The organism is Halonotius terrestris, from assembly GCF_006861665.1.
In the GTDB taxonomy this organism is placed as follows: Archaea; Halobacteriota; Halobacteria; order Halobacteriales; family Haloferacaceae; genus Halonotius; species Halonotius terrestris.
Genome location: NZ_RKLU01000005.1, coordinates 81,056 through 136,465, shown reverse-complemented (window position 1 = coordinate 136,465; position 55,410 = coordinate 81,056). Strand labels below are relative to the sequence as shown.

General features: G+C 63.3%; 59 protein-coding genes and 2 pseudogenes (1 of these 61 running past the window's edge). 37 read left to right on the top strand and 24 right to left on the bottom strand.

The features are described from left to right. The first annotated feature begins 253 nt into the window (after positions 1–253). Together EGH24_RS11980 and EGH24_RS11975 are read left to right on the top strand one after the other, a co-directional pair. Positions 254–1,561, top strand: coding sequence for a nucleotide sugar dehydrogenase (locus tag EGH24_RS11980; RefSeq protein WP_142980377.1), 1,308 nt, complete (start codon positions 254–256; stop codon positions 1,559–1,561). Then, the gene (locus tag EGH24_RS11975; protein WP_246057976.1) at positions 1,561–2,535 is read left to right on the top strand and encodes a glycosyltransferase; all 975 of its coding nucleotides are present in this window, start codon (positions 1,561–1,563) and stop codon (positions 2,533–2,535) included. The genes EGH24_RS11980 and EGH24_RS11975 overlap by 1 nt, the downstream gene beginning before the upstream one ends. On the opposite strand, the gene EGH24_RS11970 is transcribed toward EGH24_RS11975, so the two are convergent. Further along, complete coding sequence (locus EGH24_RS11970) at positions 2,536–3,612, bottom strand: DUF354 domain-containing protein (protein ID WP_142980376.1); 1,077 nt, start codon at positions 3,610–3,612, stop codon at positions 2,536–2,538. It lies immediately after the preceding gene. A 394-nt stretch (positions 3,613–4,006) separates the two neighbouring features. On the opposite strand from EGH24_RS11970, the gene EGH24_RS11965 reads away from it, so the two are divergent. From EGH24_RS11965 to EGH24_RS11955, 3 genes are all read left to right on the top strand, one after another. Beyond that, positions 4,007–6,379, top strand: coding sequence for a right-handed parallel beta-helix repeat-containing protein (locus EGH24_RS11965; RefSeq protein ID WP_142980375.1), 2,373 nt, complete (start codon positions 4,007–4,009; stop codon positions 6,377–6,379). A gap of 74 nt (positions 6,380–6,453) precedes the next feature. Then, positions 6,454–7,875 carry a right-handed parallel beta-helix repeat-containing protein gene (locus EGH24_RS11960; RefSeq protein WP_142980374.1) on the top strand — a complete coding sequence of 474 codons (1,422 nt, stop codon included), beginning with the start codon at positions 6,454–6,456 and terminating at the stop codon, positions 7,873–7,875. Beyond that, positions 7,865–8,956: a glycosyltransferase gene (locus EGH24_RS11955; RefSeq protein ID WP_142980373.1), complete on the top strand. Its 1,092-nt coding sequence runs from the start codon at positions 7,865–7,867 to the stop codon at positions 8,954–8,956. Before EGH24_RS11960 ends, EGH24_RS11955 begins: the two co-directional genes overlap by 11 nt. A gap of 32 nt (positions 8,957–8,988) precedes the next feature. Here EGH24_RS11955 and EGH24_RS11950 read toward each other — a convergent pair whose 3' ends face one another. Further along, positions 8,989–9,867 (bottom strand): NmrA/HSCARG family protein, encoded by an 879-nt coding sequence (locus tag EGH24_RS11950; protein ID WP_142980372.1) that lies wholly within the window; start codon positions 9,865–9,867, stop codon positions 8,989–8,991. Positions 9,868–10,190: 323 nt separating this feature from the next. On the opposite strand from EGH24_RS11950, the gene EGH24_RS11945 reads away from it, so the two are divergent. Beyond that, positions 10,191–10,625, top strand: a complete 435-nt coding sequence (locus EGH24_RS11945; RefSeq protein WP_142980371.1) for a DUF6069 family protein — start codon at positions 10,191–10,193, stop codon at positions 10,623–10,625. A gap of 19 nt (positions 10,626–10,644) precedes the next feature. Here the strand turns inward: EGH24_RS11945 and EGH24_RS11940 are convergent, their stop codons facing one another. The 3 genes from EGH24_RS11940 to EGH24_RS11930 form a co-directional block, all read right to left on the bottom strand. Beyond that, positions 10,645–11,412 carry an SDR family NAD(P)-dependent oxidoreductase gene (locus EGH24_RS11940; RefSeq protein WP_142980370.1) on the bottom strand — a complete coding sequence of 256 codons (768 nt, stop codon included), beginning with the start codon at positions 11,410–11,412 and terminating at the stop codon, positions 10,645–10,647. 38 nt (positions 11,413–11,450) lie between these two features. Beyond that, positions 11,451–12,647 carry a carboxylate--amine ligase gene (locus tag EGH24_RS11935; protein ID WP_142980369.1) on the bottom strand — a complete coding sequence of 399 codons (1,197 nt, stop codon included), beginning with the start codon at positions 12,645–12,647 and terminating at the stop codon, positions 11,451–11,453. Positions 12,648–12,738: 91 nt separating this feature from the next. Further along, positions 12,739–14,238: an oligosaccharide flippase family protein gene (locus tag EGH24_RS11930; RefSeq protein ID WP_142980368.1), complete on the bottom strand. Its 1,500-nt coding sequence runs from the start codon at positions 14,236–14,238 to the stop codon at positions 12,739–12,741. A gap of 241 nt (positions 14,239–14,479) precedes the next feature. Here EGH24_RS11930 and EGH24_RS11925 point away from each other — a divergent pair, with 241 nt between their 5' ends. Both EGH24_RS11925 and EGH24_RS11920 read left to right on the top strand, forming a co-directional pair. Beyond that, the gene (locus tag EGH24_RS11925) at positions 14,480–14,800 is read left to right on the top strand and encodes a HalOD1 output domain-containing protein (protein WP_142980367.1); all 321 of its coding nucleotides are present in this window, start codon (positions 14,480–14,482) and stop codon (positions 14,798–14,800) included. Positions 14,801–15,150: 350 nt separating this feature from the next. Continuing rightward, positions 15,151–15,399, top strand: coding sequence for a hypothetical protein (locus EGH24_RS11920; RefSeq protein ID WP_142980366.1), 249 nt, complete (start codon positions 15,151–15,153; stop codon positions 15,397–15,399). 104 nt (positions 15,400–15,503) lie between these two features. On the opposite strand, the gene EGH24_RS11915 is transcribed toward EGH24_RS11920, so the two are convergent. After that, complete coding sequence (locus EGH24_RS11915; RefSeq protein ID WP_142980365.1) at positions 15,504–16,064, bottom strand: DUF7344 domain-containing protein; 561 nt, start codon at positions 16,062–16,064, stop codon at positions 15,504–15,506. A 602-nt stretch (positions 16,065–16,666) separates the two neighbouring features. On the opposite strand from EGH24_RS11915, the gene EGH24_RS11910 reads away from it, so the two are divergent. The 10 genes from EGH24_RS11910 (at position 16,667) to EGH24_RS11865 (ending at position 25,136) form a co-directional block, all read left to right on the top strand. Then, a complete protein-coding gene (locus tag EGH24_RS11910) occupies positions 16,667–17,320 on the top strand; it encodes a DUF7344 domain-containing protein (protein WP_142980364.1) in 654 nt (217 codons plus the stop codon). 320 nt (positions 17,321–17,640) lie between these two features. Next, the gene (locus EGH24_RS11905) at positions 17,641–18,354 is read left to right on the top strand and encodes a DUF7344 domain-containing protein (RefSeq protein WP_142980363.1); all 714 of its coding nucleotides are present in this window, start codon (positions 17,641–17,643) and stop codon (positions 18,352–18,354) included. 292 nt (positions 18,355–18,646) lie between these two features. Then, positions 18,647–19,231: an acyltransferase gene (locus EGH24_RS11900; RefSeq protein WP_142980362.1), complete on the top strand. Its 585-nt coding sequence runs from the start codon at positions 18,647–18,649 to the stop codon at positions 19,229–19,231. Next, a complete protein-coding gene (locus EGH24_RS11895) occupies positions 19,228–20,322 on the top strand; it encodes a DegT/DnrJ/EryC1/StrS family aminotransferase (protein WP_142980361.1) in 1,095 nt (364 codons plus the stop codon). The genes EGH24_RS11900 and EGH24_RS11895 overlap by 4 nt, the downstream gene beginning before the upstream one ends. Before the next feature lie 11 nt (positions 20,323–20,333). Beyond that, positions 20,334–20,930, top strand: coding sequence for a metal-dependent hydrolase (locus EGH24_RS11890; protein ID WP_142980360.1), 597 nt, complete (start codon positions 20,334–20,336; stop codon positions 20,928–20,930). Positions 20,931–21,050: 120 nt separating this feature from the next. Then, on the top strand, positions 21,051–21,797 hold the full coding sequence (locus EGH24_RS11885; RefSeq protein WP_142980359.1) for a hypothetical protein: 747 nt from the start codon (positions 21,051–21,053) through the stop codon (positions 21,795–21,797). 63 nt (positions 21,798–21,860) lie between these two features. Further along, positions 21,861–23,030, top strand: coding sequence for a glycosyltransferase family 2 protein (locus EGH24_RS11880; RefSeq protein ID WP_142980358.1), 1,170 nt, complete (start codon positions 21,861–21,863; stop codon positions 23,028–23,030). Further along, on the top strand, positions 23,027–24,160 hold the full coding sequence (locus EGH24_RS11875; protein WP_142980357.1) for an ATP-grasp domain-containing protein: 1,134 nt from the start codon (positions 23,027–23,029) through the stop codon (positions 24,158–24,160). Before EGH24_RS11880 ends, EGH24_RS11875 begins: the two co-directional genes overlap by 4 nt. Continuing rightward, positions 24,157–24,864, top strand: coding sequence for an HAD family hydrolase (locus EGH24_RS11870; protein WP_142980356.1), 708 nt, complete (start codon positions 24,157–24,159; stop codon positions 24,862–24,864). The genes EGH24_RS11875 and EGH24_RS11870 overlap by 4 nt, the downstream gene beginning before the upstream one ends. Then, positions 24,861–25,136 (top strand): winged helix-turn-helix domain-containing protein, encoded by a 276-nt coding sequence (locus tag EGH24_RS11865; RefSeq protein ID WP_142980355.1) that lies wholly within the window; start codon positions 24,861–24,863, stop codon positions 25,134–25,136. The genes EGH24_RS11870 and EGH24_RS11865 overlap by 4 nt, the downstream gene beginning before the upstream one ends. Before the next feature lie 11 nt (positions 25,137–25,147). Here EGH24_RS11865 and EGH24_RS11860 read toward each other — a convergent pair whose 3' ends face one another. The 4 genes from EGH24_RS11860 to EGH24_RS11845 form a co-directional block, all read right to left on the bottom strand. Further along, positions 25,148–25,804, bottom strand: coding sequence for a trimeric intracellular cation channel family protein (locus EGH24_RS11860; RefSeq protein WP_142980354.1), 657 nt, complete (start codon positions 25,802–25,804; stop codon positions 25,148–25,150). A gap of 514 nt (positions 25,805–26,318) precedes the next feature. Continuing rightward, a complete protein-coding gene (locus EGH24_RS11855; RefSeq protein WP_142980353.1) occupies positions 26,319–26,543 on the bottom strand; it encodes a hypothetical protein in 225 nt (74 codons plus the stop codon). Positions 26,544–27,015: 472 nt separating this feature from the next. Further along, positions 27,016–27,447: a DUF7344 domain-containing protein gene (locus tag EGH24_RS11850; protein ID WP_142980352.1), complete on the bottom strand. Its 432-nt coding sequence runs from the start codon at positions 27,445–27,447 to the stop codon at positions 27,016–27,018. Between the two features lie 16 nt (positions 27,448–27,463). Then, the gene (locus EGH24_RS11845; protein ID WP_142980351.1) at positions 27,464–28,120 is read right to left on the bottom strand and encodes a helix-turn-helix domain-containing protein; all 657 of its coding nucleotides are present in this window, start codon (positions 28,118–28,120) and stop codon (positions 27,464–27,466) included. 239 nt (positions 28,121–28,359) lie between these two features. Between EGH24_RS11845 and EGH24_RS11840 the strand changes: the two genes are divergently transcribed. Next, a complete protein-coding gene (locus EGH24_RS11840; RefSeq protein WP_142980350.1) occupies positions 28,360–28,707 on the top strand; it encodes a HalOD1 output domain-containing protein in 348 nt (115 codons plus the stop codon). Beyond that, entirely contained in the window at positions 28,704–28,868 is a 165-nt protein-coding gene (locus EGH24_RS15405) for a hypothetical protein (RefSeq protein WP_185903309.1), read from the top strand. The genes EGH24_RS11840 and EGH24_RS15405 overlap by 4 nt, the downstream gene beginning before the upstream one ends. Before the next feature lie 25 nt (positions 28,869–28,893). Here the strand turns inward: EGH24_RS15405 and EGH24_RS11835 are convergent, their stop codons facing one another. Further along, positions 28,894–29,772, bottom strand: coding sequence for a ferritin-like domain-containing protein (locus EGH24_RS11835; RefSeq protein ID WP_246057974.1), 879 nt, complete (start codon positions 29,770–29,772; stop codon positions 28,894–28,896). Between the two features lie 370 nt (positions 29,773–30,142). Here EGH24_RS11835 and EGH24_RS11830 point away from each other — a divergent pair, with 370 nt between their 5' ends. After that, complete coding sequence (locus tag EGH24_RS11830) at positions 30,143–31,465, top strand: sugar phosphate nucleotidyltransferase (protein WP_142980349.1); 1,323 nt, start codon at positions 30,143–30,145, stop codon at positions 31,463–31,465. A 110-nt stretch (positions 31,466–31,575) separates the two neighbouring features. Here EGH24_RS11830 and EGH24_RS11825 read toward each other — a convergent pair whose 3' ends face one another. Then, a complete protein-coding gene (locus EGH24_RS11825) occupies positions 31,576–31,791 on the bottom strand; it encodes a DUF7563 family protein (RefSeq protein WP_142980348.1) in 216 nt (71 codons plus the stop codon). Between the two features lie 86 nt (positions 31,792–31,877). Continuing rightward, a complete protein-coding gene (locus EGH24_RS11820; RefSeq protein ID WP_142980347.1) occupies positions 31,878–33,110 on the bottom strand; it encodes an alpha-D-ribose 1-methylphosphonate 5-triphosphate diphosphatase in 1,233 nt (410 codons plus the stop codon). A gap of 319 nt (positions 33,111–33,429) precedes the next feature. Between EGH24_RS11820 and EGH24_RS11815 the strand changes: the two genes are divergently transcribed. The 5 genes from EGH24_RS11815 (at position 33,430) to EGH24_RS11795 (ending at position 38,325) form a co-directional block, all read left to right on the top strand. Then, positions 33,430–34,818 carry a CARDB domain-containing protein gene (locus EGH24_RS11815; RefSeq protein ID WP_142980346.1) on the top strand — a complete coding sequence of 463 codons (1,389 nt, stop codon included), beginning with the start codon at positions 33,430–33,432 and terminating at the stop codon, positions 34,816–34,818. A gap of 59 nt (positions 34,819–34,877) precedes the next feature. Further along, positions 34,878–36,194, top strand: coding sequence for an MFS transporter (locus EGH24_RS11810; protein ID WP_142980345.1), 1,317 nt, complete (start codon positions 34,878–34,880; stop codon positions 36,192–36,194). Positions 36,195–36,248: 54 nt separating this feature from the next. Beyond that, on the top strand, positions 36,249–36,719 hold the full coding sequence (locus tag EGH24_RS11805; RefSeq protein ID WP_142980344.1) for a luciferase domain-containing protein: 471 nt from the start codon (positions 36,249–36,251) through the stop codon (positions 36,717–36,719). A gap of 127 nt (positions 36,720–36,846) precedes the next feature. Then, positions 36,847–37,824 (top strand): SMP-30/gluconolactonase/LRE family protein, encoded by a 978-nt coding sequence (locus tag EGH24_RS11800; protein ID WP_142980343.1) that lies wholly within the window; start codon positions 36,847–36,849, stop codon positions 37,822–37,824. 78 nt (positions 37,825–37,902) lie between these two features. Next, positions 37,903–38,325: a DUF2391 family protein gene (locus EGH24_RS11795; RefSeq protein WP_142980342.1), complete on the top strand. Its 423-nt coding sequence runs from the start codon at positions 37,903–37,905 to the stop codon at positions 38,323–38,325. Positions 38,326–38,393: 68 nt separating this feature from the next. Here the strand turns inward: EGH24_RS11795 and EGH24_RS11790 are convergent, their stop codons facing one another. Further along, on the bottom strand, positions 38,394–38,591 hold the full coding sequence (locus tag EGH24_RS11790; protein ID WP_142980341.1) for a dodecin: 198 nt from the start codon (positions 38,589–38,591) through the stop codon (positions 38,394–38,396). A gap of 150 nt (positions 38,592–38,741) precedes the next feature. On the opposite strand from EGH24_RS11790, the gene EGH24_RS11785 reads away from it, so the two are divergent. Further along, positions 38,742–39,251 (top strand): hypothetical protein, encoded by a 510-nt coding sequence (locus EGH24_RS11785; protein WP_142980340.1) that lies wholly within the window; start codon positions 38,742–38,744, stop codon positions 39,249–39,251. Between the two features lie 14 nt (positions 39,252–39,265). Here the strand turns inward: EGH24_RS11785 and EGH24_RS11780 are convergent, their stop codons facing one another. Next, on the bottom strand, positions 39,266–39,958 hold the full coding sequence (locus tag EGH24_RS11780; RefSeq protein WP_142980339.1) for a YqjF family protein: 693 nt from the start codon (positions 39,956–39,958) through the stop codon (positions 39,266–39,268). Positions 39,959–40,056: 98 nt separating this feature from the next. On the opposite strand from EGH24_RS11780, the gene EGH24_RS11775 reads away from it, so the two are divergent. Both EGH24_RS11775 and EGH24_RS11770 read left to right on the top strand, forming a co-directional pair. Then, positions 40,057–40,683 (top strand): metal-dependent hydrolase, encoded by a 627-nt coding sequence (locus tag EGH24_RS11775; RefSeq protein ID WP_142980338.1) that lies wholly within the window; start codon positions 40,057–40,059, stop codon positions 40,681–40,683. Positions 40,684–40,753: 70 nt separating this feature from the next. Next, entirely contained in the window at positions 40,754–40,960 is a 207-nt protein-coding gene (locus EGH24_RS11770) for a pro-sigmaK processing inhibitor BofA family protein (RefSeq protein ID WP_142980337.1), read from the top strand. 25 nt (positions 40,961–40,985) lie between these two features. Here EGH24_RS11770 and EGH24_RS11765 read toward each other — a convergent pair whose 3' ends face one another. Further along, complete coding sequence (locus EGH24_RS11765) at positions 40,986–41,627, bottom strand: helix-turn-helix domain-containing protein (RefSeq protein ID WP_142980336.1); 642 nt, start codon at positions 41,625–41,627, stop codon at positions 40,986–40,988. 203 nt (positions 41,628–41,830) lie between these two features. Between EGH24_RS11765 and EGH24_RS11760 the strand changes: the two genes are divergently transcribed. Together EGH24_RS11760 and EGH24_RS11755 are read left to right on the top strand one after the other, a co-directional pair. Beyond that, complete coding sequence (locus EGH24_RS11760) at positions 41,831–42,490, top strand: helix-turn-helix domain-containing protein (RefSeq protein ID WP_142980335.1); 660 nt, start codon at positions 41,831–41,833, stop codon at positions 42,488–42,490. A 79-nt stretch (positions 42,491–42,569) separates the two neighbouring features. After that, positions 42,570–43,082 carry a hypothetical protein gene (locus EGH24_RS11755; RefSeq protein ID WP_142980334.1) on the top strand — a complete coding sequence of 171 codons (513 nt, stop codon included), beginning with the start codon at positions 42,570–42,572 and terminating at the stop codon, positions 43,080–43,082. Positions 43,083–43,103: 21 nt separating this feature from the next. Here the strand turns inward: EGH24_RS11755 and EGH24_RS11750 are convergent, their stop codons facing one another. Further along, on the bottom strand, positions 43,104–43,925 hold the full coding sequence (locus tag EGH24_RS11750; protein WP_142980333.1) for a hypothetical protein: 822 nt from the start codon (positions 43,923–43,925) through the stop codon (positions 43,104–43,106). A gap of 148 nt (positions 43,926–44,073) precedes the next feature. On the opposite strand from EGH24_RS11750, the gene EGH24_RS11745 reads away from it, so the two are divergent. Then, positions 44,074–44,655: a GNAT family N-acetyltransferase gene (locus EGH24_RS11745; RefSeq protein ID WP_142980332.1), complete on the top strand. Its 582-nt coding sequence runs from the start codon at positions 44,074–44,076 to the stop codon at positions 44,653–44,655. A gap of 48 nt (positions 44,656–44,703) precedes the next feature. Here EGH24_RS11745 and EGH24_RS11740 read toward each other — a convergent pair whose 3' ends face one another. The 3 genes from EGH24_RS11740 to EGH24_RS11730 all read right to left on the bottom strand — a co-directional run bounded on the left by EGH24_RS11740 (position 44,704) and on the right by EGH24_RS11730 (position 45,574). Beyond that, positions 44,704–44,988 (bottom strand): hypothetical protein, encoded by a 285-nt coding sequence (locus tag EGH24_RS11740; protein WP_142980331.1) that lies wholly within the window; start codon positions 44,986–44,988, stop codon positions 44,704–44,706. A gap of 60 nt (positions 44,989–45,048) precedes the next feature. Then, the gene (locus tag EGH24_RS11735) at positions 45,049–45,324 is read right to left on the bottom strand and encodes a DUF7520 family protein (RefSeq protein WP_142980330.1); all 276 of its coding nucleotides are present in this window, start codon (positions 45,322–45,324) and stop codon (positions 45,049–45,051) included. Positions 45,325–45,391: 67 nt separating this feature from the next. Continuing rightward, a complete protein-coding gene (locus tag EGH24_RS11730) occupies positions 45,392–45,574 on the bottom strand; it encodes a hypothetical protein (RefSeq protein WP_142980329.1) in 183 nt (60 codons plus the stop codon). A 111-nt stretch (positions 45,575–45,685) separates the two neighbouring features. Between EGH24_RS11730 and cdd the strand changes: the two genes are divergently transcribed. From cdd to EGH24_RS11715, 3 genes are all read left to right on the top strand, one after another. After that, complete coding sequence (gene cdd, locus EGH24_RS11725; RefSeq protein ID WP_142980328.1) at positions 45,686–46,105, top strand: cytidine deaminase; 420 nt, start codon at positions 45,686–45,688, stop codon at positions 46,103–46,105. Then, complete coding sequence (locus EGH24_RS11720; RefSeq protein WP_142980327.1) at positions 46,102–46,950, top strand: nucleoside phosphorylase; 849 nt, start codon at positions 46,102–46,104, stop codon at positions 46,948–46,950. The genes cdd and EGH24_RS11720 overlap by 4 nt, the downstream gene beginning before the upstream one ends. Before the next feature lie 69 nt (positions 46,951–47,019). Then, the gene (locus EGH24_RS11715) at positions 47,020–48,186 is read left to right on the top strand and encodes an NAD(P)/FAD-dependent oxidoreductase (RefSeq protein WP_142980326.1); all 1,167 of its coding nucleotides are present in this window, start codon (positions 47,020–47,022) and stop codon (positions 48,184–48,186) included. A gap of 34 nt (positions 48,187–48,220) precedes the next feature. Here the strand turns inward: EGH24_RS11715 and EGH24_RS11710 are convergent, their stop codons facing one another. Continuing rightward, positions 48,221–48,745, bottom strand: coding sequence for an Rrf2 family transcriptional regulator (locus tag EGH24_RS11710; RefSeq protein WP_142980325.1), 525 nt, complete (start codon positions 48,743–48,745; stop codon positions 48,221–48,223). Positions 48,746–48,959: 214 nt separating this feature from the next. On the opposite strand from EGH24_RS11710, the gene rocF reads away from it, so the two are divergent. Then, positions 48,960–49,868: an arginase gene (gene rocF / locus EGH24_RS11705; RefSeq protein ID WP_142980324.1), complete on the top strand. Its 909-nt coding sequence runs from the start codon at positions 48,960–48,962 to the stop codon at positions 49,866–49,868. A 6-nt stretch (positions 49,869–49,874) separates the two neighbouring features. On the opposite strand, the gene EGH24_RS11700 is transcribed toward rocF, so the two are convergent. From EGH24_RS11700 to gyrB, 3 genes and pseudogenes are all read right to left on the bottom strand, one after another. Then, positions 49,875–50,705, bottom strand: coding sequence for a hypothetical protein (locus EGH24_RS11700; RefSeq protein ID WP_142980323.1), 831 nt, complete (start codon positions 50,703–50,705; stop codon positions 49,875–49,877). Between the two features lie 3 nt (positions 50,706–50,708). Next, complete coding sequence (gyrA, locus tag EGH24_RS11695) at positions 50,709–53,237, bottom strand: DNA gyrase subunit A (protein ID WP_142980322.1); 2,529 nt, start codon at positions 53,235–53,237, stop codon at positions 50,709–50,711. Beyond that, positions 53,237–55,153: pseudogene (gene gyrB, locus EGH24_RS11690) on the bottom strand (DNA topoisomerase (ATP-hydrolyzing) subunit B). Before gyrB ends, gyrA begins: the two are co-directional and overlap by 1 nt. Positions 55,154–55,280: 127 nt before the next feature. Here gyrB and EGH24_RS11685 point away from each other — a divergent pair. Next, positions 55,281–55,410: pseudogene (locus tag EGH24_RS11685) on the top strand (DNA topoisomerase VI subunit B) (it continues 2,318 nt past the right edge of the window).

The window sequence follows — 55,410 nt, the reverse complement described above, 5'->3', positions numbered from 1 at the left end:
CGATAACTGGACGCTTCAAACGGCCGGCACCGATCGAGCGCAACGAGGTGTGTAGCGTTGATGGCTAACTCGGGAGAGAGACACCACCTGCCCGTAGCGACTCTATACTAAACCCCGCAGCCGTGGTCGTCGAAGGTGTGAATCCCGCTTCGTTCGTCGGTTTGCCGTCTGGTGTCTGGACACTGCCTCCCAACTCACGAGCCGCTGCTGAGAACGGTGATCCACCGCAGTACCGAGCAATGGGAGGGCAGCGGTGAGCCGAACGTCTGCCGCCAGCAGTACGGCGACGGCGACCACCCAGCCCCGCGTCGGCGTCGTCGGCCTCGGCTACGTCGGGCTCCCGCTGTCGCTGGCGATGCACGCCGCGGGCTACGAAGTCGTCGGCGTCGATGTGGATGATACCAAAGTCGCCGAGCTGTCGGGTGGGCGATCAACGATCAGCGATGTCGCCGACGACGCGGTCGCCGGCGCGGTCGATGAAGGACTCTCGTTTACCACCGACTACAGCGCGCTTGCTGACGTGGACGCAGTCTCGATCTGCGTCCCGACGCCGCTGGGCAAATCGGAGACGCCTGATCTCTCCTTCGTCATCGACGCCGTCGAACGGCTCGCCGGCGTCGTCCCCGAAGGCTGTACGATCATCCTCGAAAGTACGGTGTATCCCGGCGCAACATCGGAGATCATCGGCGACATCCTTACTGACAACGGGCTCGTACTCGGCGAGGACATCTACGTTGCCTTCTCACCTGAGCGGATCGATCCGGGCAACAAGGACTATGAGCCGACAAGCATTCCGAAGGTCCTCGGCGGCATCACCGAGGCCTGTGGCGATCACGCAGCCGCCCTCTACCAGCCAGTCTTCGACGAGGTGGTCCGCGTCGACGCCGCCACCGAAGCCGAACTCGTGAAGTTGCTCGAAAACACGTTCCGCGCGGTCAACATCGGGCTGATCAACGAACTCGCGCAGGTCGCTCACGAACTCGACGTGAACATCTGGAACGTGATCGACGCGGCGGCGACCAAACCGTTCGGCTTCATGCCGTTCTATCCAGGACCGGGGCTCGGCGGCCACTGCATCCCCATCGACCCGTTCTTCCTCTCGTGGAAGGCGGGTCAACAGGGGATCGATATGCCGTTTATCGAGCACGCCGATTCGGTCAACCGCGGGATGCCAGGCCACGTCGTCGACCGCGTTGTCAAACAACTCAACACTCGTGGGACCGCGCTGTCGAACGCCGATATCCTCGTCCTCGGTGTCGCCTACAAGCCGGATGTCTCGGATACCCGCGAATCGGCTGCTATCGACATCATCGACCAACTGACCGACTGGGAATCGACTGTGACGTATCACGACCCACATGTCCCGACGCTCGACGTGCGTGAGACGACCTACGAGTCGGTGCCGCTGACGCCGCAGCGACTCGCCGCAGCCGACTGCGTGTTGCTCGTCACTGATCACTCTGTGTTCGATCTTGACGAGATCGTCGCGGAATCCTCGCTCGTCTTCGACACCCGCAACGCGACCAGCGAGTACGAGGCCGACAACGTCGTTCGCCTGTGATGGCTGCCGATTCGCCCGCCGTTGCGGCCGACATTCAGACTGAGACCGCCGATCTGCGGGTATTGTCGCTGGTGACCTATCCTCGCCCGTTCTACGACGAGGAAGTAACTGCTCTCAGAGAACGAGGTGTCACCGTCGATGTCGTCGCCGTCCCGGGCCTTGATTCGGCCGATGAGAGCCGATCAGCGGTTGATTATCTCCGATTCTATCGCACGGTTCTCGGTACGGCCCGCGCTGACTACGATCTTGTTCACGCGAACTACGGGCTGACTGTTCCATTCGCACTGGCCCAGCCCCACCGCCCGGTCGTAGCGTCGTTGTGGGGGTCGGACGTGATGGGCTCCCTCGATTGGGTCGCCAAACGGAGTGCCGGCCACTGTGCGGAGCGGATCGTGATGAGTGAGGAGATGCGCCGAGAACTCGGTCACGATGCCCACATTATCCCGCACGGCATTGATTTCGAGACGTTTCAACCGATGGAGCAAGCCGCGGCACGGGAAGCGGTCGGCTGGGACACCGATGGCACCTATGTTCTGTTTCCGTACGATCCCAGCCGCCCGGTCAAGGATTACCCACGAGCCGAGCGGATCGTCGCCGACGTACAAGCCGACAGCGACGAGTCGATCACGCTCAAGCCAGTCTACGGGGTCGACCACGAGATGGTCCCACAGTACATGAACGCGGCCGACGCACTCCTGCTGACCTCCAAACACGAGGGGTTCCCGAACGCGATCAAGGAGGCGATGGCCTGTAACCTCCCGGTCGTGACGACCGATGTCGGCGGGCTGCGGGAACGACTCGGGCCGGTCGAGAACAGCTACGTCTGTGAGTCCGATATCGACCTTTCAGCGCGACTCGCCGACGTGCTGGCCAGCGGTCGCCGGTCCGACGGGCGGGTTCACGCGGTGGATCTCAGTGTGGCGGCGACGACCGACCGAATTCTCGACGTGTACCAGCAGGCACTCGATCACTGATCACTGCGACGGTGGGTCGGGAGCCTGTTTCGGTGTGTTGGCTTCGGTAGTGGATTTTGTTCCTGTGAGTTGCTCCAGTATGACTGTCGTCGTGTCGATTTTGTCGGCTAACATTCGCTGTCGTCGTCGATTCCACAGGGGTTGGTCGTACTCCTCAAGGATCGAAACCCCCGCTGCAATCGCCTCGGATTGGCGGTTCGGCCCAGCGAAGTTCTGCAGGAGGTCGTACCGATCTTCCAGTTCCGCCGTATATCCCAGCCGGATCGTCGACACGTAGATTCCCGGCGTGCCCAGCACCGCGCTTTCGGCCGCCATCGTCGCACTTTCGCCGATGAAGAGATCGGCGTAGGCCAGCAGGTGATGGACTTGCTCGGGTGCGACCGGCAGCTGACAGCGGGCGACCGATTCAGGAATATCACCCTCAGCCGTAATGAACACCTCCGCGCCGGTGTCCTCTAAGGCGTCGACGACGCTATCGATCTCGTCGAACCCGCTGTCGCCGATATCGTGGGCGGCCTTCCAGTCTAACAGGCGGAGCACGACGAACCGTTCATCCGGGTCGAGGCCGATGTCAGTCAGGACGCTCGGGTCGGGATCGAAGCGGTCGGGGTGGAGGTACGCGAGTTCATGATAGCCCGGATACCGGTATTGTTTCGGGCCGATATCGTCCTCGTAGCAGTCGGGCGTACAGATCCGGTCGGCAAACGGGAACGCGAGCCCGTTCGACAGCGTCGCGTGTTCGGTGTCGGTAAAGAGGACCGCCTCGGTGTCGGTGAGGGCAGCCGCATGCGACATCGCCAGCCCGCCGATCCCCGTGATGACATCCGGATCGAGTTGTCGGACCTTTCGGAGGAGATTCAACTCATACCGGAGTTGATTGACGACCATTTCGAGTTTGGAGTCGAATCGGCCAGTCAGAATCTCGTAGTCGATTCCGTAGGCCTCCAGCAGCGAGATCGCCATCGGTCGATCACGCGTGAAGACATGGACTGCGTGGTTGCCAGCTTCCAGTGCGGTGATCGCGTGGCGGTAGAAATGCACGTGAGCGGGGTGCTGAATCGTAATGACGACTCTCATTGTTGTCCCCACAATCCGCGGTGCTGCCGGAATAGAGAGCTACGGAAGCGTGTGCTGTCGGGCATGGTATGTCCGGCGTATCGCGGCAGCGAGGTTAGGTATGCACAGCATACGGTCGTAAATAGTATAGTATTTGATAGAATCGTGGTGCGGGCGAGATTCTCGGTTCTGGTGTGGGCTGGCCGTGTACTGTCCGATATCGGCCGGTAGGAACAGCTTACCGGTGGTATTCGGTGGTTACGGCGGGATTTGCGTGTCACGGAGCGACGAAGACATGTGGATAGTAAGCTGTCCGTATCTTTTGGCATCGTCGCCGCCAGCGGAATCGTTCCCGCCAGTATCCGGCGGCTATCCTGTAAAAATATCTATAAAAGTAACCGGATCTTACCGGTTCATGGCGCACCGGAACGACCAGCCTACCGACGACGGCTCCGAGCACAACAACATTACCACTGGCGTCAGTCGGCGACGACTACTGCAGATCAGCGGCGTCGGCCTCGCCGCCGGGACAGCGGGTGCAGCCGGCGTCACGTCCGGCTCAAGTGAGCTGCCGCACAGCATCATCATCGACGGCAGCGGCTCGCCGGTAACCGCATCCTACGAGTTTCAGGTCTCCGGCTCCGTGGCCGTCCACCCGGACATCGGCTCGAACGAAACAGTCACCGAAACCGACGGCTCCGTAACCGGGTCGGTGACGACGGACACCCACGCCTACAAATTCAGCGAGAGCCTGCAAGCCCTCGATGTGGGCAACATGGCCGAAGTCACGCTGCTGTACGGTGACGACGGCACGGCGGACGTGGATCGCCTCGAAATCGTCGCCGGCAGTGACGCGACCATCGACTACGAGATCACGAGTCCGGAAGCCGTCACCAAGGTGCTGGACAACGGCGATCGATCCGCCGACGATACCGACAGCATCACCGAGACCAGCGACGGCTGGCTGGTCGACGGCTCGACTGCGACCGGAAGCGGCGACACCTACGATTTCGCCGGCGCGATAAAGAGCATCGATCCAGTAACGGGCGATTTCACGCTGTTCCTCAACGGCGAAGAAACGACTGTCACCGAACTCACCAGGCAGAAGGCCGACACCGTCGACCGCGAACACTGGTACTCCGTCGAAGCGACCGGTGATTCCTACGTCGATTACTACATCGAAGTCGAGGACGGCGGCGAGATGGTCGCCTCGACAGTCGACGATGCGATCATCGAATCCGACTTCTACTGGCTCAACGACGACAAAACGAAGGCAGCAGGTCGTGTCCACGCGGGCGACACCCACGCTTACGCCTTCGATACCCTCGTTCTCGACGTGACAATCGAGGGCGAGGCCGCGGCAACGGTCGACGGCAATCCCTCTGATCTCGACTACTACCCACAGCCGGGCGCGACCGGCGACCACTGGAAGGGCTACTTCCCGTGGCAGATCGACGGCGAGACACGGAAACACTGGTACTCCATCGAGGCGACCGGCGAGGAGTACGTCGATTACTACATCGAAGTCAAAGACGGCGGCGCGATCATCCCGTCGACGGTCGACGAGTCGGTGATCGAATACGAGTTCTTCTGGATCGGCGACAACGGGACGAAGGCCGCCGGCCGCGTCCAGGCGGGCGATACCCACGCCTACGCCTTCGACACCGGTCTGCTTGACGTGACTGTCGACGGTAAGGCCGATGCAACGGTCAACGGCAAGGACTCCGATCTCGACTGGTATCCACGCCCGAACGCGACGGGCGACGGCTGGAAAGGCGGCTTCCCGTGGCAGGACGATAGCGACGGCACCACGACCGAAACAAGCGGCGACGGGACAGTCGGCGGCGGCACCGGCTACGCCAACACTGTTTCGCAGTCGGCGGCCGATATCGTCGTGCGGACGCATAGCGAATTCGTCGACGGGCTGTCGGCAGCGAGTGCCGGCGACATCGTCTACGTTGCTGGCGGGACGAGCATCGAACTCGGCGACCGCACCTACGAGATCGACGACGGCGTAACGCTGGCCTCCGACCGCGGGATCGACGGCGCGGCCGGCGGGCGGCTGCACACCGACTACGAGCCCGGCGAACTGCTCCGGCTGCGCGGCGACGCGCGGCTGACCGGCCTTCGCGTCGAGGGACCTCACCCCGGCGACGACTGGAGCGGCGATTACGCCCACGGCGTGCAGCTCCGCGGCGCGTGCGAAGTGGATAACTGCGATATCTGGGGCTTTGCCTACTCCGGCATCGACGTGGACGAGGGCGACGGTGCCCACATCCATCACAACGTGATCCGAGAGTGCAACAAAAGCGGGCTCGGCTACGGCGTCGCGGCCAATTCCGGCACGCCGGTTATCGAGTACAACTACTTCAACTACAACCGCCACTCGGTGGCGACTTCGGGCGACAACCCGGGCTACATCTGCCGTTACAACCACTTCGGGCCGACCGAGGTGATGCACAACATCGACGCCCACGACCCGGCCGGCGACCGCTACGAGATCCACAACAACGTGGTCGAAACCATCCGCCGAGAGTGGGACGATAACCTGAATCACTCGGTCGATGTCCGCGGCGTCCCCGACGATGTCGCCACGATCCACGACAACTGGTTCTTCAACGACAACGCGCCCGATCCGGACGGCGAACCGGACGTTGGCGGCCAGACCATCGTCCAAGAGAACGTCTCCGAGTGGACGAACGTCTCGTTCAGCGACAACGCCTACGGCGAGGACGCGAACGTCTCGTACTCCGACATCATTCCGGGCTACGACGGCTGGCGGACCTAATCGGCCAGCCCGCCGTTCGGGTAGCCGAATAGGCTGAGCATAACAAACCTCGCAAGACGCGTCGGCCCGCACAAATGGATCTGGAGCGTCGAGAGCTGTTGATCGGGGCCGGCGTCGCCGGCGGCCTCGGAATCGCTGGCATTGGGGTGGCTGTGTTGGACGAGAAGGAATCCGGGGCGACGACGGAGACGCCCGAGTCCGTGGATGTCCCACACGCAGACGAGTTCGGCACCGTCGTCGACGCCGTCGCGGTCGGGGCCGATCCCGACGGCGGGGAGCCGATCAACGGAGTGCTGGAAGAGTACGCCGGCGACGACACGCTGCTGTCGTTTCCCGACGGCACCTACCGACTCCAGCCGATCACGCTGGCCGACTACAGCCGGTTCGGTATCGCCGGCGCGAGAGGTGCCAAGCCGACGTTCGTCGCCGAAGCGGGCAACTGCGTCGGCGGCGGCAGCTCCTATCTGCACGTTAAGAACGTCGATGGCTTCCTCATGGACAGCGTCGCCTTCGATTTTACCGGCGATTCGACCGGCGGCATCGTCAGGATCACTGCCGACGGCGACGCGACTATCACCAACGTCCGCGCCTCCGGGCAGTGTGACGATCAGGTCGCGCTGTTCCGCCTCGATGTCGTCGAGGAGTCGGCGACAGCCGTCGCCCAGAGGCTTCGACTCGACAACCACAGCTCCGACTCGTGGCTGACCGGAATCTATGTTGGGAAACAGCACGCAGGCGATGTCGTTTTTCGGAACTGTACGATTCAAGGATTCACCGACAACGGCCTGTACGCATCCGCTCCCGGACTACCGGACGGCGAGGGCGGCATCGTCCACGTCGAGGGCGGCACCTACCGCAACAACAACGTCGCCAACGTCCGGCTCGGCTCGGCTGGCTCGGTCGCCCGCGGCGTCACCTCGATCAGCGACTCACCGCCGCCGTCGGATGGCGAGGTCACCGCCAACGCTCGCGGTTTCCGCCTCCGAAGCGGCCACGGCCAACTGATCGAGGATTGTACGGTCCGAATTACCGACGACTCGCGGTTCACCCACGGCGGGATCGTCTTCCACGAAACCAACGGCGGCGCGACGGTACGGGAAACGCGGATCGACATCGACCGCGACGAGACGCCGGCGATCCGGCTGTTTCCCCGCAGTACGGACAACCCCGAGACACCGACAGTCGAAAACGTCGAGATTACGGGGGGTGCAGCCGGTGGGCGGGCCGTGTTGCTGGCGGACCGCGACGAAACGGTCTTTCGGAACTGTACCATCAGCCAGTCGGGCGAGAACCGCAACGGCATCCACTTCCGGGATTCGTCGGACTGCCGGATCATCGACTCTCGGATCGACGTAACGAACTACCCGCTCGTACTGCAGAACTCGACCGTCCGGATCGAGAACACCACGCTCGTCACCCCCGACGGCACCGAGGAGATCAAGGAGTTGGCAGCGACCGAGTCGGACTTCCCACCAGGGGGCAACGATGACCGATGACGAAGCGACACCCGAAACCGCATTGGACTGGGTCGTTGATCCGACGACGCCAGCCGAAAAGGGACAGCTCCCGCTGTCGGTCGTCATCATCACCGAAAACGAGGAGGAGCAGATCGAAGCCTGCATCGAGAGCGTGTTCGCGGCCTGTCGCGGCGTGTCTGCTTTCGAGGTGATCCTCGTGGACTCGGCGTCGACCGATCGGACAGTCGAACGCGCACGCGAGTATCCGGTGACCATCCTCCGGATTCCCGAGGAACACACCGTTTCCTGCGGTGCGGGCCGGTTCGTCGGCGACCAGGTCGCTCGCGGTGAGTTGGTGCTCCACGTCGACGGCGATATGACGCTGACTGACGAGTGGCTCCCACGGGCAATCGACTACCTCCGAAACAACGCGGATACTGTCGGCGTCGAAGGCTGTCTCGACGAGTCCACGCAAACCGGCGTTATGGAGGTCGATAAGATCGGCGGCGTTACCCTCTACGACGCCGAGGCACTCGCTGCCATCAGCGGTTTCGATCCCTGGCTGCAGGGCTACGAGGACGTTGATGTCGGCTTCCAGCTGACGACCGCCGGCAACCGGCTGGTGCGGCTACCTGAGGTCTCGGCGACCCACGACGTTGATTCCGAGATTCCTGAGCCGCTGCGACGGTGGCGACAAGGCTACTACGTCGCGCCCGGCCAGACGATCCGGAAGTGGCTCGGCGAGCCCGCGGTCCTGCGGCTGTTGCTTCGTCGCCAGCGATTCAAACTCGCTCTGGTCGCGTGGTTCGCAGCCGGCGCGCTGTCGCTGGTGTTCACCCAACTGCTGCTCGGGTGGGTGGTGCTCTCGGCTATCGGCTTCGTCATGATTGCAACCAAGCGCGGACCGATGGGCGCAGTTGACTTCCTGGCTACCAAGACCCTCGCTATCGGCGGCGTGGCCGAAGGGCTCACACGGTCGCCGCGACCGGCCTCGGCGTACCCGTTGTCGGCTATCGAAGTCGTTGCGACTGGCCGCGTGCTACAGGGATCGCCGTTGGATACGGAGAAGCAAACAGCATCGACCGACGGGTCAACGGAATCGACAGCGCAGCAGGACTGAATCGACGAGCTGTCGAATCCCACACTGGCGTTTCAGACGCCCGGCGGGGCAGACTGGAACGGCTTCCCTTTCGAGAGGAACGTCGCAAAGTCGTTCGGCTCGATCCCGTAGGCCTCCGCGTCGGCTGTCGGGTTCGATCCGTAGCCGGCCGTTTCGAACCAGTCGTACATCTCGGCCATTTCGTCGCCGGCCATCGCCCGGTAGTCGTCGAGATCGGGCCGGGCGTGCGTGACCTCGTGGCCGAGTTCCGTCGAGAGGGCCGTTGCGATCTCCGCTGGTGTGCGGTTGTCACCGGCGAGTTCGATGGTCTCCCCGCCGAAGCGGTCGGTGTCTCTCAGTGCCATCCCGACGGCCTTGCCGATATCCGTCGCGTCGAGGAGGGCGAGCGGCCTGTCGGACGACATTGGCATCGAAAGCCTCCCATTGGCGAGTTCTTCACCGTGGTAGGTGGCGAAATTCTGCATGAAGAACACTGGCCGGAGGATCGTATACTCGAAGCCGAGCTCCTTGATCCGTTTCTCGACTTGTGCCTTCGAGGCAAAGTGCGCCAGTGGGGCTTTGTCGGCGCGTCCCCCCGAGGAGAACACGAACCGCGCGACGCCGGCATCGTCAGCGGCCTCGGCGAGCGTGATCCCCTGTTCGATTTCGGCATCGGTCCCCGCCTCGAAGAACGTCGTCATGCCGAAGACGGCGTCCATGTCCGCACAGCACTCACGCATGCGTTCGGCGTTGGTGAGATTCCCTTCGAGAACGGTCACGCCACGTGATTCGAGCGTCCGGGAGGCCTGATTGGAAGCTGTCCGGGTCACGCCGTATACGTCGCACGCACCGAACTCGCCGGAGAGAAGGTGACTAACGACACTCCCGCCCTGTGTGCCGGTTGCGCCGATCACGAGTACCTTGGTCGTCATTGGTGGCACCCATCCGCACCGTCGTCCAACCGAAGCTGAACCCCTGCGGCGTTACACATTGTTTGCGGTCTCATACCGAATCGTCGTCTGCGGCGCAGTCACATTGTTAGCCGCCGGGTAGTAACGGAACGACTGTCTTACACGGACGAGCCACGCACCAATGTTGCGCTACTATCGCTAAGTGGCAGCATCCAACTGCTTCTCCTCAGCTGGCAGATAGATTCCGGTGGTCGTTCTGCGGGCGTCACGTGTCACTCGATAGGGCACAGAATTCCGGTCGGTATGTGTCATATACCTAATTCGGTCGGCCACCAAGCGGTGGGATGGAAATTTCCTCCAAGCGTGTTCGGTACCCAGTTCCCGAATCAGGCGTCGCGCTCGCTCGGCGGACAACGCTGGGCGTCGTCGTCGCTATCGTCGCACTGCTGCTGACACAGGCGATCGTCACCGCACTCGGCATCGATGTCGGCGCGTCGGGAGAGATGTCGCCGTTCGCGGCCGGCCCCTTGATCGGGACGACACTCGTTTCGGGTATCGGTGCCGCTGTCGTCTACACGGTTGTAGCCAAATTCACCGACAAGCCCGCACGGAACTTCATCGCGGTCGCGGTGGGTGTCTTCGTGCTAATGCTCGTCCCGGTCGCGGTGGTTTCTCCCTCAATGGGGGTGACGGCGGCGGGCCAAGCGATCCTTGTCCTGTACCACGTCTTGGTCGCGGTGCCGTTGGTCGCATTCATTATCGGTGCCGTCGACGTGTAGAAGCAGATTCTGTCCTTCGTCACCGCTTGCGGTACCTGAGAAACCGCTCCGTGCTCCGCGTGACGAGTGACGGGACTCGCTGTGCAACGAAGAGCCCGATCCGCGTGACCCAGTCAGTGTAAATGACGGTGCGGGTCGATTCGATCTTGCCGGCCAGTTTGCGGCCCACGTCGTCGGGATCGCTCAGCTGTGACTCCGGATAGCCGAGTGCTTTCGCCGAGCGTGTTGCTGCCAATCGGGGGTGCATGATCGTACACGTCACGGGTTCGTGCCGCAGTTCGTGGCGCAACGACCGAGTAAACGATTCGATTGCTCCTTTCGTCGCGGCGTAGCCGGTCAATCCAGGGTTACCGACGCGCCCGGCCCCGGAGCTGACGTTGTGGATAATGCCCCCGTCCTGCGCTCGCATGTGTGGGAGAACCGCCCGAATCAGCTGGACTGCACCGAAGAAATTCACCGCAAACACTCGGTCCATGTCGGCTTCGGTCTGCTCGTCGAAAAAGCCGAAGTTCAGCACCGCTGCGTTGTTGACCAGAACGTCGATCCGGCCCCACTCGTCGATGATCTCCCTGACTACGCGCTCGACATCCGCGTCCGCGGTCACATCACAGTCGTAGTAGCGGACGGTTTCGGGATGTGATTCCTGTAGCGACTCGATGGCGTCGCCGCGAACATCGAGCCCGGCAACACGGTACCCATTCTCGACGAGTGCGGTGAGCATCCCGTAGCCGATGCCCTCGTTCGCACCGGTGAGGACGACGACACGGCGTTCCTCTGAGGAGTTCATGAGAAGTCTACATGCGGGATTCAGCGACGTTTAATTCCTCAGAGCAACGACACCATCGACCGGCCGGCGTTCGCCATATCGCGGAGGAACGGCGCGGGATCGTCGAGGCTGAGATAATCAAACTGCGGCTGTTCGACGAGCGAACGGACGATGTTCCACGTCGTTTTCGTTCCCGATGGCCGAGGAGTGAGCGGATACTCCTCGCGGAGGACGCTGTGGAGATGGACGGCCTCACCCCGAAGCAAGTGACTCGCTGTCCCAGGTTGGTAATCCTGTTCTGCGGTGACCTCGCCTTCGGTAGCGAGTTCCCAGAAGTACTCGGGATAATCGAGGCCCGCGTGGATATCCATCGGCAGGCTGGAGGGGATTCGAGGATTGATCTCCAGGAGGTTGAACTCGCCGTCGGCATCGCGGATGAAGCCGACCGAGGCCATCCCGGTGTAGTCGAGTTCGTCCAACAGCGCGCGGCCCGCTTTTTCGAGTGCCGGCTCGTCGACGGCTTCGTGGTAGATACTCGGCCCACGACAGTACTTGTAGCCGCGAACCAGCTTCTTCTGGGAGGTGACGACGGCCTCGCCGTCGTCGTAGAGCCCGCGGAAACAGTACTCCGTGCCAGCGACGTAGGCCTGCGTGATCGGGATATGATCCATCGAGTCGATGATCGCCTCGACATCGGGCTCCTCGCCCGGTTCGAGGAAAATCGTTTTCGGTGGTGATCGGAACTCGCCCTCTGGCACCGACTCGGAAGTCTCAGCGGTAAGGATCGCGTGTCGCCCTTTGACGATCCGCTCTCGATCCCAGTCCTCGACCTCGTCCAGTGGGATCGTTTCGGGCACCGTCACGCCAGCGTCCTCGGCGGCGGCGAACAGCCGTTTTCGGTCGTGAATTTTGTTCAGGCCGTCGGCGGTCGGCCAGAGGACGCCGACGTGCTCGGCGAACTCATCGCGGCGTTGGGCGAGGACATAGACATCGGGTTCCCGTACTGGGACGATGGTGCCGACATCGTCGTTGGCAGCGAGCGTCAGGAGAGCGTCGGCGTAGCCGTCGAGGTCAGTTTGCGGTGACGGAACGCGGTACCGCTCGTCACAGTAGCGAGAGCTGAACGATGGCGGTCGCTGCTTTTCGGAGGCGGCGATCGTCGTATAGCCTGCCCGTCCGAGGGATCGAATCACGCTGAGCGAGCCACCAGTTCCGATAGCCGGCACGATCACCGCGTCGGCATCCGTCTGAGACATGGTCGAAAAGGGCGGGAAGACAGCTAAGTTATGGTTTCCTTACTTGCCGCCGATCACCGTTTTGGCTCGGCCTACAGCAGTCAGCCAGCTCCTATCCCGGGAGCAACGCCGTGACCCGCGGCGGCAGCGGTAGCTTCATCAGTATCTCAACGATCTCATCGGTATCGATCGCACCGAGGATGATCGCCAGCAGCGCGAAGGCAGCGAGGCCGATGACGGGTACGACACCCAAGGCGAGGATATCGCCGTCGATCAGGCGGTCCGTACCGACGATGACGCCGGCGGCCGCCGCGGCGGTGAGGCCGATCCGGGCTGCGCGCAGATCCACGAGGGGATCGTAGCCGAGGCGGCGGGAGGCCCACACGAGCAGGACGAACATCGATCCGTAGGCGACGCTCGTCGCCGTCGCCGCGCCGTTCATGCCGAACAGCGGGATGAGCGCGGCGTTCAAGCCGACGTTGAGCGCGGCCGCCACACCGACGGCCGCAATGAGCACGCGAAGCCGGCCCGATCCCTGACAGATCGCCTGTAGCGGGCGGGCGACCGCGAAGCCGACCGCTCCCGGCAACAACAGCAACAGCGGCGTCGTCGCCACCGCGAAGGGCTCGCCGTAGTACAGCGGCACGACCCGATCGGCCAGCGTCCCGAGGCCGATCGCCATCAACACGACCAGCAGGGCGGTATAGCGGGTGATCCGACTGGCGAGGGCGGCGAGTTCGTCGTAGCGGTCCTCGCTCCACAGCGTCGAGCTCGAATGCAGAAGGAGCCCCTGCAGGACAATCGGAACGATCCAGATATACTCCGCCAGCGAGAGCGCGGCTTTGTAGTAGCCGGTCGCCCTGTCGCCGACGAGCGTTCGGACCATGATGACATCGACGTGGAACAGCGACATCACGAGCAACACGAGGACGATGTTGAGGCCGTTAAACGAGAGAAATTCTCGATAGGGCAGCGAGTCGGGAATCCGGAACAACTCACGGAGCGAGATCCGGCGGGCGATAACGACGCCCGCGATGATCGCCGTCAGGGCGTTGGCCGCGATATGTCCCACGAGCATGCCGACGACGCTGAAGCCGCCGGCCACGAGGCCGATGCCGACGGCGACGGTGACGAACTTCTTGACGACGCCGAGCGGGCCATTGACGCGTTCGAGGCCGAAGCCGAGCAGCGAGTGCATCGAGAACGCCCGGAACTGGCCGACGAAGACGAAGCCGGTGAGGAGATAGAAGTAGCGCGTGAACCCCTCGCCGACCCGTTCGGCGACGCCGAGACCGGTGACCGCGAGCAACACGCCGCTGCCGACGATGGCCAACAGGAGGGCCAACAGCAAGTAGAATTGGAGGACGCGCTCGACCCACGCCGCATCGTCACGCTGCTCGGCGACGAACTTCTGGACGCCCTCGGTGATCGCCGCACTGATCGGGATCATATACAGCGAGTAAATCGAGAGCAACACGGCGTAATCGCCGTAGTCGGCGGGGCCGAGCAGCCGGACGATCACGGGTGTCGCAATGACCGCCAGCAGCGTCGTCACGAGTTTGGGCCCGAGCAACGAGAGGAACCGCTGAAAGAGCCGTGTCGTTCCGCTCATAGCGGCGACCGCTGGCCGTTACAACGGTGAGATCGAAGAGCCGATAGCGGGGCATCCGCTGTGAGTCGATACCGGCCGCTCACGGCTCCGTCGCTTGATACGGGTCGGCGCAGATCCCCCGAGGGATTGCCCGGCGGAAGCATTGGCCCGTCAAACCCGTCTGAAGGCGGTAGTTATTAATCGACTACTGGCTCACCCGGCAGACGAAAGATACAAGCTACTCGATTTTGTACACGAGATAATGTCCGACGGTAGTGTCTCGCAGTCATCGAGACAGACGGCCAATTCGATCGTGCATCATTCCCAGCAGGACCCCGAGGAAGATATCGCGCTCAGTACGGCGATCCTCATGGCCCTTGATTCCGTCCCCGGCTACGATCTCGAAAACAGCAACAGCGTCGTCTTCGAGCATATCGATCTCGACGCACTCGACGACCTGTTCAGCCCCGTGGCCGGCACGCACCGCACCGGACAGGTGACGTTCCCGGTCGACGGCTACGAAGTGACCGCGACGGCCGCCGGCGAGATCACGATCCGCGAGCGCGGCCCGTCAGCGACGTAATCCGCGACGCAGGCGTCCGTTTTCGGCAGTCGATCTTCGAGCAGTGAGCCGGTAAGCTGCCCCTATATTTTTCATTATTTTTCCTCCGGGACGTATGGTCATACTACGTGACCGTGCCAACAGCTCACATTCGCCGACTGCGGTCGGTCCCTATCGTGTTGCAGCCGGTCACTACTCGGTCGCTACTCCGGCAGAACGGTTATTTCGGGTAGGTGGGACATACCTGATATGCACCCAGCTTCCACTCCGGAACGCGTGTGTTCCGAGCGACTGGCTGCCACCGCGGCCGCTCCCCGAGTAGTAACCGATCGATCAGCACGACACACCAGCGACGCTGCGAGTGTGACAGTATGGCACAGTTACCGCCACCGGATGGAGTGCTGACCGTGGAATCATCGCTCGCGGAGGCGTGGCAGGATGCCCCGCTCGATCCCGATCCGAACACCGACCTCGACTACGAGATCAAACCGTTGACGATCATCAAAACCGGCGATGGCGGGCACTACATGATTCTCCCCGGCGAGGAAGATCACCTTTCCGACGACGAGTTCATGGTCGCCGACCCCGGCAGCGTCTGTCTCCTTGAGGAGTGTCGCTGACGATCATCGAGCCGTGAGACGGCCACCACCGGCCGCCGAGTCGATGCCGGTGGTCGGCGACAGGAGAGTACCTGGTCGAGCAGCGGTTCGGTTCCGAGCAGGATTCATCCGTCCTCATGCCGCAGCAGCTCCGCCGGCAACGACTGCTTTCGCTGGCGGCGTCGCCAGTACTGCACGCCGGCCGAGGCCGCGAACGCGAGCATGATGCCGACGCCCAATACGAGCGTCGGGATCGCCGCGATTACCGGCACACCGACTGCGGAAAGCGAAAACAGGAGCCCGCCGGCAACTGCCAACACGAGATAGTGGAGTTGCCACGGGTAGTCGGCCGTCGTCGTCGGCGTGAGGTATCCATCGATGTCCATCGCGCGGGCAGTGAGTGAAACACGCCCATCGTCCTCGTCGTACTCGATGACGCCGGCGGTTTCGAGCTTCGGCAGGTGCGTCTGGTACAACGAGACGTAGACGCGTTTCTGCTGTTGGCGACTCAGTTCTTCGGGGTCGACATCGTTTTCGAGGGCGGCGATCTCTTCGGCGATATCCTGGACTGCGGCCGGGCCGCCATGGCGGCGGAGGTAGTACAACACCATCCGACGACGCGTGTTACTGAGGATATCGAAGACGAGATCTTGGGACAGCTCCTGTGTAGGTGCGTCAGTACTCATGGTAAGGGCTCGTCGACGCTCCCGTCGTCCCGTTGGTCAGTGGCAGCGTGGTCATACACCTACGAACCGGTTGTATCGGCTTTGTTACGCCGGCAGTACTGCGAGTACAAACCGCATACTCCGCCGGCGTGATTGTCATGTTCCGACAGGCGATTGCTGGGCAGAACCACGACAATAATTCGGCGACAACTCAGGGCGATCCGGCGCAACCGTGGCGATATGTGATCTATAACAAAGCCCCATCGATGGCTCCACACAGAGGACGCGAGCGTCGGAACGTGGCCTACCGTCACCGAAGCCACGAACTACTACCCGACCGACAACGCGACAACCGACACCGTCGTCCCCACTATCATCCATGGAGAACCATACCGCCAGTCCCGAACCCCCCTTCCGTATCGCCGCACAGTCAGTCACAACGGGGCCGAATATGTTAGGAAAGCGAGCATCATGCACTGTCTTTAACCGGCCTCCGGCTATCCACCAAACGCCTTCAGGAGCTGAGTATCCGGGCATTTCGACCGGTAAGAACTCGGTTCCACACTCTATGATCCCCACACAATCTACCCCCCGCCCCCCCCGATGCCCACAGGAGGATAGCTATGTCGCAAGCGAGTGACGCGCCCCCTGAAACACCACCGTCACCAGCTAATGCCGAGCCCTCGTCACCTGCGTCTGCCGAGTCGATGCCGACCGAGGAGCCAGCCGACGCGGAGCCCGAGGACGCGCCCCTCCCGTTAGATCAGGTCTTCGGCGTCCTGAAAAACCAGCGTCGCCGGCGCGTGCTGCGGATGCTGCAGGACGCCGACGGCCAGCTCTCGTTGAGCGACCTCGCCGAGCAGATCGCCGCCTGGGAGAACGACAAACCGATCAAACAGATCACCTCCGGCGAGCGCAAGCGCGTCTATGTCGGCCTTTACCAGTGCCACCTCCCGAAGATGGACGGCATGGGCGTCATCAACTTCAACAAGCCCCGCGGCACGATCGAACTCGGTGACAACATGGAGATCATGTACCGGTATCTCGATACCGCCGACGAGCCCGACGAGCCGGAATGGCACCGCTACTCCATGGGACTGTCGCTGGTCGGGGTCGCCGGCCTCGGGAGCGCGCTGCTTACCCAGCCGATGACGACGCTTCCGGTCATGGACATCGCCGTCGTCGCCCTGTTAGTCGCTTTCGCCGCCTACGGAGCCGTCTGTCTCCACTGGACATCCCGCCGAGCGGAAGCTGAAGACTCATCGGCTCCGGAATAGTTCGATTACCACAGTAGCCAATTCATGTGGCGTGCGGTTTTCTCGCTGAAGACGATCCATGACAACCCCTGCTAGTAGCCTCGGTTCAGTCAGCCCATTGGCCGACCCGTAACCGGGAGGAAGACGGGAACGATGCTTGCACGGTTACGGTACTGATGATATTAAAGACATTATGAACCATGCAACGAGTTGATTTCCTTCCTGACATTGAGTTAAGCAGATACGGCTGCCGGGCATTCGCCTGCCGATCCGGAGTTACAACCCCAACGACTACGGATGCATAACCAACGACCCCGAACGACACACACAGGAAGACCAGTATGCCACAAAGTGAGACGGGCACCGACACGGCGGAACCAGTAACTGACCACGACGCACAGGCGGCGACCGACGCCGATACCGACGGATCGAGTGAGAACGGTAGCGTCGTCCCATGGACGAGCATCACGAAACCAACCGACGACACGGAGACGTTGGCTGCGATGACAGCCGCTTCCGCGGCCGAACCGGGAGCGGACGATATGGCCGACGCCTCGTTGCCGCTGGATCAGGTGTTCGCTGTCCTGAAAAACGAGCGTCGTCGCCGCGTGTTGGGGATGCTCAAGCAGACCGACGACAAGCTCTCGCTGAGCGATCTCGCCGAGCGGATCGCCGCGTTGGAGAACGACAAGCCGATCGAACAGCTCACCTCCAGCGAGCGCAAGTGTGTCTATGTCGGCCTCTACCAGTGTCACCTCCCGAAGATGGACAGCATGGACGTTATCGAGTTCAACAAGTCCCGCGGGACCGTCGCACGCGCAGCCAATACGGACGCAGTGTACGACTACCTCGAAACCGCGGCCCCGGGTGCTGAACCCGACTGGTACCGCTACTCCACGATCCTTTCGGTGGGTGGGGCAGCCGCGCTCGGAACCGCACTGCTCGTCGATCCGATGACACCGCTCCCCGTGATCGACGGGACCGTCGGCTGTCTTGTTATCGTGTTTGTGGCCTACGGGCTCGGTGCGTTCGTTTGGACCCACAGAGCCGATTGATGTCGGACCCGGAGAGGAATCGACCGTTGTGTCGAACACCGAACCGATTGTTCCTGTACCGATTCAGTTCGTCGCTGAAAGCGAGGCGATGATTCGCTGAAAGCGATCTATAACAAAGCCCGCTTCAGCCGAACGTCCCTCCCGTAGCGGGCCCCCGTTCACCCCCGCGAAACACGGAGATACCAATGGATATACCACTACTTACTGGTGCCACACGGAGCGCGTGGATCGGGTGGCCGGACGAGCGAGGTTGCGCGAGGGGCCGACTGCCCCTCGGCGTTGAGGTGTGCGAATGAGCCGCGTCGTCTTCGGCGCGAACCCGACGGTTGACGACGGTGCGACTGTCGGCTACCAGTACGCCGACGACGTTGGCCCGACGTTGATCGGCGCGGACGCACGAATCAGATCCGGCACGAAGATCTACGCGGACGTTGATCTCGGCCGCGGATTTACCACCGGCCACGACGCGCTCGTCCGCGAACACACGATCGTCGGCGACGACGTGATTCTCGGGACGAAATCGGTCCTCGATGGCTCGGTGACGGTCGGCGACAACGTCAGCATCCAGACCGGCGTCTACGTCCCGCCGGAGACCGAACTCGGCGATCGCGTCTTCTGTGGGCCGAACGCCGTGCTGACGAACGACCCCTATCCGCTTCGGCGTGACGAGGATCTTGAGGGGCCGACGCTACGGGACGGCGTCTCCGTCGGCGCGAACGCGACGATCCTCCCGGGCGTTACCGTCGGTGAGAACGCGTTTATCGCCGCGGGCGCGGTCGTCAGCGAGGACGTGCCGCCGGGGATGTTGGCGATGGGCGTCCCCGCGAACCACCGCCCGCTGCCGGAGGAGCTCAAGGGAGAGAACGTCATCGCATGATCCCGCTCGCAAACCCAACGTTCGGCCCCGACGAGATCGACGCCGTCGACGACGTACTCGAAAGCGGGATGGTCGCCGACGGCCCCGAAGTCAGAGCGTTCGAGGCGGAGTTCGCCGACTACTGCGGGGCCGGCCACGCCGTCGCCACCTCCAACGGGACGACCGCGCTGCACGCCGCGCTGGAAGCCCTCGACATCGGCGCGGGCGACCGCGTCGTCACGACGCCGCTGTCGTTCGTCGCCAGCGCGAACGCGATCCGGCTGGCCGGCGCGCGGCCGGTCTTCGCCGATATCGACCCCGAGACGTACAATCTCGATCCGGCCGCGACCGAGCGTGCCGTCCGCAAGGCCGACGCCGACGCGATACTGGCGGTGCATCTCTACGGACTGCCTGCTGACGTCGCCGCACTCCGCGACATTGCCGACGACGCAGGGATACCGCTCGTTGAGGACGCCGCCCAAGCCCACGGGGCGACCGTCGACGGCGACGCGGTCGGCACGTTCGGCGATGCCGCGGCCTTCTCGTTTTACCCGACGAAGAACATGACGACCGGTGAAGGTGGGATGATCCTCACCGACCGCGAAGCAGTCGCCGATCGGGCGGCGAGTTTCTGCAATCACGGCCGCGGTAGCGACGGCGGCTACGCCCACGAGCGCGTGGGCCACAACTTCCGGATGACGAGTCTCGCGGCCGCCATCGGCCGCGTCCAACTCGACCGCCTGCCCGAGTGGGTCGCCAGCCGTCGCGCCAACGCCCAGCGGTTGACTGACGAACTGAGCGATATCGATGGGCTCACTACCCCCAACGCTCCCGACGGGGTTGAACACGCCTATCACCAGTACACGGTTCGCGTGCCCGACCGCGAGCGGCTGCAAGCGCACCTCGCTGACAACGGCGTCGATTCGGGGGTGTATTATCCGACGCCGATCCACGAACTGGCCGCCTACGACGGGTACGACGCTGACGCGCCGGTCGCGGAAGCGGCCGCCGACGAGGTGTTGTCGCTGCCGGTGCATCCCAACCTGACCGAGACGGAGCTCGATCGGATCGTTGAGGCGACCCGCGGTGCGGTGACCCAGCTCCGGGCATGAGAGGCTCCTGAATGTGGCCGTGGGAACACGCGGCACTGGGGTATCTGACCTACTCGCTGTCGCGTCGCGCCCGCGGGCAGGCACCGCCAGCTGAACTCCCAACCGTCGCCCTCCTTTTCGGAACACAGCTGCCTGACCTGATAGACAAACCGCTCTCGTGGGGCCTCGGCATCTTTACCACGGGCTCGGCACTCGGCCACTCGCTACTGTTCGCGGTGCCGCTTGGGCTCCTCATCGGCGTCGCCGCGGTACGAACCGACCGGCGAGCGCTCGGAGCCGGCTTCGTCGTCGGCTACTGGTCACATCTGGTCGGCGACGTGGTGAATCCGCTTCGGTACGGTGATCCGATAGCCGTCGACCGCGTGCTCTGGCCGTTCGTCGCACAGGAGCCGTACGACCAAGACCTCGGCCTCGGTCGCGGACTGGTCTATTTCGGTGAGCTGTTCGAGTCGTTGCTGTCGATCGATTCGGTGACGCTGGTGGTCGCGTATCTCCTCCTCACGCTGGCAACGGTGGCTCTCTGGTTCGCTGATGGCGCGCCGGGAGTTGGCCTCCCCGGACAGCTCGGAGAGCGACTCCGAACACGACTCGAACGCGGACGATCGTGAGGGAAACGCAGAGCGACCGCAACCGAACCCGACAGGGACGGGCTACTGACAGGTAGTGACCCATTGGCCACCGATAAGCGATCTATTACTACTCCCAGTTACCGCCTCCGTGAAAGTGGCATGGCTGAACGACTCACTGAGCAAGACACCGGCCCGTCCGGCGAGATGGCGTTCACCTATCGGTGGTACCGGAAGTTCCTCCAGGAGCTCCGCGCCAACGGCTACCGGTTCCGGCCGTTTTCGGCGTCCATCGGCTACGGCGACATCGTCCTCCGGCACGATATGGACCTCTCAGTCGATGCGGCCGTCACGATGGCCCACATCGAGGCAGACCTCGGAATCGAGGCGACGTACTGCGTGTTGCTCACGTCGTCGTTGTACAACCCACACGAGGCGACCCACCGGGCGGCACTCCGGGAGATCGAATCACTCGGCCACGACGTGGCTCTCCATTTCAGCACCCACGAGTACTGGCCGGCCGACGAGCCGCCGGCGACCGGCGACATCGAGGCACGCGTCCGCGAGGAGCAGTCGATGCTGGAAACCATCGTCTCGCCGAGCGAGACGGTGTCGTTCCACCGGCCGCCGACGTGGGTGCTCAACCGTGAGTTCGACGCCTTCCGGAGCACCTACGAGTCGGCTCTGCTGGACGAAATCGGCTACGTCGCCGACTCCAGCCAGCGATGGCGGAATAACTCGCCCGACGTTGACGACTTCCCTGATACCGCACAGGTGCTCACCCATCCCGGGCTGTGGGGACGCAGCGACGCCACCTTCGCCGAGCGCGTCGCGCAGGCGACCGAGGCGGCCTGTGGGCACGCCGACCGCACCACCCGCGAGCAGTTCATCGACGGAGAAACAGCATAATGAGACTACGATTCAACCAACGACCGAACCGACAGCCGACACGTATCACCGCGGGAGCCGCCCATGTATAGGGAGCTGACCGTCGGGGTCGTTATCCCCGCCTACAACGAGGAGGGCTTCGTCGGCAGCGTCATCGACGACCTGCCGGCGTTCATCGACCGCGCCTACGTCGTCGAGGACGGGAGCACTGACGACACGTGGGGCGAGATCTGCGACCACGCCGACGCCCGCAACGCAGCCCACGAGGGCCACTTTGAGGAGCTGGTCGTCCCGATCCAACACGAGCAGAACCGCGGCGTCGGCGGCGCGATCAAGACCGGCTACCATCGCGCTCACAGCGAGGGCATCGACGTGACAGCCGTCCTCGGCGGCGACGACCAGATGGACCCCAGAGTACTAACGCGATATCTCGACCCCATCGCCGACGGCGTCGCCGACTACACCAAGGGTAACCGCTTTGCGCGCCCGGATGACTGGGCGGAGATGCCACGGTTCCGCCTGCTGGGGAACGTGATCCTCTCGTATCTGACCAAAATCGCCAGCGGCTACTGGGGATCGATGGACTCCCAGAACGGCTACACCGCGATCTCCCAGCAGGCACTCGAAGACACTGACATCGAGGGCATGTACGAGTATTACGGCTACTGCAACGACCTGCTCGTCCGGCTTAACGCCGCAGACGTGCGGATCGCCGACGTGCCGCGCTCCTCGGAGTACGCCTACACCGAGGGCTGGAAAAGCCACATCGACTACAAGGAGTACATCCCACGTGTCTCCCTAATGTTGTTGCGGAGCTTCGGCTGGCGACTCCGCCGGAAGTACCTGATGACCAGCTACAACCCGGTCGCGCCGCTGTACCTGCTTGGGACTGCCGTGACCGGCCTCGGCGTCCTCGGTCTGCTGAAATCACTGCTCAGCCGCGATGACGATAGCGGTTCATGGTTGCTTTCGACGGTCGTCGGGACGCTGACATTGCTGTATGCGACCGTCCGCGATCAGGACGCCAACAGGCATCTGGAAGCACACATCGCGCCCGATGCCGACGACGCGGATGTTGGCGACGACACCGTCGACGACGCGACAGCTACCCAGTCGACAACGGACGACGCGTCGGCAGCCGACCCGCCGACGCTCGCGGCTGACAAGAACGGCGAGCACGCTGCTCTCGGCGTCCCAACCGACGATCTCACCGAGGATCAGCCGGCTGATTCGCCGGCGGTGGAGGACTCATGAGCCACCACACAGCGGGATCGGGTGATACCGATTGCACAGTCCTCATCACGGGTGCCGGCGCGCCGGGTGCGTCGGGGATCATCCGCAGTCTCCGAACGACCGATGAACGTGAGTTCCACATCGTCGGCGTCGACATGGACAGCGAGGCCTACGGCTTCGCGCTCGTCGACGAGCACGCGACAGTACCGGCTGGCGACGACGAGGCGTTCGTCCCGCGGTTAGCGGAGATCGCCGACCACGTCGACGCCGACGTGATTCTGCCGCTGACGACCGCCGAGATCGAGCCCCTGGCGGCCAATCGCGACGCCTTCAAGGGGACGGTCATGGTCTCCGAAACGGAGGCTCTCGGCGTCGCCAACGACAAAGGCCAACTCTACGAGTTCCTCGACAGCGAGGGGTTCGCGGCCGCGCCTGACTACCGCCGCGTCGACACCGAAGCCGAGTTCGTCGCAGCCGTCGAAGATCTCGGCTACCCCGAGAACCCGGTCTGTTTCAAGCCGCCGGTCGCAAGCGGGATGCGCGGCTTTCGGGTGCTGGACGAAAGCACTGATCGCCTGACCCGACTACTGGAGTCGAAACCCGATACCGCGGTGACGACGCTTGACGAGATGCGGCCGATCCTCGCGTCGGCCGAGGAGTTTCCCGAGTTGGCGGTCATGGAATACCTGCCCGGCGAGGAGTACAGCGTTGACGTGTTGGCGATGGGCGAGGACGTCGGCCCGGTGATCCCGCGCTCCAGAACGCGAACGCGGGCCGGCATCTCCTTCGAGGGCACCGTCGAACGCCGCGAGGACCTCATTGCGGCTGCCACGGAAATCAGCCAGCAGCTCGGCTTAGAGTACAATATCAACATCCAGTTCAAATACGACGCCGACGGCGAGCCGAAAGTCATCGAAATCAACCCCCGCGTCTCGGGGACGATCATCATGTGCGTCGGCGCGGGCGCGAACATGCCGTATCTCGGCGTCAAACACGCCCTCGGCGAGTCGCTCCCGGCGGTCGACGTGCAGTGGGGCACCCACATGGTGCGCTACTGGCAGGAGCTATTCCGATCGCCGGACGGTCGATCGTATCACGTCGGCGCGGAGCCTGCCGACCGCGAGGCACCGCCGCAGGCAGGTGTGCAATGAGCCTTCCCATTCACGCCGTCTGTTTCGACTTGGACGACACGCTGTACCCCTACGCCCGCTACGCACGGGCCGGCCTCGATGCGGCCGCCGACTACATCGAAACCGAAACCGGTGGCCGCTACCACGAGGAGTTGCGCGATATCTACTTCGAATCCGGCATCACCGAGGGTACCTTCGGCGTGCTCGTCGCTCGGCACGACCTCGATAACGGACTCGTGGCTCGGGCTGTCGAGGCCTTCCACAGTAGTACGACGCCGCTGGAGCCGTACCCCGAAACCGAGGCGGTTCTCGCCGAGTTGGGCGAGGCGTATCGACTCGGACTGATTACGGACGGTCGCGGTGGCCACGCCAAACTGGATCGGCTTGGGCTCACCCACCACTTCGATGACGTGGTCGTCACCCCCAAAATAGATAGCTCGAAACAGGACCGTCGCGTGTTCGAGCGAATGTTCGACTCGCTGTCGGTGCTGCCGTGGTCGACGGTCTACGTCGGCGACGATCCGCGTGTCGACTTCCGGGTGCCGAACGCCTTCGGCATGACGACCGTACGCCTCCGTCGCGGCCGATATGCTGACATCGAACCGCCGGATGAACGATCCGAGCCCGACGCGGAGATTCGGAGCCTCGACGAACTGCCGGCGACCATCGACGCCAGCGACGACGAGTCGGCGGCGTCCGGGAGCGAAATCGGGGGGAAACCATGAGCGATGAGTGGGACGAGGTTAGCTACGTGATCTCCTCGTCGTACCGCGTGAAGGTGCTGCAGCGGCTCGCTGACTCGCCGGCGACGCCGTCGCGGATCGCCACCGACACCGATCGGCCGACGACGCACGTCTCGCGTGCGCTTCAAGGCTTGCGCGATCACGACCTCGTCGAGCTGTTGGTCTCCGAGGAGCGACAGAAGGGCCGTGTCTACGGCATCACCGAAGAAGGCGAGTCAATCTGGGAAACCATCGAAGCCCAGAACCTCGCCTAGCGGTCTGTTTGTCAGTCGGTTCGGAGCCCTAACGTCTGTACTGTCGGGAGGTTCCAGTTGTACAGAACCGCAGCCAACCGAGTCCCAACAGTCACCAACGCACAAACCACAGCAGCTGTGCCCTCTGCTGCTCCGATCATGCCCACTGCCCAGTACGCACTGCCACCGAGGATTGCACAGCTCGCNTAGAAGTCCTCGAAGAGGATGAACGGNGNNNGNTCNAGCAGGATGTCCGCGACTGCTCCGCCGCCGACGGCGTTGATCGTCGCAATCGCGACGACGCCGAACGCNGACACNNCNGCCNCGGTTGCNACGATNGNNCCNGTCGTNGCNAANGCAGCGAGGCCGATCGCGTCGGCGACGAGCGTCACCGGATGTGTTTCCGGAGCCCTGAGGACGACGCTCAGTGCGATCGCCAAGCCAACGCCGAGGAGTCCCAGCGTGATTTCGATCGGCGATTGCAGGGCCAGCGGGATTCGTGTCACGAGGAGATCGCGCGTCGCGCCACCAGCAAATGCCATGGCAAGCCCGACGATGATGATTCCGAGCACGTCGAACTCCTCGCGGATTGCCTTCGAGGAGCCGACAAGGGCGAACGCGATCAACCCGATCGTATTCATTACCGCAAACGGATCGCCGAAGAGAATTCCGAGGATATCCTGACTCACTACGCTCGACTTTGCGATCGAATCTCTTGAGTAATACTATTTCTACGCCGCACCGTCTCACGCCAATTGAACTGGCAGTCCTGGAATTGAAGCGCAGTCGCAGGGCGTGAGCCCGACAGAGACAGGATTCAGTGGCCGATACGCGGCGTGTCTGCAGCAGCGTTACCGCGTCGCTGCTGTGGTGATCATGTACCGTACAGCCAGCAAAAAAGACCCGCCTGCCGAGTTCAGTTCTCAGTCGGTTCGTCGTCGTCAGGGATCAGTATTTCGGGATCGCGGTCGTACGCGGGGGCAGCGAGGAACTCGGCGATTCGTTCTCGATCGTTGTCGGATAGGAACTCCGTCATCACTAGGGACGACGACCTCCGGTGGGTTAGTAATGAAACGCCTACGTTGTCACGCTGTTACACATCGGATCGAGGCCGACTACTGGCCAGCTATCCGACTCTAGCGGCCAGTTGCCGGCCGTTCGGCTACAAAAACAGTGGGAATACCGGTCGTCGCAAGGGACCGTCTATGGGTTCGGGGTGACGCCGACGGCACGCCACGTCTCGCCACGGGAGTTGAGCGGGACGAGGCGGACGCGGAGGGCTGTCGTGCCGGTCGCTCGGGCCATCGCCGTCCGAATCGACGGCCTCGCGTACTCGACGACGTGAAACGTCCGATGACCGGCCGTTTCCCAGAGAGTCACGCCGCCGTGGCTATTCATCGGTCGCCAGACGGTACAGTCGACCTCCACCACGTGATGGTCGGCTACCGGCGTAGTCGACCCATACTGAGCCGTCGCAACTCGTTTGTCACCTGTTGGCTGCTCGTCAGTCGAGCTGACTGTATCCACCATATGTCTGCACAACCGGACAGTGACTTTGGTATACACTGGCTACTCCATGTTTTGTGCTTGGTAGGACTGTTCTACCGGTCGCTGACTGACCAGCCGCGTCGCTCGTGTGGAATAGCGCGATAAAGTGGAAGGGGGAGGGGTACGCGTCCGAACACCGGCGGCGGGCCCCGGCACCCCCGGGACCGCACCCGGCGTTCGGTGAGATAGAGTGAGGCAGGGGTCGTAGCGACCGTCGGGGGACTTCGCGTCCGGTCACTACAATAGCAATAAGCAGAGCCAACGGGGTAGTTATTGATTCCGTACGGCGAGTTGTCAATATCTGGGATCGCCGTACGGAACCGTCCGCGAAAGATGTTGGTCCCGATAGAGGCTATGCAGCATCGTTGTCGACGACCGCGAGCAGTGCGGCCCGCAGCTCGTCGTCGACGAGCTCGACCCGGTTGGTGGCGGTGTCGTATTCGATCAACCCCGCCGCAGCCAGCTTCGGGAGGTGGGTGTGATGCAGCGCGGTTCGGATGCGGTGCTGGACCGCATCCCGATCGTCGTGCGGTGACTCTGCGGCAGCGACGGCGGCAGCGAGGCGGTCGATGTGGAGGGCCGTCTCGTCGACTGCGTCCAGTGTTCGCAACACGATCCGGCGGTGATCGTCGCTGATCGCCGCCAAGAGCGTATCCGTCGACCGCGCCGCATCGGTTCGGGCGAGATCACCCATCACCGATACCTCTGGGGAACGAACGGGGACATGGTCGAAAAACCCTGCATACGAGACTAGAGTGTCGTGGGCCGGATCGGGGTTTGGCATGGTACACGAGGCTCGGCTACCGGTCGGCGTCGAGCGTGTCGAGCGTCGTCGTCGAGAGCGTGACGATGGCACGCCGGAGGCGTTCGGTGACGGCCTGATCGGAGATGCCGAGGTCGTCGGCGAGATCCTTCGTTGAACAGCCGCGAGGGATGTCGTAATACCCCCGCTTGATTGCCAACGAGAGGGCCTCCAGTTGGGCGTCGCTCAGTCCCTCGTGTGGTGTTCCCTTCGGCTCGGAGGGCGTGTAGACGCGCTGTACCGTCAGCGGGATGCCCACCGCTTCGCAGTGGGCGGAAAACGAACTGAGCCGCTTGTGGGCCGGGAACTGGATTTCGAACTCCCAGACCGCACCCCGACCGATGGCATCGAGGATGTGGCCATCACCGTCCTCGATTCCGCTGATGAGGTCGTCGATGGCGGCTTCCCAGTCGAGTTTCAACAGCGTTCGATCGTCGAAGGTATCGATCTTGCTCGCACTTTGCACTGCCGGATGGCGATTGATCGAATCGATGAACTCCTCGATGGAAGTCGCATGGATCCAGAACAGCGGGACGGTCGTTTTCCCCAGTGGAACGAGGGTTTCGAGTTCGATGACAGTATCCCGATCAACGCCGAGAATGCGCCCGAGTTCGAAATCCGCTGCGGAGATGGAGAATTCAATAATGACACTCATCTAACGAACGCCTATTAACCGGTTATACTACATAAGACGGTAGCTTGGCACATCATGGCAATGGTGGTGAGACGCTTATATTTAAACAAATACTGAGTAGGAAGCACAGTTCTAGCAACAGTTTTCGGTTGTTGTGCAGATCTTTACGGTACTATCGTATCGGTCCGGAGGGCAGTGGCATTTATAACTACTGTATAGTCAGGGTGGCGGGTAAACCGACCAGGACACTAAAGAGAGGTATGACAGCGAGTAAAACTGGCGTCGAACTACGGGACTTCGAGTTCGATTCGGCCATGGGGACCTATCGAGCGAGCTACGATCCGGAGACCACCCCACCGAGCATGGCCGTTATCGCCCTCCTCGTGGAAATCCTCGATACCTGCCCGATCGAGATGGAGCAACTCCACAACACTGTCGATACCGATGCCTTAGATACGGTGGTGGCGGCCGCCAGCAACATCGCCTCGGCCGTGGAAGTCTCGTTCACCTACGAGGAGTACGCCGTCACCGTCGAGCGCGAGGAGGTTACCGCCGAATCCGTCCACAACAGCGACGACTCAACCGAAAGAGAGGTTCGCAGCCAATGAGCGACAGCCCACAGACGGCCGCCGAATTCAACGCCGCGCTCGGGGCTCTTCTCCGACAGGCAGCCGATGCCGGCGTCGGCATCGAGGGCGGGTGGGACTGCCGCAACGGCGGCGACCACCCGGACTGGGACGTTGTGATTACGGAACTCGAAAAAGAATAGCGCGGCAACCACGGCGCGAGGTCGCTTAGCTGGCGTTGTCGGTCGTGTCGTTTTCGACGCCGGTCGTCCCGTTGTCGGTTGTCGTGTCGTTGGTGACACCCGCTTCGCTGCCGTTTTCAGCCGGCTCGTCGGTGACGTTCTCCTCGGTGCCGTCTTCCGTTTCGTTGCCGACTTCGCCCTCCTCAGGCTCCGGTTCTTCGCCCTCGACGATGTACTCGCTGGCGATCGCCAGCACCTCGTCACGCGAGCGCGCCTCGTCGATGACGTTCGGGTAGCTGGTCACGCCGTTGAGCGTCCGCAGGAAGGCGGCGTGTCGTGCCTCGACGCTGTGGATGCCGAGAGCCGGCGGGATGAGGTCCGCCGACTCGATGTCGGGGGCCGCACCCGCGTACGCTGAGACGCCCACGTCTTCGAGTTGGACAGCCGTCCCGAGGAAGGCCATCGGGTACTCGACAGCGAGGCCGAAGTCGAAGGCCGGCTCCTCGACTGGCTCGCCGTCGAGGGACTCGATCGTCGAGATGAGGGTTTCGACGTGCTGTTCTTCGTGCTCCTTGATCGTCACAAGTTCATCGTACATCCGCTCTTTCAGCGGGCTGTCCTCGGGGACAGCACGGCAGTTACAGAGGGCCTCCTCGCCGATGTTGTCGAGGCCTTCCTGATAGAACTTCGCTTCGAGGTACTCAAGGGTCAGTGCGTAGTTGAGGATCGCCACGTCGTCTTCGAAGTCGTTTTCGACCGACGCCTCGTCGTCTTCTTCTTCGGTCTGACCGAGCGCGGGGCCGACGAACGCACTGCCGGCGGCAACGCCGCCGAGCGCGCCGGCCGCACCGGTCATGAACTGTCGTCGCGTATTGTCGAACGCGCCCTGTTCCGCCTGTTCGGTGTCGTCGTTTGGTTGTACCACGCTAAACCCCACTGCCCGGCGGGCGTTTGTTATGCAGCCGCTGGCGATTGGTTCGGTTAGCTTACATAATCACCCACGTTGCTTACTGCTGAGACGTGCCGAAATCCAATAACGATCCCCGCCTGCGGTATGGTCGGCTGTCATCTCCGTAAGTATCCCGTAGCCGAGAGATTAGCCGTGGCATTCGCTCACAAGCGAGGACTGAAACAGCCGCTCTCGATACAGCGATCACCGTCCCGTCGCCGGATAGCACGCAGCGATGAGCGGAGAGAACAGCCCACGCACTACGGTTCCCTGAGAGGACTCTCAGTCGCCCGCGACCCCCGGTAATCGCTCTATAGCAAACCACCGACAGGGCGACCGATAGTCCATGCAGGTAGTCATCCTCGCAGCCGGCCGTGGCACACGGATGGGGCCGCTCACCGAATCGATGCCGAAACCGCTGCTGCCGGTCGCCGACCGGCCGCTGGTCGCTCACGTCGCCGACGCCGCAGTGGCGGCCGGCGCGGACGAACTCGTCCTCACGGTCGGCTACGGCGGCGACCAGATCCGCGAATACTTCGGCACCGCCTACGGCGGCGTCCCGGTTCGATACGCCGAACAGACCGAACAGCGCGGGACCGCCGACGCGCTGGCGGCCGCCGCCGACCACCTGGACGACGATTTCGCCGTTCTGAACGGCGATTCGATCTACGAGGCGAGCGATCTCGCGGGGCTGTTCGAGTCGGTGCCACAGGTCGGTGCCGTTCGCGTCGACAACCCCTCGTCGTACGGCGTCTTAGCAACCGACGACGACGGCGTTGTCACCGAAGTCCGCGAGAAACCCGAGAACCCGGAGTCTAACCTCGTCAACGCCGGGGCCTACACCTTCCCGAAGGACGCCATCGAACTGTTGGACGTGCCCGAAAGCGAGCGCGGCGAGTACGAACTGACGGACGTACTGGAGCGGCTGATCGACCGCGACGCCCTCGGGACGGTCGTCTTCGAGACGTGGCTGGATGTCGGCCGGCCGTGGGAGTTGCTGGCGGCGAACGAACGCCGACTTCCCGGCGGGCCAGCTGCGACAACGACGACCGACGGCGGCGCGGTGATGGGCGAGGATTGGGATGCATCGACCGTCGACAACGCTGATGCCGAATCCGCTCCCGACCGAGACCCGCATGCTGCGGACGGCGTCTTGGCTAACCATCTCACCGTCCCGGCAGACACACAGATCCATCCGGACGCGACGATTCGCGGCGACGTGGTCATCGAGGCGGGCGTCTCCGTCGGACCGGGCGTCGTCATCGAGGGGCCGACGCTGCTGCGGGCCGGCAGCTCAGTCGGGCCGAACGCCTACATCCGGGGGGCGACGCTGCTCGGCGAGGACGCTCACGTCGGCCACGCTGTCGAAATCAAAAACAGCGTCCTGATGGCCGGGGCGACCGTCGGTCACCTCTCCTACGTCGGCGACAGCATCCTCGCACGCGACGTGAACCTCGGCGCCGGTACCAACGTTGCCAACCTCCGCCACGACGACGAGCCCGTCGCGCTCACGGTCAAAGGCGACCGCGTCTCGACGGGTCGCCGGAAGTTCGGCACGGTGCTCGGTCCCGATGTCGCCACCGGTATTCAAACCGGGATCAACCCCGGCGTCACGCTCTCGGCAGGCACCCGCACCGAGCCCGGCGAGAACGTCACGCGAGATCGATAACGCGTCGCCGACTCGTTGCTGACGCGGTGTAGAAGGCTGCTGCGTCGATCGCGGTGGTGGGTTGGAGGCAGAGAATCGGTTGCGGTCCCTGATGGACCGGCGTCGGCGGTTCAGTTGCCGCTCCTTTTCCACGCGGTGAGCGTGTCGCCGTCGGCGGTGTCAGTATCGCGTCGCGCAGCGTCGCCTTGGGAGAGCTCCCGACGGGGGCGGCAGTCGAGACAGCCGTGGACGGTGTCACCCATCCCGAAGACGCGGATGAATCGACGGCTGACGGCGGTGCCACACCGGTTGCATCGTCGGCTGCTATCAGTGTCGTACTCGGACATACACGCTGTGGCTCGAAGAAGAACGGTGTAAGTACACGCCGGCTACTGGCGGGTAACAGCTCGTTATACGGCCGTTGGGGAGGCCGCTATCGTGAGGAATCGAACGCGGACGGACTTGGATAGGCGGCCAGCGACGGGTTCGGCCCCGCAGTCGGTTCGGAGCCTTCCGCTCCGCGGCCCCCAAGCCCCACGTTGAGGACTTCAGTGCCGTCGACGACAACGAGTTCGACAGTCGGCGTCGGCTCCGGCTCGACAACGACGAGATCAGCCCGTGCGCCGACCGCGATCCGGCCGCGATCGCTGAGCCCGACCACCTCTGCCGGGTTGCGCGTGACACGGTTCACCCGCGTCGGCAGCGGTTCGCCGGTATCGACGAACGGCGCGGCCAACAGCGACGGTGGGTGGTAATCCGCACACAGGACATCGACACAGCCGGCGTCGATGGCGTCGACCACGCTGAGATTGTCCCAGAGGCTGCCGCCCCGGAGGAGGTTCGGCGCGCCCATGACTGTCGTGAGGTCGCGGTCCGCGGCCCGTTGGATCGCATCGAGCGTGAGCGGGTACTCGCTGATCGTCGCGCCGTGATCGGCCATCCGATCGACTTCAGCTGGCGACTCGTCGTCGTGTGAGGCCAGCGGACAGTCGAGTCGGTCGGCGAGATCGGCGAGTCGCGTGATCCGCGCCTCGCGGTCGGCCTCGGCCATCGACGCCCGACTACGGGCAGCCGCAGCAACGCTGTCGGCCGGCCAGTTCCGGTCCTCAATGTAGTGGCGTTCGAACGACTCGGCGTCGTACTGGCCCGTGCCGGGGGCGTGGTGCATCACCGACAGCAGGTCGATCGCGGCCGTCTCGCTGAGGTCCTCGACGGCGTCGACGCTGCCGGCGGTCAGCTCACACCGAGCGTGGAGTCGGTTGTCGCCGAGGGTGTACTCCTCGTCGTCGAGTTCGGTCGCCAGCGCGGTTGCGGCCTCGATGCTCCGGCCGTCGTCGGGTGCGTCCTCGAAGGCGACGGCGTGGAACTTCGTCGTCACGCCGTTGCAGAGGTTTGCCCGATCTGCGGCCGTCAGCGCGGTGGGAAGCGGGATCTCCGCGCCGGCGCGTGGCTCCCGGTGGCCTTCGATGTCGTCGCCGTGGAGGTCGATCAGCCCCGGCATGAGCGTTCGGCCCTCGGCGTCGATGGTCGTCGTTCGCGGGAGTTCGCGGCCGGGCGTCGGGCCAACGGCAGCGATCCGATTACCAGTGATGACGACGTGGCCGTCCTCGATGACGGTCGTCGGCGTCACGACGCGTGCGTGTCGGATCTCGGTGATCCCGCTCATTGACACACCCCCTGTCGTTGCCGAGCTGTCTGCCCTGTCGTCCCCGGCGGTCGGCACAGCGGGCTCTCGTCCAACATGGTCGCCATAGCACATCTATACCACACCGGACGGCTTTGTTACGCTGCGTAATCGGCGGCTCTCACTCGCTGAGGACGTGGTAATCGAATCGTACGGACGCTCACCGATAGACACCTCGGGGATCTCGATTCGGTAGTCGGTTGCGGTTACTCGACGGAAGGAGCAGCTTACGACGCAATGGTAAACCCGGCGGTTCAGTAACGCGATCATACCTTACTCCGCGTCGGCTGTCGGCCTCAGTATGGTTTCCAAACGGATCGGAACGCTCGCAACAACCCTCCTCCTGACGGTCGCGCTCGTGGCAGTACCGCTCGGCGCGGTCGCAACTGACCACGCCTCCGAGGACGCACACTTCGAAGTCGAGATAACCGAGGTGAACAGCTCTGTCGTCGCCGGTGACACACTCGCCGTCACCGCCGTCGTCACGAACACCGGCACGGCGCAGGATAGCCAACAGGTCCACCTCAAGGCGTTCGACGAGGAGATCGTCGATTCGGTCGCTGGCCCGCCGCTGACGCTCGATCCCGGCGAGGAGCGAACAGTGTCGCTCGCGTGGAACACGACGGGTGCTGACGTTGGGACTGACAACATCAGCGTCCAGAGCAACGACGACTATCCAACCGCGGAAGTGACCGTCACGCCCGCACCGGAGCTGACGAGTGAACTCGGCACGGTTGAGTCCGACATCGAACTCGGTGAGACACTCACGGTTCCGGTCTCCGTGACAAACACCGGTGACGCGTCGGCAACGCCGACAGTCTGGATGGCACTCAACGGCACACAGACAGCCAATACCAGTACCGAAGTCGCCCCCGGTGGGACCGAACAGGTCACGTTCAACTACACAGCCGCTGAGAGCGATATCGGCACGTGGAACCTGACCGCCGGCATCGACGCCGAACAGGACGCAACGACAGTCACTGTAATTGAACCGGCCGCAGGGACGCCAGCCGCCGACCAGTCGACTGAAAGCTCCAACAGCGAGAGATCCAGCGGCGAGAGTTCCAGCAGCGGCAGCGACCCGAACACGCTCGACCGACAACACGGAACGATCGGTGGGTCGGCAACGGCCACTTTCGCCGGCGGCGACGTCCGCCACGTTCGGTTCGATGAGGATGTCGACGGCCGGGTCGTCGCTATGCGGATTCGTTCCTTCCCCGACGACGTGACTGAGCCCGCCTCGACCATCGAGCGATACAGCATCGAGCCGCCCGAATCAGCGACCGAGACCAACGCGACGATCCGGTTCGAACTCTCGGCGTCGGCTGTCGACACCGAGGCGAACGAGACAGTGGGCGTCACGCGATGGAACGGAACGAATTGGACTGCCCTCCCGACCGAAACGACACAGCAGGACGAGACTCTTATCATCGATGCGACAACCACGCACTTCTCGCTGTTCGCGGTGACAACGGAGGATGCATCGGCGTCGAGTACGAGCGAGGACTCGACGGCGTCAACGACGACCAGCGACGACACTGAAACGACGGGCACTGACGACGCTGACGACGCCGAAAGCACGTCAGGAGGCCGCCAGTCAGGCTCTATCCCGCTGGGACTCGGTGGCGTCATCGCCGGATTGGTTGGCCTGCTGGCCATCGCTGGCTACGCGGGACGAAGCGGGAGCTAAGCTGGCGACCGAGCGGTTTTTCCGGTACACGTAACCCTACCCGTCGCGGTTTTTCATTAATGGCATCGGGTCAGGCAGCACCGAGCGACGGGGCGTCGATACCAACGGCGACCGGCCCCCGTCGCCGTGTCGCGGTCGTCGTTGCGATCGTGTTCATCGACCTCCTCGGGTTCGGGATCATCATTCCCGTGTTGCCGTTTTACGTGCGCTCGTTCGGCGTCAGCGACGTGTTCATCGGTGTGGTCGCAGCCTCGTACTCGCTGGCGCAGTTCGTCGCCGCGCCGGCCCTCGGTCGGCTCTCGGACGTGCATGGCCGACGGCCCGTGCTCATGCTATCGGTCGGCGTCGCCGGGGTCGCGTGGGTGATCTTCGGGTTCGCCGGCGAGATCGGAACGATCGGTGGCACCACCCTCGGCCTCGCCGTGCTGTTCGGCGCGCGGCTGTTGTCCGGGGCGGCCGGCGGCAACATCGCCGCCGCACAGGCCTACATCGCGGACGTGACGCCACCGGCGGATCGGCCGGGCGCGCTCGGTCTCGTCGGTGCGGCCTTCGGCCTCGGCTTCGTGTTCGGTCCCGCGATCGGTGGCCTCCTCGCCAGCGACATCGCCGTCTCGACGGCGCGCAGCGTGTTGCCGGCGTTCGTCCCGGTCACGCCGTTTTCGCTGCCGAGTTTCGCCGCCGCGGGTTTTTCCTTTGTTGCCCTCGCCGCCACGTTCGCGGTGCTGAAAGAGCCTGACCGTCGTCGCAGTCCGAGGGGCCGAGTCACGTTCGTCACGCAGTTCCGGACGGCACTGGCCGACGCGACGCTCCGCCCGCTCGTGATCGCGTTCTTCCTCACGTCGCTTGCGTTCGCCGGGATGACCGTCATGTTCGTCCCGTTTCTGGCCGACTTCTTCGGCTACGACGCGACCGCGGCGGCGATGTTTCTCGCCTACATCGGCGCGCTGGGCATCCTCAATCAGGGCGTCCTCGTGGGCTGGCTCTCCCGGACTGTCGGCGTCAGAACCGTTGTCAGAAGCGGCGTCGTCTCGCTGTTTCTCGCGCTGCTCGTGTTGGCGGTCTCCCCGCTCGCGGGCACGGCACCACTGTCTGTCGGCCCCGACTGGGCGACTGCCGGGCTACTCGTCCTGTTGGCCTTCGGCGCGTTGGCCTCCTTCGGCAACGGCGCGATCACGGTCGGCCTCGCGGCCCTCGTCTCGGAGGGGGCCACCGACGACGCACAGGGAGCAGCCTTCGGCGTCACGCAGGGGGCCGGCAGCCTCGGCCGAACGGTCGGCCCACCGCTTGCGGCGGCAGCCTACGTCGGCGTGTACTGGTCGCCGTTCGTCGCCGGCGCGCTCCTCCTGATCCCGGTTGCCGTGTTGTTGCGGCGGTGAGCGACCGATCCTTGGCAGCGAACGGTTCATTTCCTCACGAAGCGTATCCATTCCATGACAGCAGCGACGAAAACGGAGATAGCGGAAAGCGTTACCCACCTCATCGACGAGGTCGGATCGTGGCCGGGCGTGACGGTTGGCGAGCACCGCTTCGGCGGCACCGAGTGGCGCGTCGGCCCGCGGGAGATCGGCCACGTCCACGCGTGGGGCATGCTCGATATCGCCTACCTTCGCGCACTCCGTGACGCGCTGATCGAGGAGGGACAGACTGGCGTCCACCACCTCCTCGATCAGTCAGGATGGACGACGTTCTACATCCAGCATCCCGACGACTACGACCACGCCGAATGGCTGGTTCGCCTCTCATATCTCTATCACGTCAATGTCCTCAAACAGACACCGGCCGGAGCCGCGGAGTACGACGCGATCGACGTGACGAGTGAACTCGACGCGCTCGCCCCAAGCGACGCCGTCCGGCAGGCCTTCGAGCGGCGTCGCTCCGGGGTTGTCGGCGCGCCTGAGTAGTGATTTGAGACTAGAGAATACCGTCGATCTTGCCGTTGTCGTTCCACAGCACCGCCCATACCGAGGCGGGAGCAGAGAAACAATTCGTGGCGGAGTTTTCAAGTGAGTGCCATGACGAAACCGCGGTATGGAACGCTATCGTCGCACACGTCGCCGTGTGCTCGCAAGCGGTTTCGCTGTCGGTATCGGCGGACTGGCCGGCTGTTCGGGATCGACGGACGATACAACCGAAGACGAGGAGGGCACCGAGTCGAGCGTCGAACCCGTCGTCTCGATTCCGGGCGAGCCGGTGCCGGAGAACATGGCCTTCGACAGCGAGGGAAACCTGTTGTTCGGGATCACCGACGGCGAACTTCGCCGGCTCCCGCAGGAACAACTGGGCGAGTCCGATCTTACGCTCGACGATACCGAACAGGTCGCCTCGCTTCCGGAGGTAATCGGCGTCGAGACCGGGCCTGACGACACCGTCTACGTCACTGTCCCGACTGACGATGAACAGGGTGGTGTCTGGGAAGTCCCGCCCGACAGCGACCCCTCACAGCTCGTCTCGATCGGTGGCTTTCCCAACGACATCGTGGTCGATAGCAGCCGCGATCGACTGCTGGTCACCGAATCCTTCGGCGGCGTCGTTTACGCGGTCGATATCACTGATGGGGCACAGGCGATCGACGGCGAGCGGCGGTCGACGTGGCTCGACGACGACCGCCTCGATACCGACGGCTTCGGTGCCAACGGAATCACACGGGACGGCAACGCGATCTACATCGCCGTCACCCAAGCCCCGAACGACAGCGGCCGACTCCTCCGGGCGTCAATCGCCGACGATGGGAGCGCGAGCGAGACGACGCTGTTCGCCGAGGGCAGCGAACTCGCCGGCGCGGACGGGATCGATGCAGCGGATGGAGCCGTCTACGTCGCGGCGAATAGCCTAAACCGGGTGGTGCGAGTCGCCGACAGCGGCGAGCCGTTGACCGTTGCGACTGGTGACGACGGTCTCGTCTTCCCCTCGGATGTCGAGTTCGGCCCCGACGGCGAGTGGCTCTACATCTGTAATTTTGCGAATCAATCACCGGAAGAGGCGGCGATCCTGCGAACACAGGTGTAACCCACGCGGCCGAGTCGGTTGGTGGTCGGCTATATAGCAATCCAAAGGAGTATTGTGCTGACCCCACAGTGGACGGGTATGAAGGAGCGGCGGAAGCACAAACTCGCCGATACGGCCCAACAGATCGTCGGCGGGTTCCTGCTGGCCGGGCCGTTCGTCGTTACCGAGGAGGTGTGGCTGCTCGCACGGAACATGACGGTGTTCCACAGCCTCGTCCTCGTCGGCTCGGTGATGGCGATCGGCTACGGCGGCCTCTACGGCGCCGACAACGACCGCGATCCACGGCTGGAGGCCGCAATCGTGGGCGTTCCCGTCCGGTTCATTTCGGTGATGATCGTCGCCTACGGCTCCGTCGGCGGGCTGGCGTTTGCGATCACCGCGCCGGACCTCTTCCTGTCGGATTTAGCGGCCGCCGAGCGGTTGGCTGTCACGTTCCGTGCGATCAGCGTCGCCGCCGTGTTCAGTGTCGTCGGCGCGGTGACGACTGACAGTCTCTTTTAACCAGCCAGTCAGGTTTGTCGGCAGTAAACCGCCGCAAAACGAGGGGGCCAAGGATGGTCGTGTGTGGACTATTCGAGTTCGAAGGCGACTTCGACTTCCGCCTGATACTCCCGATTCTCGACGGTAGCGAGTTCGACGCCGAGTTCTTCGACCTCGATCCAGTGGACGTTTTCGAGGGTATCCAGTGCGCGATCGACAGCGTCGTCGACGGCGGCGTCGAAGCTGTCGGAGCTTTTGCCGATGAGGGTGACCTTCTTGTGTACCATTGCAGCCTCATCTACCGGCCCCGGCGGGAAAAAGTCACCCGCCGACCACCTCATCGCCCAAAGAAATTTGCCGGCGTCGGGAGCACCTTCCGCCATGCAACCATCGCAGCGTCTGCCAGCAGCACCGACACCGACGGGGTCGAGCAGCCGATGAGTGAGGATCCGAAGCCGCTCCGGAATGCCCTTGAGCGGGCGAGCGACGCCTTCGACGCGCCGCCGGAGTCGCTCTCGTTCGAGCCTGCTTTGGATCCGAGCGATACCGAGACCGCGGTGGTCCAACTCCGGACGGCCTGCCGGCTGCTGTCGGCCTGTCGCTCGCTCCGAGAGCCTGGCGGCTACCACGCCAGCGTCGTCCAACTCTCCTTTGCGGCGATCGAACACTCCCTTGAGAGCTATGCCCGCAGCCGCGGCGAGACAATCGGGAACTCGCGGGCGGGCCGCGCCAAGGCCTTCGGGCGAGCCGCTGAACTCGGCCTCGTCAGCGAGACGACGGCCCAACGGCTCAAACGCCTCCACCGCGAGAACCGCGAAGTCGCCCGCACCCGCGGCACCGCAGCCGCCGCCCAGCACGCGACCGCCATGTTCGACCTCGCGGTGACGGTACACAACCATGTCGCCGAAACCGCAGCACTCTCTCAGGAATGCAGCTGTGATGATTGATCGCCGCCGCCCGATTACTCTACGTGGTGGCTCCGCGACGCCTCGACGTTCAATCCCGGACTGTAGTAGTACACCGGTTCCGCATCGGGCGTAGCGAACCCGTGACTCGATAGCAGCGTGTCGGTCTCGATATCGGCCGCCGCGGGGAACAGCGTCCACGGATCGTGGGACACGTCGGTATAGCGGAACGAGCCGTCCTGTGCTTGCGTGTAGAACCGATACCGCTCGACGAGGAACTCGGCGAAGGGATCATCTGGCGCGCTGAACGGTTCGCCGGTCGGCCAGTAGCTACCCTCATAGTGTACCGGTCGGTCGCCGGGATGCAGCCGACGACTCTTGAACTGCACGTGACCGTCGTTCCACTCCAAGGAGATGCGAGCGTAATAGTACGGCAGATGGTGAAACAGCCGCGCGCCGAGCACGCTGGCGACCCCCTGTGCGTCGAGGCTGAAAAAGTAGACGCTGGGAACGCCATCGCGGGTGACGTAGGTTCTGAGGTTGAGTTCCGGCAGCCCCACCCCCAGCGACGCAGGCAGGCCTTTCGGCCGGACTGAGACATTGGTGAACGGGACGGTCGAGAGCCACGCCGAACCGTTGAAGGTGTCGGGCGAGAGCCCCTCGGGCAGGTGCGCGTCCATCACCGCCGGCTCGATCGGCCAGTTTTCGAACAGCAGGTGCCGCCACCCCATCCGCAGCGGGAGAACCATACGAGAACTCGGAGACAGTGGGGAAAATAGGTTTCGTCGATCAGAGATTGGGGTCGGCTAGCCGAAACCGCCTTCTCGGTGCTGGTCGTATCCGGCGTATGCCATCGACGCTGGTTCACGTCGCCGTCGCCGGGCTGGTCGGGACGGCCCTGCTGGGCAGCTACTTCGACCGCCGGGCGATCCTGACGGTCATGGCGGTCGGCGCGGTGCCGGATCTCGACACGCTCATCGGGATTTGGATTTCGGGAGCCCACCGTGCGTATCTCCACTCGATCGTGTTGCCGACCGCGTTGGCTCTGCTGTTAGTGTGGGATGTCTACTGGCGGGAGGAGTCGTGGGTTGGCACGCGGTGGGGCGAGTACGGGATTCGAGTCGCGTGGGTCAGTCTCTTCGCGGTCATTTTCGCCCACAGCCTCTACGACGGCGTCGTCAACGGCGTCAATCTCTTGTGGCCGCTTCAGGACCGGTTTTACGACTTCTCCGGGGAATTACTCGTCTCCAGCGAGCGGGGAATCATCCAGACGTTCATCGATCTCAGCCCCGATGGCGGCACCGTCGAAGGAACGACCGAGAACACCCACTACTACACGGGCGTCGATCCCTCCCGCGGCGAGGAACCCGAGAACGTCGAACGGATCTTCCACGTCATTCAGTCGGGTGAACGGCTGCTGCTCACGGTTGTCGGCTTCGGCGTCGTCGGCTACCGACTGTGGGCCGAGGAATAGCGTCGGGGGAAGTCACACGACTGGGTCGTATGCGACGCCTAACGAAACCCCGTGAGCCGGTAGGGCGGCTATGGTATCCATTCGAGCGTTGGTGGCCAACGCCATCGTCGGGCTCATCCTCCTCCTGATAGCGAACGCGATCGGACTCGGGGTTCAGATATCGGTGTTGACGCTGTTGATCTGTGCTGTCCTCGGCGTGCCGGGAGCGATCCTCGTGATCCTCCTCGCGCAGTTCAACGTCGCCTTCATGGGCGCGATAACAGCGTTGCCGCTGTAGCTTCGCTGCTGTGGACGAACGCCGATTACTCCCGAATGAGCGTCGCGCCGATGAGCCGACGGTGGCCGCGGCGAAGCCGAGAGGACAGCGACTGCTGGGAGATGTCGAGTTCGTCGGCGATATCCGACAGCGACGCCACCCGCGGCGAGTCGAAGTAGCCCATCTCGTAGGCGAGTACGAGAGCCTCGCGTTGGGTGTCGGTCAACTCGTAGCCGGCTCCCTGAACCGGGAGCAACGCGTGGACGGCAGTGATATCGATCTGTATGTCGTTGTCTTGGCAGTAGGTTCGGAACTCGCTGATCTCCTCGCGGTCCTCGCCGCGGACCTCGAACCGCCAGCCCTCGCTGGTGCCGACACCCGAGAGGACAAAGAGGTTCGTCTCGGTGAGCGCGCTCAACACGCCGACGTACTCCCGGTCCCAGTTGGCACGCAGCAGGTGCTCGTCGTCAACGCTGTCGATGGATTTGATGTTGCTCACGCCCGGGTGAAACTCGAAGGCGGCTTCGATATCGCTGACTTCAGCCCCCCGAACCCAGAAATAGGGGATAATCGACGCTTGGTGGGGAATCAGTCGCTCTAACTCGACTGTCACCGCCGGCAGGTTCTCGAAGACGGTTCCAAGCGGGAACTCGGCTGCCGGACTCGTGAACTCCATGACAGTCGCCATACCAGTCGTTTCGGTCCACAACAGGTAATCGAGATGGGTGGTAGACCATGCTGACCACCGAATCGTCTAAGCCTGTTGACTCATTAGAAACAACAGTCAGACATCATATCTGCCGAGATTCCCCCTCGAACGCGACCATCCATGATAGACCATGCCACCGTGTTTTATGCCGTCATTAAAAACTCTGAAAACAGGACTACCGAATGAGTGTCATCGCAGAACTCCTGGTCGCCGCGGCTGATTTCGAGCTAGGGCGGATTCTCACCGTCGATGGCCCCTCGTCTATCGAACTCGAAAGCCTCATCCCCACCGGCAGAGCGACGGTGCCGCTGTTTTGGATTCACAATTCGACGCGGGATTCCTTCGTCGAGACTATCCAATCGCATCCGGCCGTCTCCGCCGCGACGGCGATCGATCGCTTCGACGACCGGACGCTGTTTACCCTCGATTGGGACGCCACCAACGACGCTGTCTTCCGGGGGATCACCGACCACGACGGCCAGCTGTTGAGCGCGGTCGGCACCCCCGAGACGTGGGAGTTCGAACTCCGGTTTCCGACCCACGAACAGCTCACTGAGTTCGCCGCCCACTGCGAGGACAAAGAGGTGACGCTGGAGGTCACCCGCGTCTACAACCCGACGAAGCCGGATTCCGGCCCGTGGTACGGGCTCAGCGACCCCCAGCGGGAGGCCCTCACGCTGGCCGTGGAAATGGGCTACTACGACATCCCGCGTGGCTGTTCGACGAAGGAACTCGCCGCGGAGTTAGGGATTTCAGATCAGGCCGTCACCGAACGCCTCCGGCGCGCTATCGACACCCTCGTTGACCACACGCTCGTCGTCGACGACGAACCGACCGAGTAGCGATGCTGCCGATGGGCGGTAGTCGAGTGGCCCGCTGTCTGACGTGCTTATATACCGCTTGCGGCCGTGGAGGCCAGTAATGGAACCGCTGAGCCTCGGCGGGGCTGGTATGGACCTCTCGGCCGGAGCCACGCTGATCGTCGGCGTCGTCGTCGGCTTGCTGGCAGCCGTCGTGATGGACTGGCCGATGAGCCGCCAGCCCGACGGCTTCGTGCCCGCCTACATCGCCGCGTCGGTGGTGACACGGCAGCCGCTTGCGGACGTGCGGCTCCCGGAGGCAATGATCGTCCACCACCTCGCGGGCGCGCTCGCCGGCCTGTTGTACGCCGTGTTGTTCACGGGCTTCAGCGTCGAGTTCCCGCCGTTGCTAATGGTCGTCGGGGTCGACTTGCTGTCACACCTGCTGGCGGTCGCTGTCGTCGTCGGCTTCATCTACGCTTTTTTCGCCCATTTCGTGTTGCCACGGGCCGGCGGGCAGAGTTACGAGGAACAGGCGACCGCGGTGCGCGGGCAGTGGCTCCGCTCCGCACTCGTTTTTGGGGCAACAATGGCCGTCGGCGTCCCGGCAGTCATCGCCTCGCTGCCGCGGTAGGGCGGCTGCGGGGACAGTCGGTTACGACCGCGTGGAACCGTCGCTGGCGTCGTCAGCGTCGTCCGAGTCGCTGTCCGCGTCGTCATCAGCCGCTTCGGTCCCTTCGAGTTCGGCCGTCTTCTCCTCGACAGTCTGTTCGACCTCCTCGGTTTTCGGCCGGCGATCGACCCGGTCGTTGATCGATTCGAGTTTGTCGATAACTTCCGAGACCTCCTTGCTGACGGTCTTCTCGACGGTTTCCTCGACTTCTTTTTCGACCGTTTCGCCGACTGTTTCCTCGACCTTCTCGCCGACCGTCTCCTCAACTTTCTCGCCAACAGTTTCCTCGACCTTCTCGCCGACTGTCTGTTCAACCGTTTCTTCGACTTTTTCGCCCACAGTCTCCTCGACCGTTTCCTCAACCTTCTCGCCGACCGTCTCCTCAACTTTCTCGCCAACAGTTTCCTCGACCTTCTCGCCGACTTCCTTTTCGACGGATTCGCCGACGCTTTTCTCGACGCTCTCGGCGACTTCCTTCTCAACCGTCTCGCCGACGCTCTTCTCGACACTTTCGGCGACCTCTTTTTCAACTGTCTCGCCGACCGTCTCCTCGACGGTGTCGCCGACTTCTTCCTCAACGGTCTCCTCGACGCTTTTTTCGACAACGTCGGCCACCTCTCTGGTCATCCAGTCGGGATCGAACCGCGACATCTTCCAGACGACGTGGACGAGATACGACAGCAGGACGCCGAGCCCGAAGGCGACGCCGGTCTGTGTGCCGACGACGAGCAGCAGGATGACCGCGAGGAAGATCAGCAGGCCATAGGTGAGATCCACACCGAAATCGACGTGATTCGGTTTCATCGTAGTCCCAACTCCACGAGCGGCACGACTTGTTTCATGCGATCGATAGCTCCCGTAGCGGTATAATCTCCCCGTAATAGACGGAGGATTGCCGCCGCGACGACCCCGCCGGGGAACGTTTAATCCACCCGAGAATCTATCCTCACCTATGTACGTCCGCGATGCGAAAAACAGAGACGAGGCGTGGCTCTTGGCGGAGATCGAGTCCATCGGGCTCGACGACGAGGCCTTCCGCTCGCGGGATTACGTACTCGCGGTCGACGAACAGTCGGACGAGCGCGTCGGCTTCGGCCGCCTCCGCATCCACGCCGGTGACCCCGATGTCTGTGAACTGACCGGGATCGGCGTGCTGGAATCGTGGCGCGGACAGGGCGTGGGCGCGCACGTGGTTGAGCGACTGATCGCGGAAGCCGGCGACGAAGGGTTCGAGACCGTCTACGTGTTGACCGACCAGCCCGGCTATCTCGATCAGTTCGGCTTCGAGGAACGCGACCGCGCTGAGCTCCCGGCCGCACTCGCCGGCCGACTGGAACGCAAGGACGACCGACTCGCCGGCGAGGTGGTGGCCCGCGTCATCGCCACCGACGGCTTCGAGATGCCGCCGCGGCTACGGGAGGCGTTCAAACACGCCGAAGCAGACAACGGTGGCGACGAGGAGCCGCCGGAAACGGCAGCGGATTTCGGGATCGACGCTGACTCGGCGACCTACAAGTACGATACCGGCTCCTGACGAGAGCGGTCCTGGTGAGAGCGGCGTCGCCGATCGCAGAAATAACAGCTACCGATTGTCGAGGAAGTCCGTACTAAAGACCAGATACGTGAGTGCGGTCGTAAACAGGATCGGCGGGAGCTGTGCGAAGGCCCACAAAGGATCGATCCCCCACACGAGAATCAGCGTCGCGTTGCCGATCCCCAGCGCGAAGAAGGGTAGGGCGTACAGCACGGCGCGTTTCCGGTTGCGGCCCGAGGAGTCGAGTTCGGGCGCGACGCCGTCGTCGCCGGGCGACTCCCCGGCCGTGGGCTCGTCGTCGGCTCCCTCGGCAGTCCCGGTCGGCTGTACCATACCCTATGCTCGGTGCCGCGTCGCAAAAACGGTTGGCTCTCGCTCCCGTCGGTGTCATACTCACCCCGCGTCAGTGTCGTACCGTGAGGCCAGCGAGATCAAGACGTAGAGTCCGCCGAGTGCGAGCCCAACGACAGCCATTCCGTAGAGGCCCATCGCGCCGGGCGTCACCGGCACGGTCAGAATCCCAAGGATCAGCAATTCCGGCACCGTCGCGCCGCCGTTCGCGCCGACGATGAACCCGAGAACGCCTCCCAGCAGGATCATCCCCACACCCAACGCTATGAGAATCTGGCGGCCGAATACTTCCCCGGAAGCGGCGTCCGTCTCGGTCACACCCATCCTACGCGACCGGCGGCTTAGAGGCTTTCCGTCTGTTGACGACGACAGCGAGGAGAGCGAATTACTGCGGCGAGACGACGAACAGCGAGAGGACTACCAACAGTGCAGCGAGCAGGCCGCCGATTCCGATGCCGAGTCGCAGCGGAATCGCAAGCCACACCCCCGCAGCGGTGCCGCCGGCCACCGACGCGGGCATCGCTGCCAACAGCCCATCGTACCGCGTCTGGGAGTCGATCTCGGTCATGTCAAACCCATGTGACGCCTGCTAATTAAATATTATTACTCGAAAGCACCGCCGCAACCTCAGGCCCCGTTGCCGACCAAGCTATATGGCCGTCGGTCGTGGGCACCCGGTATGGTCGAGCCACTCATCGAGCGGGCGCGGGCGGCACTGGAGAACGCCCACGTTCCGTACTCCGACTATCGCGTCGGCGCGGCCCTCCGAACCGCCGACTGCAGCGTGTTCGTCGGCTGCAATATCGAGAACGCCAACTACTCCAACAGCCTCCATGCTGAGGAAGTCGCTATCGCCGAGGCAGTGAAAACCGGCCACACAGATTTCGAAAGGCTGGCCGTCACCTCGGCGGCCCGCGACGGTGTCACTCCTTGTGGGATGTGTCGGCAGACGCTGGCGGAGTTCTGTGCGGAATCGTTCCCCATCGTCTGTGATCTCGGCGACGACGAAGCCACAGAGTACACCCTCGGCGAGTTGCTGCCGAACACCATCTCACAAGACACACTCGCTGCCGCCGAACGGAGAGGTGGATCGGAATGACGGACGCTGACGATGCGGAGAACAAGATAGCCGACAGCGAGGACCCCAACACCGACCGGCAGTACCATCTCGAAGTCACGGCCGACGACGTTGCCGACAGCGTTCTCTTACCAGGGAACCCTGACCGCCTCGAAAAGATCACCGCGGTTTGGGATACCGCCGAAACGGTCGCCAGCCATCGGGAGTACCGGACGGCGACGGGTCGCTACCGAGAAACACCGATATCGGTCACTTCGACCGGGATCGGCGGTCCCTCGTCCGCCATCGCTCTCGAAGAACTCGCCCGCGTCGGGAGTGAGACGTTCATCCGGGTCGGTTCCTGTGGGACGGTCCGGCCGGATATCGTCGTCGGCGACCTCGTCATCACGTCCGGCGCGATGCGCCAAGAGGGAACGAGCAGCGAGTATATCGACGAAACGTACCCGGCAAGCGCGGACTACGAAGTCGTCAACGCCCTCATCGCCGCCGCCGAGCGGTTGGGTCACGAGTACCACGTCGGCGTCACCCTCAGCACCGACAGCTTCTACGCCGGCCAAGCGCGACCCGGTTTCGAGGGCTATGAAGCCCCCGGCAGCGACGACCTCTTGGAGACGCTGAAGGCGGCCAACGTCGCCAACATCGAGATGGAGGCCGCAACGCTGCTGACGCTGGCGAACATCTACGGGCTGCGGGCCGGCGCGGTCTGTACCGTCTACGCTAACCGTGAGACCGGCGTCTTCGAGACGATCGGCGCGTCACGTGCCGCCGAGACGGCGAGCCTTGCGGTCGCCCTGCTGGCGGAGATGGATGCGGCGAAACGCGAGGCCGGCGTCGACCACTGGCATCCGGGCCTCTCACTGGACTGAGTCGGTGTCGGCGACCCGTGTCGTCACTGTTCCAAAGCCGCTTTATCGGAGGGCCGCCGAGTGGCGGGTATGACAGACCACGTCGTCGTTATCGGGGCCGGCTATGCCGGTGCTGGGACGGTCAAATCGTTCGAAGACGAGATCGAAGACGGGGAGGCCGAACTCACGTGGATCTCGGAACACGACTACCACCTCGTGCTGCATGAGACCCACCGCGTAATTCGCAATCCACAAGCCGAATCGAAGGTAGCGATCCCGGTCGATGAGATCAAATCGCCCGCCACGAACTTCATCCGCGACCGCGTCACCGGCGTCGACACCGACGAGCGAACCATCGACCTCCGCGATGGCGAATCCGTCGAGTACGACTACCTGCTGGTCGCCCTCGGTAGCGGGACCGCCTTCTTCGGGATCGACGGCCTCGAAGAACACGCGCTGACGATGAAAAGCCTCGACGACGCCCGCGAGATCCACGAAGCGATCCGCGAGGCCGGCGAGGACGCCACCCAGAGCGACCCCGCCCAAGTGCTGGTCGGCGGCGCGGGCCTCTCGGGGATTCAGACGGCTGGCGAGATCGCCGGCTACCGCGACGACACCCGGACGCCGATGGATATCAAGCTGGTCGAGGGCCTCGACGAAATCTTCCCGGGTAATGACCCTCGCGTGCAGGGCGCGCTCAAGAAACGCCTCCAAGAGCGTGACGTAGAGATCCTCACCGGCGACTTCATCTCGGAGGTCGACGAGGAGACCGTCTATCTCGGCGAGGACGAATCGATGCCCTACGACGTTTTGGTGTGGACCGGCGGCATCACTGGCCGCGAAGAGATCGCCGACACGAACCTCGACAAAGACGACCGCTCGAACCGCGTCTACTCGGAGTCTGACTTCCAGACCAGCGACGACCGCGTTTTCGCCATCGGCGACGCCGCACTCGTCGATCAGGGCGGCGATGAGGAAGCCCCGCCGACCGCACAGGCCGCCTGGCAGGCTGCCGAAGTCGCCGGCGAGAACCTCGCGCGGGCCGTCCGCGGCGCGCCGCTGAAATCGTGGAAACACAAGGACAAAGGAACGGTCATCTCGGTCGGCGAGGATGCCGTCGCCCACGACGTGATGGGCGTCCCGATCAACACCTTTGGCGGACTGCCGGCGAAAGCCCTCAAGAAAGGAATCGCCTGCCGCTGGATCGCCGATGTGACGAGCGTGAAGCGCGCGGTCAACGCGTGGAGCGATATGTAGACGCAGGCGAGAAAAACGACTCCGCGACTTACTCTCAGTCTTCTGCCGGCGCGACCATCTCGTCGATTTCGAGGATGAGGATGCTGTTCGTATCGTCTTTGGCGTCGAGCGTCCCCGTGATTTTGAGCTTCGATAGCGGCGTCGGGCCGACGACGACCTCGTCGCCCTCGTGGAAATCGCGGATCGAGCCCTGTAGGTGGATCTCCGCGCGACAGAGTTCCGGATGGTGGACGCTTGAGAGGTCGATACTCTCGACGGTCGCGTTGCTGATTTCCTCACCGTCGTGGTGGAGCGGAACCGAGGCGGGTTCGTCCATCTGGTCGACATCGAGCGCTTCGTAGGCGTCGGCCGTCGGTTTATAGCCGCCTTTCGGGCCCGGNACNCCCTCGACNAGNTGNAGNGCNTTCAGGCTCTGCATCTGGTTGCGNATCGTCCCCGGGTTNCGNTCNACNTCCTCGGCGATNTCCTCGCCTTTCACCGCGTCTTCGGTTTCGCGGTGGAGGTTAGTCAGTGCGGTCAGAATCGTTTTCTGACTCGGCGTTAGTTCGATTGATGACATGCCTCATCGTTCAACGGGACCGTTGATAAATCCGATGGAAGACTAGGAAGGATTTAGTTTCCGAACTCGACTTTCTGTTTCGATGAGATTTCTTCGGCGCATCCGAACAAAAGCTCTCAAATCTAGCCAGCAACAACGAATTCCGAGTCGAATCGGCAGCAGCGTGGCAGCACCAGCGGATACGGCTAAGTGACTCGGCTGTGTCCTGACAGCTATGGAACAGTCCGTGCGCATCATCGGCGCGCCGACCGACTACGGCGCGAACCGACGCGGCGTCGATATGGGGCCGTCGGCGATCCGCTATGCCGGCCTCGCCGAGCAACTGGAGGCGGCCGACGTGATACCGCTTGACGTCGGCGACATCGACGCCCCGCGAGCCGAGGTCTGCGATCCGGACACGACGCCGCCGGCCAGCGGCAACGCGAAATTCCTCAACGAAACGGAGGCAGTCTGTCGCCGGCTGGCTGATGAGGTCGCGGCCACGCTGACCGAGGGACACCTCCCGCTCGTCCTCGGTGGCGACCACTCGGTCGCTATCGGCTCCGTTCGAGGGTCGGCACGAGACGCCGATATCGGCACGGTCTGGTTCGACGCTCACAGCGACCTCAACACGCCGGCAACGTCGCCGTCGGGCAACGTCCACGGAATGCCGCTGGCGGCCCTGCTGGGAATCGGCGCGTTCGACGCCGTCGAGTGGGCCAATGCCCCCAGCCTCCGAGAGGAAAACCTCGCGCTCGTCGGCCTGCGGAGCGTCGATGAACCCGAAAAAGAGCTCATCGCGAACAGCGAAATCAGCGTGTTCACTATGTCGGAAATCGATCAACGCGGCATCACCGCCGTCACTGACGACGCGCTGGCGGCTGCGACCGACGGTGTAGACGCGCTCCATGTCAGCCTCGATCTCGACTGGCTCGATCCGGGCGAGGCCCCCGGCGTCGGGACACCGGTTCGCGGCGGCGTGAGCTACCGCGAGGCCCACGCTGCGATGGAGCGGGTCGCCGACTGCGGGCTGTTGCGCTCGCTGGATCTCGTTGAGGTGAACCCGGTACTCGACGAATCCAACGAGACGGCCGCGCTTGCGACGGAGTTGGCCGCCAGCGCGCTCGGTAAACGGATTCTGTGACCGGTGTTACTGCTCTAAGAGTTGCTGGACGCGACTGGCGATGGCTGATCGCAACGTGTCGGTGTCAACGCTGCCGCTGCCAGTGACCTGTGTGGGATGCTTCCGACCGATTGTTTCCAGCAGTCTGTCAGTGACGGCGTCAACAGTCACCGGCTGGCCCGCCGATTCAAGCGTCGTTGTCACGGATTTTACCTCGTCGGCTGTGGCATGGGTTTCGGTGAGTTTGTCGGCTGTTCGGTCGCTTGGCTGTTCATCGTCGGAGGTCTCGACAGCGTCGTTCGTGAGTTTCCCGCGCTGGCCCTGCTTGTTCCGGATGACGACGCCCGCGGCCGGACCGTCGTACCACGCCGACTGTGGGATTTCGTACGAGTCGACGGCGAAATCCCGAGCATGATACTCGCGCTCGAAGGTGTTGATCGGATCGAGCCCGAGCCGTCCGAAGATACCATCAGCCGCACCGGGCGGACGAAACGCCTGGCTATCAGCCGACCACACCTCGGTGCCGAGGAACGACGGCATCAAATCAAGTTCGTAGGGTGTCGACTCCCGAGTGGTTGCAACGCCGAAGAACGTGACCTGCTCTACGTCGTCAACGGCGGCTCTGAGTGTCTCGCGGTCCAGCGACTCGCGGATGTGGCGAACTGCCCGCTGGAGCGGTAGCGGCGCGGCATCGGGATCGTCGTAAACAGTGCCAGCGTCGCCGACGCGAAGGAGTCCCGAGTCCTGTAGCTGAAACCGCAGCGGTCGGCCATCGATCAACTCGAGAATCCAGAGATGGCCCGACAGCAAGTCGTCGGGGGCGTCGGCAACCGATGGTGTTGTTGGAAACTGTTTCACTCGTTAGTCGTCGCTGGTAGTCGTGGCTTCGGGGTCAGCATCAAGATCCACGTCGGCCTCGGATTCGTCGGTCACCATCTCGCGTGGGATCACGTCGAGACAGGCGACGCGGTCGGCCTCGTCGATATCCATCACGATCACGCCCATCGTGTTGCGGCCGACGATCGAGAGGTCTTGGACCGGCGTGCGCATGATCTGGCCGGACTCGCTCATGACGACGAGGTGGTCGCCCGGGCCGACGGTCTCCATCGCACAGACCGGGCCGTTTCGGCCCTCGGTTTTGATGTCGATTAGGCCCTTGCCGTTACGGGATTGGACGCGATAGTCCTCGATATCGGAGCGTTTCCCGTAGCCGTTTTCGGTAACCGTCAGCACCCAGCTGTGACGGTCGGTATCGACGGCGGCGACGCCGGCGACCGTATCGTCGTCCTGCAGGTCGATTCCGCGGACGCCGCGCGCGCTCCGGCCCATCGCTCGCACGTCGCTCTCGGCGAAGCGGATCGACATGCCGCCGGTCGTCGTTACCACGAGCGAGCGGTCGCCGTCGGTGACCTCTACATCGACGAGTTCGTCGCCGTCTTCCAGCCGGATCGCACGGATGCCGGAAGTATGGATGTTCTGGAAGTCCTCGACGCCGGTACGTTTGATGTAGCCGTCCCGTGTCACCATCGTCAGATACCGGTCGGCGTCGCCCTCCTCAATCTCGATATCGTCGGTGTTGACGACGGCGGTTAGCTCCTCGCCGTCATCGAGATCGAGGAGGTTCACCGCGGATTTGCCGCGGGCCGTGCGGCTCATCTCGGGGATCTGGAACCCGCGGAGTTTGTAGATCTGCCCGTAGTTGGTGAAACAGAGCAGGTAGTCGTGGGTGTTGGCGACGAACACCGAAGAGACCGAATCGCCCTCCTTGAGATCCGTTCCAATAATTCCCTTGCCGCCGCGGTTCTGCGCGGAGAACGTCGACAGCGGCATCCGCTTGATGTAGTCGTCCTCGGACATGGCGACGACGATATCTTCCTCGGGAATGAGGTCCTCGTGGGCGACGGTGTCGCTGTCCTCGATGAAGGAGGTCCGTCGCTCGTCGTCATATTCGTCCTTGATTTCGAGCAGTTCCTCCTCGATGACACCCAGCAGTTCGCTCTCGTTGTTCAGGATCTCTTCGAGTCGCTCGATGCGCGCTTGGACATCCTCGTACTCGTCTTTGATCGCTTGGGCCTCCATCGAGGTTAGCGAACCGAGCTGCATCGAGACGATGTGATCGACCTGATCTTCCGAGAAGTCGAACTCCTCGCGGAGCGCGGCCTTCGCGGCGTCGCGGTCCTCGGCGTCCTGAATCGTCTCGACCACATCGTCGACGTTGTTGAGCGCGGTCAGCCGCCCTTCGAGGATGTGGGCGCGATCTTCGGCTTCGTCGAGTTCGTACTGGGAGCGACGGCGGACGACCTCGCGTCGGTGATCGAGGTAGTGTTTGATCGTCTCGCGCAGATCGAGTACCTGCGGCGCGCCATCGACGAGGGCGAGGTTGATAACGCCGAACGTCGATTCGAGATGGCTTTCGAGCAGTTGGTTTTTCACGACATCGACCATCGCGTCGCGTTTGAGGTCGATGACGACGCGGATGCCGTCGCGGTCGGACTCATCACGGAGGTCACGGATGCCTTCCAGTTTGCCCTCGTTGACGTCGTCGGCAATGCGCTCGACGAGACGAGCTTTGTTCTCTTGGAAGGGGAGTTCGGTAATGACGATCCGGCCGTCCTCCTCGTCGACTTCGAATTCGGCGCGAACGCGGACGCGACCGCGACCTGTTTTGTACGCCGAGTGGACGCCGCTGCGGCCAACGATGTTGGCTCCGGTCGGGAAATCCGGCCCCTTGACGTGGTCCATCAGATCCTCCACGGTCGCTTCGGGGTTGTTGATCAGATGGACTGTGGCGTCGATGACCTCGCCGAGGTTGTGCGGCGGGATGTTCGTCGACATCCCGACGGCGATACCGGAGGAGCCGTTGACAAGAAGATTCGGGAACGCCGACGGGAGTACGTCGGGCTCTTGGAGGCGGTCGTCGTAGTTCGCGCTGAAGTCGACAGTGTCCTNNTCGATGTCGGCNAGCANCTCCTCGGCGANNGGNGCCATCCGNGCCTCGGTGTACCGCATCGCCGCCGGCGGGTCGCCGTCGACGGAGCCGAAGTTCCCCTGCCCGTCGANCAGCGGNTANCGNANCGAGAAGTCCTGNGCCATCCGNGCNANNGNGTCGTAGATCGCGCTGTCGCCGTGGGGGTGGAAATCACCCATCGTCTCGCCGACGATGGAGGAACTCTTGCGGTGAGCCGAGCCAGCCGAAACGCCGGCTTCATGCATCGCATACAGGATGCGCCGGTGGACGGGTTTGAGACCGTCGCGNNCNTCNGGNAGNGCNCGCCCNNCGATGACCGACATCGCGTANTCGATGTANGACTGCTCCATCTCGTCTTCGATCCGGGCGGTTTCGATGCGTGCAGCGTCGACGTCGGGCTCGTCAGGTAGATCAGCACTCATTAGATATCAACCCATTCGGCGTCGGTCGCATGCTCTTTGATGAACTGTTTCCGTGGCTCGACGGCGTCGCCCATCAGCACCGAGAACATCCGGTCGGCTGCGGCGGCGTCCTCGATGGTGATACGCTTGAGAATGCGGTTTTCGGGGTCCATCGTCGTCTCCCACAGTTGGTCGGGATTCATCTCGCCGAGACCCTTGAACCGTTGGACCTGTGTGGGGTTGCCGTTGCATTTCTCTTCGATAATGCGGTCGCGGTCGGCTTCGGTCATCGCGTCGTAGGTGTTGCCCCGGTAGCGAACGCGGTACAGCGGCGGTTGGGCCGCATAGACGTAGCCAGCCTCGATCAGCGGGCGCATATGGCGGTACAAGAGGGTGAGCAGGAGGGTTCGGATGTGCGCGCCGTCCACGTCGGCGTCAGTCATCAGGATGATCTTGTGATACCGGGTCTCCTCGATATCGAACTCCTCGCCGACGCCCGCGCCGATGGCGGTGATCAGCGCGCGGATCTCGTTGTTTTCGAGAATCCGGTCGAGCCGGTGTTTTTCGACGTTGAGGATCTTCCCCTTGATCGGGAGGATCGCCTGATTGTGCCGGTCGCGGCCCTGTTTGGCCGAGCCGCCGGCCGAGTCGCCCTCGACGACGAACAGCTCGCTCTCGCTGGGTTCGCGCGTTTGACAGTCCGCGAGTTTGCCGGGGAGGGCAGTCGATTCGAGGGCCGATTTTCGGCGGGTCAGCTCCTCGGCCTTCTTCGCGGCTTTGCGGGCGCGGGCCGCCTCTGCGGCCTTGTTGACGACGGCTTTCCCGGTGTCAGGGTTCTCTTCGAGATGGGTGCGAAGGTGTTCGTGAGTCGCGCTCTCGACAATGCCACGAACCTCGCTGTTGCCGAGNTTCGTCTTNGTCTGNCCCTCGAACTGCGGGTCNGGGTGTTTNANCGANANGACCGCCGTGAGCCCCTCGCGGANGTCCTCNCCNTTGAGGTTCTCGTCGANNTCGGNGNTGAGGTCGTGGTCGTCGGCGTAGTCGTTGACGACGCGGGTGAGCGCGGTCTTGAATCCAGTGAGGTGGGTACCACCCTCGCGGGTATTGATATTGTTAGCGAAAGCGTGGATCGAGCCCTGGAGCTCGTCGGTCGCCTGAATGGCGATTTCGACCTGAATGTCGTTTTCCTCGTCGTCGAAATAGATGACGTCCTCGTGGAGAGGCGTCCGCGTCTCGTTGAGGTATTCGACGAACTCTCTGATGCCGCCCTCGTAGCGGAAGACCTCGCTTTCGTCGCTGCGTTCGTCGGCAAGGGTGATCTCGACGCCGGAGTTGAGGAAGGCGAGTTCGCGCAGCCGGTTTTCGAGCGTCGAGTAGGTGAAATCGGTCGTCTCGAAGATTTCCGTGTCGGGCCAGAAGCGAATCGTCGTCCCGGTTTCCTCGTCGGCTTCGAGCGGCCGGACCTGCTCGAAGGCGTCGGGTTCGGGTTCGCCGTGATCGAAGCTGTGTTTCCAGAGATGGCCGTCGCGTTTGACTTCGACTTGCANCNNCTGNGANAGCGCGTTGACGACGCTGACGCCGACGCCGTGGAGNCCGCCGGACACCTGATACGACTCCTTGTCGAACTTGCCGCCGGCGTGGAGCACCGTCATGATGACCTCCAGCGCCGGTCGGTCGTACTCGGCGTGTGTGTCTACCGGGATGCCGCGGCCGTCGTCGCTGACCGAGACGGCGCCGTCCTCGTGGACGGTCACCTCGATGGTGTCGCAGTAGCCCGCAAGCGCTTCGTCGATGGAGTTGTCGACCACCTCGTAGACGAGATGATGGAGGCCGCGCGTGTCNGTCGANCCGATATACATCGCNGGNCGNTTCNGGACAGCCTNCANGCCTTCGAGGACTTGGATCTGCCCGGCCCCGTAGTCACTTTCGTCTGCCATTGAACTACGATTCTCTAAGTATCCCCCGGGGATAAAGCTCCCGCACGCCCGCGCGCGGAGCGACCGACCATCACGGCACCTGCAGCCAAACAGGTTATACTCTCCCCGGCGAAAAGGCCCCCATAGCATGACATCGTTCCAGGCGGAACTCGGTGCCGACGAAGGGATCGCCGAGGAGTTGGCGGCGAGCCAACGTGAGATCTCTATCGCCGAGTTCTTCGAGAAGAACAAGCANATGCTCGGCTTCGACTCNGNNG

Bases quoted from the DNA above. Each gene is read 5' to 3' on its own strand.
- EGH24_RS11865 (WP_142980355.1), top strand. From the start codon at position 24,861: ATGAGCGATGAGTGGGACGAGGTTAGCTACGTGATCTCCTCGTCGTAC.
- EGH24_RS11900 (WP_142980362.1), top strand. From the start codon at position 18,647: ATGAGCCGCGTCGTCTTCGGCGCGAACCCGACGGTTGACGACGGTGCG.
- EGH24_RS11730 (WP_142980329.1), bottom strand. From the start codon at position 45,574: ATGACCGAGATCGACTCCCAGACGCGGTACGATGGGCTGTTGGCAGCG.
- EGH24_RS11830 (WP_142980349.1), top strand. From the start codon at position 30,143: ATGCAGGTAGTCATCCTCGCAGCCGGCCGTGGCACACGGATGGGGCCG.
- EGH24_RS11845 (WP_142980351.1), bottom strand. From the start codon at position 28,120: ATGAGTGTCATTATTGAATTCTCCATCTCCGCAGCGGATTTCGAACTC.
- EGH24_RS11760 (WP_142980335.1), top strand. From the start codon at position 41,831: ATGAGTGTCATCGCAGAACTCCTGGTCGCCGCGGCTGATTTCGAGCTA.
- EGH24_RS15405 (WP_185903309.1), top strand. From the start codon at position 28,704: ATGAGCGACAGCCCACAGACGGCCGCCGAATTCAACGCCGCGCTCGGG.
- EGH24_RS11935 (WP_142980369.1), bottom strand. From the start codon at position 12,647: ATGTCTCAGACGGATGCCGACGCGGTGATCGTGCCGGCTATCGGAACT.
- EGH24_RS11955 (WP_142980373.1), top strand. From the start codon at position 7,865: ATGACCGATGACGAAGCGACACCCGAAACCGCATTGGACTGGGTCGTT.
- EGH24_RS11850 (WP_142980352.1), bottom strand. From the start codon at position 27,447: ATGCCAAACCCCGATCCGGCCCACGACACTCTAGTCTCGTATGCAGGG.
- EGH24_RS11905 (WP_142980363.1), top strand. From the start codon at position 17,641: ATGCCACAAAGTGAGACGGGCACCGACACGGCGGAACCAGTAACTGAC.
- EGH24_RS11825 (WP_142980348.1), bottom strand. From the start codon at position 31,791: ATGTCCGAGTACGACACTGATAGCAGCCGACGATGCAACCGGTGTGGC.
- EGH24_RS11895 (WP_142980361.1), top strand. From the start codon at position 19,228: ATGATCCCGCTCGCAAACCCAACGTTCGGCCCCGACGAGATCGACGCC.
- EGH24_RS11775 (WP_142980338.1), top strand. From the start codon at position 40,057: ATGCCATCGACGCTGGTTCACGTCGCCGTCGCCGGGCTGGTCGGGACG.
- EGH24_RS11940 (WP_142980370.1), bottom strand. From the start codon at position 11,412: ATGAACTCCTCAGAGGAACGCCGTGTCGTCGTCCTCACCGGTGCGAAC.
- EGH24_RS11910 (WP_142980364.1), top strand. From the start codon at position 16,667: ATGTCGCAAGCGAGTGACGCGCCCCCTGAAACACCACCGTCACCAGCT.
- EGH24_RS11870 (WP_142980356.1), top strand. From the start codon at position 24,157: ATGAGCCTTCCCATTCACGCCGTCTGTTTCGACTTGGACGACACGCTG.
- EGH24_RS11810 (WP_142980345.1), top strand. From the start codon at position 34,878: ATGGCATCGGGTCAGGCAGCACCGAGCGACGGGGCGTCGATACCAACG.
- EGH24_RS11815 (WP_142980346.1), top strand. From the start codon at position 33,430: ATGGTTTCCAAACGGATCGGAACGCTCGCAACAACCCTCCTCCTGACG.
- EGH24_RS11805 (WP_142980344.1), top strand. From the start codon at position 36,249: ATGACAGCAGCGACGAAAACGGAGATAGCGGAAAGCGTTACCCACCTC.
- EGH24_RS11755 (WP_142980334.1), top strand. From the start codon at position 42,570: ATGGAACCGCTGAGCCTCGGCGGGGCTGGTATGGACCTCTCGGCCGGA.
- EGH24_RS11770 (WP_142980337.1), top strand. From the start codon at position 40,754: ATGGTATCCATTCGAGCGTTGGTGGCCAACGCCATCGTCGGGCTCATC.
- EGH24_RS11840 (WP_142980350.1), top strand. From the start codon at position 28,360: ATGACAGCGAGTAAAACTGGCGTCGAACTACGGGACTTCGAGTTCGAT.
- EGH24_RS11795 (WP_142980342.1), top strand. From the start codon at position 37,903: ATGAAGGAGCGGCGGAAGCACAAACTCGCCGATACGGCCCAACAGATC.
- EGH24_RS11750 (WP_142980333.1), bottom strand. From the start codon at position 43,925: ATGAAACCGAATCACGTCGATTTCGGTGTGGATCTCACCTATGGCCTG.
- cdd (WP_142980328.1), top strand. From the start codon at position 45,686: ATGGTCGAGCCACTCATCGAGCGGGCGCGGGCGGCACTGGAGAACGCC.
- EGH24_RS11875 (WP_142980357.1), top strand. From the start codon at position 23,027: ATGAGCCACCACACAGCGGGATCGGGTGATACCGATTGCACAGTCCTC.
- EGH24_RS11820 (WP_142980347.1), bottom strand. From the start codon at position 33,110: ATGAGCGGGATCACCGAGATCCGACACGCACGCGTCGTGACGCCGACG.
- EGH24_RS11960 (WP_142980374.1), top strand. From the start codon at position 6,454: ATGGATCTGGAGCGTCGAGAGCTGTTGATCGGGGCCGGCGTCGCCGGC.
- EGH24_RS11780 (WP_142980339.1), bottom strand. From the start codon at position 39,958: ATGGTTCTCCCGCTGCGGATGGGGTGGCGGCACCTGCTGTTCGAAAAC.
- EGH24_RS11925 (WP_142980367.1), top strand. From the start codon at position 14,480: ATGTCCGACGGTAGTGTCTCGCAGTCATCGAGACAGACGGCCAATTCG.
- EGH24_RS11880 (WP_142980358.1), top strand. From the start codon at position 21,861: ATGTATAGGGAGCTGACCGTCGGGGTCGTTATCCCCGCCTACAACGAG.
- EGH24_RS11800 (WP_142980343.1), top strand. From the start codon at position 36,847: ATGGAACGCTATCGTCGCACACGTCGCCGTGTGCTCGCAAGCGGTTTC.
- rocF (WP_142980324.1), top strand. From the start codon at position 48,960: ATGGAACAGTCCGTGCGCATCATCGGCGCGCCGACCGACTACGGCGCG.
- EGH24_RS11765 (WP_142980336.1), bottom strand. From the start codon at position 41,627: ATGGCGACTGTCATGGAGTTCACGAGTCCGGCAGCCGAGTTCCCGCTT.
- EGH24_RS11715 (WP_142980326.1), top strand. From the start codon at position 47,020: ATGACAGACCACGTCGTCGTTATCGGGGCCGGCTATGCCGGTGCTGGG.
- EGH24_RS11745 (WP_142980332.1), top strand. From the start codon at position 44,074: ATGTACGTCCGCGATGCGAAAAACAGAGACGAGGCGTGGCTCTTGGCG.
- EGH24_RS11740 (WP_142980331.1), bottom strand. From the start codon at position 44,988: ATGGTACAGCCGACCGGGACTGCCGAGGGAGCCGACGACGAGCCCACG.
- EGH24_RS11890 (WP_142980360.1), top strand. From the start codon at position 20,334: ATGTGGCCGTGGGAACACGCGGCACTGGGGTATCTGACCTACTCGCTG.
- EGH24_RS11720 (WP_142980327.1), top strand. From the start codon at position 46,102: ATGACGGACGCTGACGATGCGGAGAACAAGATAGCCGACAGCGAGGAC.
- EGH24_RS11885 (WP_142980359.1), top strand. From the start codon at position 21,051: ATGGCTGAACGACTCACTGAGCAAGACACCGGCCCGTCCGGCGAGATG.
- EGH24_RS11915 (WP_142980365.1), bottom strand. From the start codon at position 16,064: ATGAGTACTGACGCACCTACACAGGAGCTGTCCCAAGATCTCGTCTTC.
- EGH24_RS11920 (WP_142980366.1), top strand. From the start codon at position 15,151: ATGGCACAGTTACCGCCACCGGATGGAGTGCTGACCGTGGAATCATCG.
- EGH24_RS11965 (WP_142980375.1), top strand. From the start codon at position 4,007: ATGGCGCACCGGAACGACCAGCCTACCGACGACGGCTCCGAGCACAAC.
- EGH24_RS11790 (WP_142980341.1), bottom strand. From the start codon at position 38,591: ATGGTACACAAGAAGGTCACCCTCATCGGCAAAAGCTCCGACAGCTTC.
- EGH24_RS11975 (WP_246057976.1), top strand. From the start codon at position 1,561: ATGGCTGCCGATTCGCCCGCCGTTGCGGCCGACATTCAGACTGAGACC.
- EGH24_RS11785 (WP_142980340.1), top strand. From the start codon at position 38,742: ATGAGTGAGGATCCGAAGCCGCTCCGGAATGCCCTTGAGCGGGCGAGC.
- EGH24_RS11970 (WP_142980376.1), bottom strand. From the start codon at position 3,612: ATGAGAGTCGTCATTACGATTCAGCACCCCGCTCACGTGCATTTCTAC.
- EGH24_RS11945 (WP_142980371.1), top strand. From the start codon at position 10,191: ATGGAAATTTCCTCCAAGCGTGTTCGGTACCCAGTTCCCGAATCAGGC.
- EGH24_RS11930 (WP_142980368.1), bottom strand. From the start codon at position 14,238: ATGAGCGGAACGACACGGCTCTTTCAGCGGTTCCTCTCGTTGCTCGGG.
- EGH24_RS11950 (WP_142980372.1), bottom strand. From the start codon at position 9,867: ATGACGACCAAGGTACTCGTGATCGGCGCAACCGGCACACAGGGCGGG.